This is a genomic window from Noviherbaspirillum sp., assembly GCF_035654295.1.
GTDB lineage: Bacteria > Pseudomonadota > Gammaproteobacteria > Burkholderiales > Burkholderiaceae_D > Noviherbaspirillum.
Genome location: NZ_DASRXF010000010.1, coordinates 1 through 44,516 on the forward strand (window position 1 = coordinate 1; position 44,516 = coordinate 44,516).

Annotated in this window: 45 protein-coding genes; 17 read left to right on the forward strand and 28 right to left on the reverse strand. The window is 62.8% G+C overall.

All coding sequences use genetic code 11. The features are described 5' to 3' along the window. The 7 genes from VFF99_RS00910 to VFF99_RS00940 all read right to left on the reverse strand — a co-directional run. The coding region (locus tag VFF99_RS00910) for a HAMP domain-containing protein (protein ID WP_325014121.1) at positions 1-2,642 on the reverse strand (2,642 nt) is incomplete at its 3' end. A gap of 332 nt (positions 2,643-2,974) precedes the next feature. Beyond that, positions 2,975-4,300, reverse strand: coding sequence for a response regulator (locus tag VFF99_RS00915; protein WP_325014123.1), 1,326 nt, complete (start codon positions 4,298-4,300; stop codon positions 2,975-2,977). Positions 4,301-4,621: 321 nt separating this feature from the next. After that, entirely contained in the window at positions 4,622-5,761 is a 1,140-nt protein-coding gene (gene pbpG / locus VFF99_RS00920) for a D-alanyl-D-alanine endopeptidase (protein ID WP_325014125.1), read from the reverse strand. Positions 5,762-5,951: 190 nt separating this feature from the next. Next, positions 5,952-6,647 (reverse strand): nitroreductase, encoded by a 696-nt coding sequence (locus VFF99_RS00925; RefSeq protein WP_325014127.1) that lies wholly within the window; start codon positions 6,645-6,647, stop codon positions 5,952-5,954. Between the two features lie 2 nt (positions 6,648-6,649). Then, entirely contained in the window at positions 6,650-7,081 is a 432-nt protein-coding gene (locus tag VFF99_RS00930) for a thioesterase family protein (protein ID WP_325014128.1), read from the reverse strand. Between the two features lie 3 nt (positions 7,082-7,084). Next, a complete protein-coding gene (locus VFF99_RS00935) occupies positions 7,085-8,008 on the reverse strand; it encodes a DMT family transporter (protein ID WP_414691486.1) in 924 nt (307 codons plus the stop codon). Then, entirely contained in the window at positions 8,005-8,907 is a 903-nt protein-coding gene (locus VFF99_RS00940; RefSeq protein WP_325014131.1) for a histone deacetylase, read from the reverse strand. Before VFF99_RS00940 ends, VFF99_RS00935 begins: the two co-directional genes overlap by 4 nt. Positions 8,908-9,164: 257 nt before the next feature. On the opposite strand from VFF99_RS00940, the gene phaP reads away from it, so the two are divergent. Next, complete coding sequence (gene phaP, locus VFF99_RS00945; protein ID WP_325014133.1) at positions 9,165-9,728, forward strand: TIGR01841 family phasin; 564 nt, start codon at positions 9,165-9,167, stop codon at positions 9,726-9,728. Positions 9,729-9,815: 87 nt separating this feature from the next. Here the strand turns inward: phaP and VFF99_RS00950 are convergent, their stop codons facing one another. Continuing rightward, a complete protein-coding gene (locus VFF99_RS00950) occupies positions 9,816-11,468 on the reverse strand; it encodes an iron ABC transporter permease (protein ID WP_325014135.1) in 1,653 nt (550 codons plus the stop codon). Between the two features lie 105 nt (positions 11,469-11,573). On the opposite strand from VFF99_RS00950, the gene VFF99_RS00955 reads away from it, so the two are divergent. Beyond that, entirely contained in the window at positions 11,574-12,686 is a 1,113-nt protein-coding gene (locus VFF99_RS00955; protein ID WP_325014136.1) for an ABC transporter ATP-binding protein, read from the forward strand. Between the two features lie 5 nt (positions 12,687-12,691). Here the strand turns inward: VFF99_RS00955 and VFF99_RS00960 are convergent, their stop codons facing one another. Then, entirely contained in the window at positions 12,692-13,489 is a 798-nt protein-coding gene (locus tag VFF99_RS00960) for a competence/damage-inducible protein A (protein ID WP_325014138.1), read from the reverse strand. 55 nt (positions 13,490-13,544) lie between these two features. Next, a complete protein-coding gene (locus VFF99_RS00965) occupies positions 13,545-14,381 on the reverse strand; it encodes an EI24 domain-containing protein (protein WP_325014140.1) in 837 nt (278 codons plus the stop codon). A gap of 113 nt (positions 14,382-14,494) precedes the next feature. Here VFF99_RS00965 and VFF99_RS00970 point away from each other — a divergent pair, with 113 nt between their 5' ends. The 3 genes from VFF99_RS00970 (at position 14,495) to VFF99_RS00980 (ending at position 15,524) form a co-directional block, all read left to right on the forward strand. After that, entirely contained in the window at positions 14,495-14,803 is a 309-nt protein-coding gene (locus VFF99_RS00970; RefSeq protein WP_325014142.1) for a hypothetical protein, read from the forward strand. 51 nt (positions 14,804-14,854) lie between these two features. After that, positions 14,855-15,211: an FKBP-type peptidyl-prolyl cis-trans isomerase gene (locus VFF99_RS00975; protein WP_325014144.1), complete on the forward strand. Its 357-nt coding sequence runs from the start codon at positions 14,855-14,857 to the stop codon at positions 15,209-15,211. A gap of 106 nt (positions 15,212-15,317) precedes the next feature. Beyond that, positions 15,318-15,524, forward strand: a complete 207-nt coding sequence (locus VFF99_RS00980; RefSeq protein WP_325014146.1) for a hypothetical protein — start codon at positions 15,318-15,320, stop codon at positions 15,522-15,524. Here VFF99_RS00980 and VFF99_RS00985 read toward each other — a convergent pair whose 3' ends face one another. Further along, positions 15,525-16,976, reverse strand: a complete 1,452-nt coding sequence (locus tag VFF99_RS00985; RefSeq protein WP_325014147.1) for a wax ester/triacylglycerol synthase family O-acyltransferase — start codon at positions 16,974-16,976, stop codon at positions 15,525-15,527. Between the two features lie 123 nt (positions 16,977-17,099). Here VFF99_RS00985 and VFF99_RS00990 point away from each other — a divergent pair, with 123 nt between their 5' ends. Further along, a complete protein-coding gene (locus VFF99_RS00990) occupies positions 17,100-17,354 on the forward strand; it encodes an acyl-CoA-binding protein (RefSeq protein ID WP_325014149.1) in 255 nt (84 codons plus the stop codon). Between the two features lie 50 nt (positions 17,355-17,404). On the opposite strand, the gene VFF99_RS00995 is transcribed toward VFF99_RS00990, so the two are convergent. The 4 genes from VFF99_RS00995 to VFF99_RS01010 form a co-directional block, all read right to left on the reverse strand. Further along, on the reverse strand, positions 17,405-17,689 hold the full coding sequence (locus tag VFF99_RS00995; protein WP_325014152.1) for a polyhydroxyalkanoic acid system family protein: 285 nt from the start codon (positions 17,687-17,689) through the stop codon (positions 17,405-17,407). Positions 17,690-17,692: 3 nt separating this feature from the next. Beyond that, positions 17,693-18,679 carry a D-glycerate dehydrogenase gene (locus tag VFF99_RS01000; RefSeq protein ID WP_325014154.1) on the reverse strand — a complete coding sequence of 329 codons (987 nt, stop codon included), beginning with the start codon at positions 18,677-18,679 and terminating at the stop codon, positions 17,693-17,695. Between the two features lie 4 nt (positions 18,680-18,683). Continuing rightward, on the reverse strand, positions 18,684-20,093 hold the full coding sequence (locus tag VFF99_RS01005) for a sodium:proton antiporter (RefSeq protein WP_414691487.1): 1,410 nt from the start codon (positions 20,091-20,093) through the stop codon (positions 18,684-18,686). Between the two features lie 75 nt (positions 20,094-20,168). Beyond that, complete coding sequence (locus tag VFF99_RS01010) at positions 20,169-20,831, reverse strand: lactate utilization protein C (RefSeq protein WP_325014156.1); 663 nt, start codon at positions 20,829-20,831, stop codon at positions 20,169-20,171. Positions 20,832-21,183: 352 nt separating this feature from the next. Here VFF99_RS01010 and fdxA point away from each other — a divergent pair, with 352 nt between their 5' ends. From fdxA to nth, 4 genes are all read left to right on the forward strand, one after another. After that, positions 21,184-21,507, forward strand: a complete 324-nt coding sequence (gene fdxA, locus VFF99_RS01015; RefSeq protein ID WP_325014159.1) for a ferredoxin FdxA — start codon at positions 21,184-21,186, stop codon at positions 21,505-21,507. Positions 21,508-22,298: 791 nt separating this feature from the next. After that, positions 22,299-23,534, forward strand: coding sequence for a polyhydroxyalkanoate depolymerase (locus VFF99_RS01020; protein ID WP_325014161.1), 1,236 nt, complete (start codon positions 22,299-22,301; stop codon positions 23,532-23,534). Positions 23,535-23,644: 110 nt separating this feature from the next. Beyond that, positions 23,645-24,427, forward strand: a complete 783-nt coding sequence (rsxB, locus tag VFF99_RS01025; protein WP_325014163.1) for an electron transport complex subunit RsxB — start codon at positions 23,645-23,647, stop codon at positions 24,425-24,427. Beyond that, on the forward strand, positions 24,424-25,074 hold the full coding sequence (nth, locus tag VFF99_RS01030) for an endonuclease III (protein WP_325014165.1): 651 nt from the start codon (positions 24,424-24,426) through the stop codon (positions 25,072-25,074). Before rsxB ends, nth begins: the two co-directional genes overlap by 4 nt. A gap of 2 nt (positions 25,075-25,076) precedes the next feature. Here the strand turns inward: nth and VFF99_RS01035 are convergent, their stop codons facing one another. Further along, entirely contained in the window at positions 25,077-25,661 is a 585-nt protein-coding gene (locus VFF99_RS01035) for a malonic semialdehyde reductase (RefSeq protein ID WP_325014166.1), read from the reverse strand. Between the two features lie 131 nt (positions 25,662-25,792). Here VFF99_RS01035 and VFF99_RS01040 point away from each other — a divergent pair, with 131 nt between their 5' ends. Further along, on the forward strand, positions 25,793-26,215 hold the full coding sequence (locus VFF99_RS01040; protein ID WP_325014168.1) for a DUF1841 family protein: 423 nt from the start codon (positions 25,793-25,795) through the stop codon (positions 26,213-26,215). A gap of 11 nt (positions 26,216-26,226) precedes the next feature. Here the strand turns inward: VFF99_RS01040 and VFF99_RS01045 are convergent, their stop codons facing one another. The 4 genes from VFF99_RS01045 to VFF99_RS01060 all read right to left on the reverse strand — a co-directional run bounded on the left by VFF99_RS01045 (position 26,227) and on the right by VFF99_RS01060 (position 27,926). Further along, the gene (locus VFF99_RS01045; protein ID WP_325014170.1) at positions 26,227-26,610 is read right to left on the reverse strand and encodes an Hsp20/alpha crystallin family protein; all 384 of its coding nucleotides are present in this window, start codon (positions 26,608-26,610) and stop codon (positions 26,227-26,229) included. Between the two features lie 14 nt (positions 26,611-26,624). Further along, on the reverse strand, positions 26,625-27,065 hold the full coding sequence (locus VFF99_RS01050) for an Hsp20/alpha crystallin family protein (RefSeq protein WP_325014204.1): 441 nt from the start codon (positions 27,063-27,065) through the stop codon (positions 26,625-26,627). Positions 27,066-27,256: 191 nt separating this feature from the next. After that, entirely contained in the window at positions 27,257-27,598 is a 342-nt protein-coding gene (locus tag VFF99_RS01055; RefSeq protein ID WP_325014171.1) for a cytochrome c, read from the reverse strand. 13 nt (positions 27,599-27,611) lie between these two features. Next, positions 27,612-27,926, reverse strand: coding sequence for a cytochrome c (locus tag VFF99_RS01060; protein ID WP_325014173.1), 315 nt, complete (start codon positions 27,924-27,926; stop codon positions 27,612-27,614). A 344-nt stretch (positions 27,927-28,270) separates the two neighbouring features. On the opposite strand from VFF99_RS01060, the gene VFF99_RS01065 reads away from it, so the two are divergent. The 3 genes from VFF99_RS01065 to VFF99_RS01075 are packed head-to-tail and all read left to right on the forward strand — an operon-like array spanning position 28,271 to position 30,907. Next, on the forward strand, positions 28,271-29,125 hold the full coding sequence (locus VFF99_RS01065; RefSeq protein WP_325014175.1) for a MoxR family ATPase: 855 nt from the start codon (positions 28,271-28,273) through the stop codon (positions 29,123-29,125). A gap of 6 nt (positions 29,126-29,131) precedes the next feature. Then, entirely contained in the window at positions 29,132-29,728 is a 597-nt protein-coding gene (locus VFF99_RS01070; RefSeq protein WP_325014177.1) for a GNAT family protein, read from the forward strand. Positions 29,729-29,737: 9 nt separating this feature from the next. Then, complete coding sequence (locus VFF99_RS01075) at positions 29,738-30,907, forward strand: hypothetical protein (RefSeq protein ID WP_325014179.1); 1,170 nt, start codon at positions 29,738-29,740, stop codon at positions 30,905-30,907. Positions 30,908-30,910: 3 nt separating this feature from the next. Here the strand turns inward: VFF99_RS01075 and VFF99_RS01080 are convergent, their stop codons facing one another. Next, entirely contained in the window at positions 30,911-31,741 is an 831-nt protein-coding gene (locus VFF99_RS01080) for a response regulator (RefSeq protein ID WP_325014181.1), read from the reverse strand. 172 nt (positions 31,742-31,913) lie between these two features. Here VFF99_RS01080 and VFF99_RS01085 point away from each other — a divergent pair, with 172 nt between their 5' ends. The 3 genes from VFF99_RS01085 to parC are packed head-to-tail and all read left to right on the forward strand — an operon-like array spanning position 31,914 to position 36,977. Beyond that, positions 31,914-33,896 carry a DNA topoisomerase IV subunit B gene (locus tag VFF99_RS01085; RefSeq protein WP_325014183.1) on the forward strand — a complete coding sequence of 661 codons (1,983 nt, stop codon included), beginning with the start codon at positions 31,914-31,916 and terminating at the stop codon, positions 33,894-33,896. Positions 33,897-33,903: 7 nt separating this feature from the next. Continuing rightward, positions 33,904-34,653 (forward strand): lytic transglycosylase domain-containing protein, encoded by a 750-nt coding sequence (locus VFF99_RS01090; protein ID WP_325014185.1) that lies wholly within the window; start codon positions 33,904-33,906, stop codon positions 34,651-34,653. Between the two features lie 11 nt (positions 34,654-34,664). Next, positions 34,665-36,977: a DNA topoisomerase IV subunit A gene (gene parC / locus VFF99_RS01095; RefSeq protein ID WP_325014187.1), complete on the forward strand. Its 2,313-nt coding sequence runs from the start codon at positions 34,665-34,667 to the stop codon at positions 36,975-36,977. 36 nt (positions 36,978-37,013) lie between these two features. Here the strand turns inward: parC and VFF99_RS01100 are convergent, their stop codons facing one another. The 7 genes from VFF99_RS01100 to VFF99_RS01130 all read right to left on the reverse strand — a co-directional run bounded on the left by VFF99_RS01100 (position 37,014) and on the right by VFF99_RS01130 (position 44,488). After that, positions 37,014-38,954 carry a DUF4214 domain-containing protein gene (locus tag VFF99_RS01100; protein WP_325014189.1) on the reverse strand — a complete coding sequence of 647 codons (1,941 nt, stop codon included), beginning with the start codon at positions 38,952-38,954 and terminating at the stop codon, positions 37,014-37,016. A gap of 120 nt (positions 38,955-39,074) precedes the next feature. Beyond that, positions 39,075-40,268 carry a PLP-dependent aminotransferase family protein gene (locus VFF99_RS01105; protein WP_325014191.1) on the reverse strand — a complete coding sequence of 398 codons (1,194 nt, stop codon included), beginning with the start codon at positions 40,266-40,268 and terminating at the stop codon, positions 39,075-39,077. A 146-nt stretch (positions 40,269-40,414) separates the two neighbouring features. Then, positions 40,415-41,617 (reverse strand): alanine--glyoxylate aminotransferase family protein, encoded by a 1,203-nt coding sequence (locus VFF99_RS01110; RefSeq protein WP_325014192.1) that lies wholly within the window; start codon positions 41,615-41,617, stop codon positions 40,415-40,417. A gap of 34 nt (positions 41,618-41,651) precedes the next feature. Further along, a complete protein-coding gene (locus VFF99_RS01115) occupies positions 41,652-42,485 on the reverse strand; it encodes a PhzF family phenazine biosynthesis protein (RefSeq protein ID WP_325014194.1) in 834 nt (277 codons plus the stop codon). Between the two features lie 17 nt (positions 42,486-42,502). Then, positions 42,503-42,961, reverse strand: a complete 459-nt coding sequence (locus VFF99_RS01120) for a RidA family protein (protein WP_325014196.1) — start codon at positions 42,959-42,961, stop codon at positions 42,503-42,505. A 47-nt stretch (positions 42,962-43,008) separates the two neighbouring features. After that, positions 43,009-43,890: a DMT family transporter gene (locus VFF99_RS01125; RefSeq protein WP_325014198.1), complete on the reverse strand. Its 882-nt coding sequence runs from the start codon at positions 43,888-43,890 to the stop codon at positions 43,009-43,011. 7 nt (positions 43,891-43,897) lie between these two features. Further along, positions 43,898-44,488: a LysE family translocator gene (locus VFF99_RS01130; protein WP_325014200.1), complete on the reverse strand. Its 591-nt coding sequence runs from the start codon at positions 44,486-44,488 to the stop codon at positions 43,898-43,900. Between the last annotated feature and the right edge of the window lie 28 nt (positions 44,489-44,516).

The following is a 44,516-nucleotide window of genomic DNA, read 5'->3' on the forward strand; positions in this document are numbered from 1 at the left end:
TTGATGGTGTCCTTCAGCTGCAGAATCTCGCCGCGCACGTCCACGGTGATCTTCTTGGACAAGTCGCCGTTCGCCACGGCGGTGGTCACGTCCGCGATGTTACGCACCTGCGAGGTCAGGTTGCCCGCCATCGAGTTCACCGAGTCGGTCAGATCCTTCCAGGTACCCGCCACGCCTGGCACGTTCGCCTGGCCGCCCAGTTTGCCTTCGGTGCCCACTTCGCGTGCCACACGCGTCACTTCCGAGGCGAACGAGGAAAGCTGGTCCACCATCACGTTGATGGTGTTCTTCAGTTCGAGAATCTCGCCCTTGGCGTCCGCGGTAATCTTCTTCGACAGGTCGCCGCGCGCCACGGCGGTGGTCACTTCCGCGATGTTACGCACCTGGCCGGTAAGGTTGGAGGCCATGAAGTTCACGTTGTCGGTCAGGTCTTTCCAGGTACCGCCGACGCCCTTCACATGCGCCTGTCCGCCCAGTTTGCCTTCGGTACCCACCTCGCGCGCCACGCGCGTCACTTCCGATGCGAACGAGTTCAGCTGGTCCACCATCACGTTGATGGTGTTCTTAAGTTCGAAGATTTCGCCGCGCACGTCCACGGTAATCTTCTTCGACAAGTCGCCGTTTGCCACCGCGGTGGTCACGTCCGCGATGTTACGCACCTGCGCGGTGAGGTTGCCCGCCATCGAGTTCACCGAGTCGGTCAAGTCCTTCCAGGTGCCCGCCACGCCGGGCACGTTCGCCTGTCCGCCGAGCTTGCCTTCGGTACCCACTTCACGGGCCACGCGGGTAACTTCCGATGCAAATGCATTGAGCTGGTCCACCATCACGTTGATGGTGTTCTTGAGTTCAAGAATCTCGCCCTTGGCGTCTGCGGTAATCTTCTTCGACAAGTCGCCGTTTGCCACGGCGGTGGTCACGTCTGCAATGTTGCGCACCTGGCCGGTGAGGTTACCGGCCATCGAGTTCACCGAGTCGGTCAAGTCCTTCCAGGTACCCGCCACGCCCGGCACGTTCGCCTGTCCGCCCAGCTTGCCTTCGGTACCCACTTCACGCGCCACGCGCGTCACTTCCGAGGCGAAGGAGGAAAGCTGGTCCACCATCACGTTGATGGTGTCTTTCAGTTCGAGAATCTCGCCCTTCACGTCCACCGTGATCTTCTTGGACAGGTCGCCACGCGCCACGGCAGTGGTCACTTCCGCGATGTTACGCACCTGGCCCGTCAGGTTGGACGCCATGAAGTTCACATTGTCGGTCAGGTCTTTCCAGGTGCCGCCCACGCCCTTCACCTGCGCCTGGCCGCCCAGCTTGCCCTCGGTACCCACTTCGCGCGCCACGCGCGTCACTTCCGATGCGAACGAGGAGAGCTGGTCCACCATGGTGTTGATGGTGTTTTTCAGTTCGAGAATCTCGCCCTTCACGTCCACCGTGATCTTCTTCGACAGGTCGCCGTTGGCCACCGCGGTGGTCACGTCGGCGATGTTTCGCACCTGGCCGGTCAGGTTACCCGCCATCGAGTTCACCGAGTCGGTCAGGTCTTTCCAGGTACCTGCCACGCCTTTCACCTGCGCCTGGCCGCCCAGCTTGCCTTCGGTGCCCACTTCGCGCGCCACGCGCGTCACTTCCGATGCGAAGGAGGAAAGCTGGTCCACCATGGTGTTGATGGTGTCTTTCAGCTGGAGAATTTCACCCTTGGCGTCCGCGGTAATCTTCTTCGAGAGGTCGCCGTTTGCCACGGCAGTGGTCACCTCCGCGATGTTGCGCACCTGCCCGGTCAGGTTGGACGCCATGAAGTTCACGTTGTCGGTCAGGTCTTTCCATGTGCCGCCCACGCCGGGCACGTAGGCCTGGCCGCCGAGCTTGCCCTCGGTACCCACCTCACGGGCCACGCGCGTCACTTCCGATGCAAACGAACGCAGCTGGTCCACCATGGTATTGATGGTGTCCTTCAGCTGCAGAATCTCGCCGCGCACGTCCACGGTGATCTTCTTGGACAAGTCGCCGTTCGCCACGGCGGTCGTCACGTCCGCGATGTTACGCACCTGCGAGGTCAGGTTGCCCGCCATCGAGTTCACCGAGTCGGTCAGATCCTTCCAGGTACCCGCCACGCCCGGCACGTTCGCCTGTCCGCCCAGCTTGCCCTCGGTACCCACTTCGCGCGCCACGCGCGTCACTTCCGAGGCGAAGGAGGAAAGCTGGTCCACCATCGTATTTGCAGTGGACGCGGCACGCAGGAACTGGCCCTTGAGGGGCCGGCCGTCGACGTCGAGTGCCATGGTCTGCGACAAGTCGCCCTTCGCCACCGCGCCGATCACGCGCGCCATCTCGGTCGTGGGCCGCACGAGGTCGTCGATCAGGGTGTTGACGGACTTGACGATGGTGGCCCATCCGCCGGCCGCGCTCGGCACCGACGCGCGCTGGGTCAGGCGACCCTCGCGGCCTACCACGCGGCTGACCTCGGTCATCTCGCGGGTCAGCTGCTCGTTGGCTTCCATGATGTCGTTCAAGGTGTCGGCAATCTTGCCGGCCACCCCCGTCAGGTCCGACGGCATGCGCGTCGAAAAGTCCCCCTTCTTCAGGGCTGTCAGCACGCCCAGCAAAAGCTTGGCGTCCAGTTCATCCCTTAACTCTGTCCTGGTGTCCATCATGAGTCTCCATCTGCGATTTCATCAGTCGCTATATTTAAGAACCTGTCCGCCGTCGCCATCCGGCCGGAGCGCACACGGCACCCCTGCCGCCGCGGCACGGTGCCGCGCGGATGAGTGCCGATTTTCCGTGGATCCGAACGATTATTTACGCAGAAAAGGACGCCGGGCGAAAGCGTTTCAAATAGCTATTTCCAAAAAGAAATTCAAGGGCTATTGTGGTCTAAACGCCATGCGCGGGCAATAAAGGGAAATAGCCCTGCTCGAGCTACCGAACAGACTCTTGAGAATTCTCAAACCGCTTTGCAGGGATGCAACGCGGCAGGCGTTGCTCACTCGTGTGGAGTATCGACAGGAAGCGGCTTGCCACGTCGCGCCGCAAGCGGACGTTTGGGCGAGGCGGCAGCCTTTTTCAGGTTGTCCGATGCCCTGCGGTCCATGATGACGGGGACGCTGCCCTCGCCGTCGAGTCGCTTGGCCGCGCCATTGATCTCGGCCGGCGGCAGGGGGACGGAGATGGTCAGCGCCGTGCCCGACTCCGGTGCGGTCTCGATGGACAATTCGCCGCCGAGGTTGCTGATGCGCTCCTTGATGCCGACCAGCCCGAATGAATTTGCCTTGCGCCGGCAGCCGGGGAAAATGCCGACACCGTTGTCGGCGACCGACATGAGAAGCCGGTCGCCGGTCTTGTGCAACTCGATCCGCGTGCGCGTCGCGCGCGCATGGCGAAACACGTTGTTGAGCGATTCCTGGAGGATGCGGAACAGGGCGGTGGCGCGGTTGTCGTCGACCACCACTTCCGCTTCGGGCATCACCAGTTCGCAGGCGATGCCGGTGCGGCGCTGGAATTCCTTGACCTGCCATTCGATCGCCGCATTCAGGCCGAGGTCGAGCACGGTCGGGCGCAGGTTGTTGATGATCGCCCGCATCGCCTTCATGGTGCTGTCGATGTGCTCCAGCACCGCATGGACCTTCTTGTTGAGCTTGGGATGGGTGCTGCCGGTACGCGCGTGCAGCATCGCGATATCGATCCGCAGCGCGAGGAGGTTCTGCCCCAGCTCGTCGTGGATCTCGCGCGCGATGCGCTTGCGCTCGTCTTCCTTGATCCGCTCCTGGTAGCTGGCCAGCTCGCGCAGTTCTTCCTGCGACTGGCGCAGCGCTTCTTCCGCCTGCCGGCGCTCGTTGATGTGGTCGAGATCCTGCTTGCGCTGTTCCTGGAGGTCGCGGTTCAGCTTTTCCAGCTCCAGCTTCTGGCGCTGCAGCTGGAGGTTGTTGCGCGCCAGTTCGACGAACACCGATACCTTGGTCTGGAGGATCTGCGGGATGATGGGCGTGAACAGGTAGTCCACCGCGCCCTTCTGGTAAGCCTTGAGCCGGTTCATCTCGTCCGCGTAATGGGCGGTGATGAAAATGATCGGGACCGACGCGGAACGCGGATGGGAGTGGATCGCCTCCGCCGTCTCGAAACCATCCATGCCCGGCATGCTGACATCGAGCAGGATGACGGCGAAGTCATTGTTGAGGACATGCCGCAATGCCTCCTCGCCGGAACGCGCGGTCATGACCTTGTAGCCGCTTCCGTCCATGTCAAGCAGGCTCGCGAGGGCGAGCAGGCTTGCGGCGTCGTCGTTGACCAGCAGGACTTTGGGTGTAAACACGGCTCTGTTTCGGTCTAGGCTGAAAAAAAGCGGCCCGGTTGCCGCCCCTCGCGCAATTGCTGCGTCCTGACGCGCGCTGCTGGGGGCCCGTAGGCCGCTTTGACTGTTGCTGATTGCCGGAAGGCTGTTAATGCCGCCTGTCCGCCTCCCGTCTTGACTTGCCCGGCGGCAGGCACGCGTCCCGGGCGTTTCGTTTCAATGTATCACAGATAAGCGAAGCCGGCTGCGCAGTGCCTGCACAGCCGGCCTATGTACAACGCTTTAGCGTGCACGACGGCAACACATCATGTTCCGCCGAGTGTGTCGCGCCGTTGAGAAAGATCAACCTTGATGTGCGGCAGCGTGTTGCGCGGCCTGCGGTCTGGATATTTCCAGCCATTTCCGGATCCGGCCCGCGTCGGCCAGTCGGGAATCCTTGCCCTTCGAATCCAGGAAGACCATGACCACCGGCCGGCCTTCGATGCGCGCCTGCATGACCAGGCAGCGTCCGGCCTCGGCGATATAGCCGGTTTTCTGCAGGCCGATCTCCCAGCCGGGGTTCATGACGAGCCGGTTGGAATTCATGTAATTCAACTGGTATCCGCCGGCATTCACCGCGTAGCGCGGATGGGTCGAATAATCGCGGATGACCGGATACTGGTAGGCCGCCACCACCAGCTTGGCGAGGTCGCGCGCGCTGGCGACGTTGTGGCTGGAGAGGCCGGTGGAATCGACGAAATGCGTATCCTTCATGCCCAGAGCCCTTGCCTTGGCATTCATCGCCGCGACGAAGGCCGGCAGCCCGCCGGGATAATGGCGGCCAAGCGCGGACGCGGCGCGGTTCTCGGAACTCATCAGCGCGATGTGCAGCATGTTCGCGCGCGTCATCTGCGAGCCCACGCGCAGGCGCGAGCTGCTGTTCTTCTCGCGGTCAATGTCATCGGAGGTCACTTCCAGCACTTCATCCATGTTCTGACGCGCCTCGACCACGATCAGGGCGGTCATCAGCTTGGTCAGCGAAGCGATGGGAAGGGAAAAACTGGCATTCTTTTCAAACAGGACCTGGGATGTCGCCTGGTCGATCACGAAGGCGGCGTTGGATTTCAGCGCCAGCGGGTCGCGCGTCTGGTGCAGGCCGGCCATATCGCCCGCGGTCAGGACCGGACCGGCGGCAGGGGCAGAAGGAGCAAAGGAAGCACGCTGGAACGCGGCCTTGGGCTGGGCAACGGCAGCGGATTTCTTTTCCGGCGTTGCGCGCCTGGCTACCGTCTTCGACTTGGAGGTGGCCTTGGCGGCCGAGGGTGCAGAACGGCGCTGGGTAGTTGCTTTTGCTTTCCGGGGGGAGGCCTTCTTCGTCGACTTGGCGGACTTGGCCGCCTTGGTCGACTTGGCCGACTTCCCGCCGGTCGCCGCCTGCGATGCAGGGGCCGCCACGGCCAACGCTACACACGTCAATACGATTCCCAGCGCTGACCTGAGCATCTGCACTCTCCCTAATTCTTGCAAGCCGGCATTATATCTTGCAGTCTAGCAAAAAAGTGAAATTCGGCAAGCGAATTAGGTAGTTAGCGCATGAAATTAAACAATTTTCTTATCGATAATTGAGTTTTCGCAATGGAGGGTTCCGCCCTGCAACCCATCAAAGGCTGCAAGGCGGGGGAGGCGGCGGGTCTTATTCGACGAACTTGGTGAATGCCGAGACGGGCACGCGCTCCGTCACCAGGCTGTTTTCAATCTTGTCCGGATCGGCAAAGCCGAGCGACATGCCGCAGACGACCATTTCGTTTTCCGGCAGCGCCAGTTCCTTCGCAATGATCCTGTGGTACCGGGTGAATGCGGCCTGCGGGCAGGTATCGAGGCCGCGTCCGCGCGCGGCCACCATGATGTTCTGCAGGAACATGCCGTAGTCCAGCCACGAGCCCGTCTCCAGGACGCGGTCGATGGTGAAGATCATGCCGACCGGCGCATCGAAGAAGCGGTAGTTGCGGCCGTGCTGGGCATGCATGCCGGCCTTGTTGTCGCGGCTCAGGCCGAGCAGGGTGTAGAGGTCCCAGCCGACCTTGCGGCGGCGGTCGATGTAGGGCGCGACCCACTCGCGCGGATAGTAGGCGTACTCCTCGGTATGCTCCTTGGCCGCGCAGGGATCGTTGTGGGCCCGCAGGATCTCGCCGGACAGCCTCTCCCTGGCCGCCCCGGTCAGCACGTACACTTTCCAGGGCTGGCAATTGGTGCCGGAAGGCGCGCGCGATGCGACGTCGAGGATGGCCTCGATATCCTCGCGGGCGACGGGGGTCGGCAGGAAGGCACGGATCGAGCGGCGCGAGGTGATGGCCGCGTCGACAAACTTTTGTTCGCTGGATTCGATCATGTTCAGACCGCGATGGCTTGCAGAACCGCGCGCATCGGTTCCGGAATGGCGGCCGGACGGCGCGACTCGCGGTCGACATAGACGTGGACGAAGTGACCCTGTGCCGATGCCGATTCTTCGCCCTCGCGGAAGATGCCGACTTCGTAGCGCACGCTGGAATTGCCGAGCTTCGTCACGCGCAGGCCGGCGGTGACGGGCTCAGGAAAGGCAACCGAGGCAAAGTAGTTGCACTGGGTCTCGATCACCAGCCCGATCACCTTGCCGTGCTCGATGTCGAGCACACCGCTGGCGACCAGGAACTGATTCACCACCGTATCGAACCAGCTGTAGTACACGACATTGTTGACGTGTCCGTAGGCATCGTTGTCCATCCACCGCGTGGTAATGGCATGGAAATGTTTGAAGTCACTGCGTTTCTTCGCTTCCGGTCGCATTGTTCACTTTCTCACTACAAGAGCCACTCCAATGACGGCCAGCACCATGCCGAGCATGCCCACGATGCTGAACGCCTCCCCGAACATCACCCACGCCATGACAGCCGTCGTCGGCGGGGTCAGATAAAGCAGGCTGGTCACCTGTGTCGCCGCGCTCTTGCGGATGAGCGCGAACAGCAGGAAGATCGCGCCGATCGATAGCGCGAGGATAGACCACAGCAAGGCGCCGATGAAGTTCGGCGTCCATTGCACATTGCCCAGGCCGGCATCCAAATTCTCGAATGCGATCGCGAACGGCAACACCACCGCGATGGAGGCGGCAAACTGGATGACCGTTCCGGTGCGCAGGTCGAAGCTGGGGCAATAGCGTTTCTGGTACAGGGTGCCCACGGTGATCGAGAGCAGCGCGAAGACGGTCAGCGCAATGCTCTGCCATGATAAGCCGGCCGCGGAAATCTTGTTGGCAACCACCAGCGCGACGCCGCAAATGCCGAACACCAGCCCGATCCACTGCCGGCCGCGCACCCGCTCGCCGACCAGCGGCGCGGCGAACGCCGTCAATATCGGCTGCAAGCCGACGATCAGCGCAGTCAGCCCGGCCGGCATGCCGATCTTGATCGCACACCACACGCCGGCGAGATAGCCGGCCTGGACCAGCACGCCGGCCACCGCGATGTGCCCCATCCTGCCCACCGGCCACGGCGCCTTCATCAGCCACACCAGCGGCAGCAGGACGATCAGCACGCCGGCAAAACGCAGCAGCAGAAAGGTCAGCGGCTCGGCATACGGCAGGCCGAACTTGGCGACGATGAAGCCCGTGCTCCAGATGAGCACAAAGACAAAAGGCATGGAAGACATCCAGGGGCTTTGCGGGCGATGTTCTTCAACCCGGGAACCGGTTCGGGTGGCGCGTGCGGCAGCGGTCATGCGTGATCTCGGCAATAGGTGGCGGCGATGCCGATAGTCTGGACATGCACGGCCACAGTGTCTTGGATGTTCTTGCCGTAACCGCCCGCCATCGTCACCGCGACCGGGATGCCGCGCCGCTGCGCATGGCCGAGCACGAGACGGTCGCGCGCGGCCAGGCCGTCCATCGACAGTTTGAGCCGGCCGAGGCGGTCGCCCTCGTGCGGATCGGCACCGGCGAGATAAATGATGAGGTCGGGCATGAAGCGCTCGAACATGGCGGACAAGGCCTGCCCCAGTGCGGCGAGGTAAGCGTCGTCGCCGGTGCCGTCCGGGAGGGCGACGTCGAGGTCGCTGCACTCTTTCGAGAACGGAAAGTTGTTCTCGGCATGCAGCGAGAGCGTGAAGACGGAGTCGTCGCGCGCGAGGATGGATGCGGTGCCGTTCCCCTGGTGCACATCCAAATCCACGATGGCCACGCGGCGCGCCTTGCGCTCGGCCTGCATCAGCCTGGCGGCGATCGCGGAATCGTTGAATATGCAGAATCCTTCGCCCTTGTCGGCATACGCGTGATGCGTGCCGCCGGCGAGGTTGGCGGCGACACCGGCATCGAACGCTGCGCGGCAGGCGGCGATCGTCGCCCCCGTTGAACGGCGAGAGCGTTCCACCATCTGGGGCGACCACGGGAAGCCGATGGCCTTCTGTTCCGCCGGCGCGAGGAGCCCGGCGGATACGCGGTGAATATAGTCGGGATGGTGCGCCAGGGCCAGCACGCCGTCGGTTGCAGCCGGGGCTTCGTGCACCTCGAGCGCCGGCACCGCCCTCACCGCCCCTTCCCGCACGAGCCGGTATTTCTGCATCGGGAACCGGTGGCCCTCGGGGAGCGGCAGCACAAAATGGTCGCTGTAGAAGGCTTTCACGATTGACGCTTGCGTAAGGTGCGGAGGAATGAGTCTAACATGCACCGCAATGCAACAAAAATTTACACGGCTCGACAAAAATTAGTTCTATAAATCAATAATTTGACGCAGATGCGGCTTTTTGGTGCTCCGCAACAAAAATTGTTGACACGGCAAAATTTCTCCTTAAAATACGAATTGTTGCGACGCACAAAAGAAACATGGTGGATGCGTCGTCCCGTTTGTTGACCAATCACTGTCCTCTTTAGGAGCCGAACATGTTTGCAATTCCCGAGCAATTCTCCGCTGCGTCCAAAGCCAATTTCGAAGCGCAGTTGTCCCTGCTCTCCGCCCTGACCAACAAGGCATTCGAAGGCGTGGAAAAGGTTGTCGACCTGAACCTGAACGTGGCGAAGGCTTCCCTGGAAGAGTCCAGCGCCGCCGCCAAGCAATTCCTGGCCGCCAAGGACGCGCAAGAGTGGCTGACCCTGGCCGCCGCGCAAGCGCAGCCGAACGCCGAAAAGGCACTGGCCTACGGCCGCCACCTTGCAGGCATCGCTTCCGGCGTGCAGGCTGAATTTACCAAGGCTGCCGAAGCACAGATCGCCGAGACCAGCCGCAAGGTGCTGGAACTGGTGGAAGAAGTGTCGAAGAATGCGCCGGCCGGCTCCGAGAACGCCGTTGCCGTGCTGAAGACCGCGATCGGCAATGCCAACGCCGGCTACGAGCAGCTGAGCAAGTCCGCCAAGCAGGCTGTCGAAACCCTGGAAGCCAACCTGAACACCGCGGTCGGCCAGTTCACCCAGGCAGCGCCGAAGGCCACCCGCGCCGCCAAGAAGTAAGCTTGCTGCAGTAAAGCTCCGGTACCCAAGTTTCCTCCTCTTCAGGTACCGCTTCGAATGCCCTGGACTCCAGGGCATTTTTTTTGCCTAGCGGCTTCCCTTCGCAATTGCGCGCGCCAGCACGATCACCGGGACGAAGGCAATCATCACGATGGTGAACGCCGGCAGCGCGGCCTCGCCGAGGCGCTCGTCCGAGGCGAGCTGGTGCGTGATCACGGCCAGCGTATCGAAATTGAAGGGGCGTACCGTCAGCGTTGCCGGCAATTCCTTCACCACATCCACGAACACGAGCAGGCCGGCGGTCAGCACGCTGCGCCACAGCAGGGGCGCATGCACGCGCAGCAGCATCGCGCCAAGGCCGTGGCCCAGTGTGCGGGCACTGGCGTCCATGCTCGGCGTGATCTTCAACAGCCCCGCCTGCACGCTCTGGTAGGACACGGCGAGGAAGCGGACAAGATAGGCATAGACCAGCGCCACAACGCTGCCGGTCAGCAGGAAACCGACGCCGCGTTCGGCGCTCCAGGCATCGAGCCGGGATAGCGGGATCAGGATGCCGACGGCAATGACAGCGCCCGGCACTGCGTATCCCATGCTGACCACCCGGTTGCATGCCGCCTGCAGTCCGCTTTTCGTCACGCGTGCGGCATATGCAAGCAGGATGCAGATCAGGACAGCGATGAAGGCCGTGACGCCGGCAAGCAGCACACTGTTGTTCAACCATTCCACATAACGCGCACTGAATGCAACCTCGTCTTCGCGCAGCATGAGCCGCAGCAGGATCGCCAACGGGATCACGAACCCGAGCAGCACCGGCACCGCGCAGAACAGCGTCGCACCCCAACCGCGCGATCCGCGCAAGGGCATGGGCAATTGCATCTTCGTGCGGCTGCCTACCGCGTAATAGCGTGCACGCCCGCGGCTTTTCTGCTCGAGGAGCATCAGCACCGTGACCGCGAGCAGCAGCACCGCGGCCAGTTGCGCGGCCGCCGTGCGGTCGGAGAAGGTGTACCAGGACTTGTAGATACCGGTCGTGAGCGTCGGCACGCCGAAATAGGCGACCGCGCCGTAGTCGGCCAGCGTTTCCATCAGGGCCAGCGCAATCCCGGCGACCGCGGCCGGCCGCGCCAGCGGCAGGCTGACCTTCACGAAGGCGCGCCACGGCCCGAGGCCGAGCGTGCGCGCCGCATCCCACATGCGCGGGCTGCGCTCCAGGAAGGCGTTGCGGGCGAGCAGGTAGACGTACGGATACAGGACCATCGCGAACAGGATGCCCGCGCCGCCGACCGAGCGGATCTGCGGGAACCAGTAATCGCCCGCCTGCCAGCCGAAGGCCGCGCGCAGGGTCGACTGCACCGGGCCGGAAAACTGCAGGAAGTCGGTGTACGCATAGGCGACCACATAGGCCGGCATCGCCAGAGGCAGGACCAGCGCCCATTCGAAGATCCGCTTGCCCGGAAACTCGAACACCGCGACCAGCCAGGCGCACCCTACCCCGCCTGCGCCAGCAAGCACGGCGACGATCGCGGCAATGGCCAGGCTGTTGAGCACATATTCCGGAAGGACCGTGGACCAGAGATGGGCGAAGGTCGCCCCCGTCCCCGCGTCCGCGCCTGCCAGCAGATTCGACAGGACGCCGAGGATGGGCACGCCCACCAGGATCGCGACCGCAAGCGATGCGATCAGCAATACCTGGCTGCTGCCCTTGCACCAATGGCAAGGGCGCAATGGGGGATTACGCATGGAATTCCACTATATGGTGTACGGTTTCTGTGAATGAGAATTATAATCAATATCGAATTACGCTCATGCAATTAATAGCACCCCACACCGCATACAGCACCGCCCATGAATGCACCGTTCCCGCTTCACCGCCATTTGAACGTCGAGTCCATCAAGGTCGGGTATCCGGTCGGCCGGCATGTCCAGGAGATCGTGCATGGTCTGACCTTCGCGCTGGCGCGCGGCGAGATCGGCTGCCTGCTGGGTCCATCCGGCTGCGGCAAGACGACCGTGCTGCGGGCAATCGCCGGCTTCGAGTCGCTGCTGGGCGGTCGCATCTCGCTGGGCGGCCGGGAACTGAGCCGGACCGGCTTTACCGCTTCTCCGGAGACCCGCCAGGTGGGCGTGGTGTTCCAGGACTATGCCTTGTTCCCGCACCTGTCGGTCTGGGACAACATCGCATTCGGTCTGCGCAAGCTGACGATGGCCGAGCGCAAGGCGCGCGTCGACAAGCTGCTGTCCCTGGTCGGCCTGGGATCGCATGCCCGACTCTACCCGCATGAGCTGTCGGGCGGGCAGCAGCAGCGGGTGGCGCTGGCACGCGCCCTCGCACCACGGCCGGACCTGCTGTTGCTGGACGAACCGTTCTCCAACCTCGACGTCGACCTGCGCGAGCGCCTGGCGCTGGAAGTGCGCGACATCCTGAAGGAACTCGGCACCACCGCCGTGCTCGTGACGCACGACCAGCACGAAGCCTTCGCCATCGCCGACCACATCGGGGTGATGCAGAACGGCGAGATCGTGCAATGGGATACCGCGTACAACTTGTACCACAAGCCCGGCAACCGCTTCGTTGCGGACTTCATCGGCCAGGGCGTCTTCACCCCCGGCATCATTGATCTGCCGAACCAGCAGGTAAACATTGAACTGGGCACCCTGCCGCTGTGGCAGGGCGTGGATGTCTGCGACACGGACCAGAAGGATGCGCACCAGGTCGACGTGCTGCTGCGCGCCGACGACGTGATCCACGACGACGGCAGCCCGCTGCAGGCCGAGGTGGTGCGCAAGGCATTCCGCGGTGCGGAGTTCCTGTATACCTTGAGGCTGCCGAGCGGACAGATGCTGCTTGCCCTCGTCCCCTCCCATCACAACCATGCGATCGGCGAGAAGATCGGCATCCGCCTGGGCGCTGACCACGTCGTGACCTTCCCGGCAGAAGGCCAGGCCTCCGGCAGCTGACGCGATCAGACGGGCTGGTACTCGGCCTGGAAGCGGTCGAGCCCTTCCAGCATGCGGGCAAACGCAGCTTCCACCTGTGCCGGCTCGCCCTTCACACCCAGTTCGATGTGGCGGCGTATCGTCGCATCGCCCACGCTTGGCAGGCTGAACACTTTCACCTGCGGGAACTCGGCCTCGATCGCCTCCATCATCGGCGTGAGCGTCGACTCGGCCTGGCCGAATACCAGCACCGCTTTCTCCAGCCGCGCGACCTTGCGGAACAGGTGGGAATGGTAAGTATCGAGCGCCCATTCGATCATGGGCCACGCCATGACGGGAAAGCCCGGCACGAAATAATGCGCGCCGGCCCCATGGTGGACCGCGAAGCCGGGAATCTTGTTGTACGGGTTGGGGATGATGGAGGCGCCTTGCGGGAATTCGCCCATCTTGAGGCGGTGCGCGTTTTCCGCCGCGTCGAGATCCGGCTGCCGCCCTTCTTCGCGCGCGACGTCGGCGATCCGCTCCTGGATCCTCAGCTTCGCTTCGGGATGCAGTTCCAGCGGCACACCGAGTGCCGCCGCTGCGCACTGGCGGGTATGGTCGTCGGGCGTGGCGCCGATGCCGCCGCAGGAAAACACGATGTCGTCGCTCGCGAAACTGCGCTTGAGCACGGCGGTGATGCGCTCGCGGTCGTCGCCCACGTACTCCGCCCAGGAGAGTTGCAGGCCGCGCGCCGCAAGCAGTTCCACCACCTTGGGGAAATGCTTGTCTGTCCGCTTGCCGGAGAGGATTTCGTCGCCGATGATAATCAGTCCGATGGCCATGGATGGTCCCGATTGGCAAAAGCGCATTATGCCGCAGCGCGAAGAATCCGGCTGTTCAGTTGATGTCCTTGATGCGCGGCCCGGCGACCGGCGCGAGGGCGACGGCGCGATGCGCGGCGAGCGCTTCCAGGCAGTAATGCTGGAACCACAGTCCGGTGAACACGAAGACCAGCACATAGAGCCAGATCGCGCCCGCGGCCAGCAGCGGAAAGAACACCACCGACAGCGCGCCGCCCAGCCAGAGCAAGGTCGGCGCCGCGCCCATCGCACCGGCGACGGCGCCGATCGACAGCAGCGGCCAGCGATGGATGCGCATGAGCTCGCGGATTTCCTGCGCGTCCGCATGCTCGGCGAGGGCATCGTAGGCCATCACGCGATAAGTCAGCCATCCCCACAGCGCCGGCTGGATGACGAAGGTCAGCGGCGGGAAGAAGGACAAGGGCAGCGTCAGCAGCCATAGCACGATGAACACGATGAAGGAATAGGTCGCGATCCACAGACTGCCGGCGAGACTGCCGCCACGCCGCTTTTCGACATCCGGATAATGGCGGCCGCCGACATGGCGCACGATCATGGGCATGGCGAGCACGCCGACGAAGATCAATGCGGTCAGGATCATCAACGGCAGCAGCACCCACATGGCGATGAACGGCACGAGCACGATGGCAAGGTTGCCAAGCCCGAACCAGTCGAGCACATCGGCCGCCACGCCGAAGCCGTCGCTCGCCTGGAACCAGGCGTGCAGCCAGTCGATCATCGGCTGCAGCCCGAGCCACAGCAGCACGCCCCAGATCGCCACCGACACGACGAAGGGCATGACGGTCAGCAACAGCATCCGGAAATGCAGTTGCGACAATACGGCGCGCCCGAAGGCGACCAGTACCGGCCGCATCAACGCGGCCTCCTTGCAAGATGTTTCATCCGATTCATTTGCGGTTTGTCATGGGGTGAACGCGATGATAACGCGCAGTGGCGCTTTCATGCCGGCGCAATGTCTAAACCGGCATGTTCCTCATCCAGATCTTCCTGCCGCTTTACGACAACGATGGCAACGCGCAGCCGCAGGCGCTATTCGGACAGGTGCGCGATGAATTGATCGCCCGCTTCGGCGGCTTGACCGCCCACTCCCGCTCGCCGGCGCACGGGCTGTGGCAGGAGCAGGACGGCGCTACCGTGCGCGATGATCTCGTGGTGTACGAGGTCATGGCCGACAACATCGACGAGGCGTGGTGGCCGACCTTTCGGCAAAGGCTCGAGCAAGGTTTCAGACAGGAATCGATTGTGGTGCGCGCTCTCACTATCCGACTGCTGTGACGCCCGGCTGCTAAAATGCTGCTCGTGTCAACCAGTCAATAAAGGAAAAACATGTCCACCACCATGACGGCCTCCGGCCTGCAATACGAAGACATCAACGTCGGCACCGGCGAAGAAGCAAAAGCCGGCCAGCACGTGAGCGTGCATTACACGGGCTGGCTGCAGAATCCGGACGGCAGCGCCGGCCGCAAGTTCGACTCCAGCAAGGATCGCAACGATCCCTTCGATTTCCCGCTGGGCGCCGGCCATGTAATCAAGGGATGGGATGAAGGCGTGCAGGGAATGAAAGTCGGCGGCGTGCGCAAGCTGATCATTCCGGCATCGCTGGGCTACGGCGCGCGCGGCGCGGGTGGCGTCATTCCGCCGAACGCGACCCTGATCTTCGAAGTGGAACTGTTGGGCGTCTGAGTTTTATTTTTCCTGCGGGAATCCAGCTTCCCTGGAGCAGTGTTACGATGAACGCCGGTGCCGTTTCCATGCGGCACTGGACCGTTCAACACCCGCTCCAGGCTTCATGTTCAAGAAACAATTCCTTCTCGCTGCAGTCTGCGCAGCGATCCTCGTATCCACTTCCGGTTGTGCAGTGATCAGTGTGGCGGGTGCCGCGGCGACCGTCGCGGGCACCGCAGTCAGTGTCGGCGTGACCGCGGGTTCGCTTGCCGTCAAGGGCGTGACAGCCGTCGGCGGCGCGGTGATCGGCGGGGACGATGACGAGGACTGATCACCAGTCCGACATCAATGCCAGCAAGACCAGCTTTTCGAATTCCGGCGCGAAGCGCTTGATGATTTCGTGCGGGTCGCTCGCGATCGCATCGTCGGTCACGAGGCCGAACTGCACGCCGCCGTTGTAGCTCAGGATCGATACCCCCACCCCGATGTCGCCGGATTGCGGCACCCAGAACATGATCTGGTCCAGCTTGCTGCCGGCCAGGTAAAGCGGCGCCTGCGGACCGGGTACATTGCTCATGACCGCGGTGGCCTTCCTGGCGAAATAGTTCTGGATTTCGTTCTGCATCTGTTTGGGCGTAGCGCCCAGCACGCCCAGCACCGCCATCGCCACCAGCGCCTGGTAGCCACCCTTCAGTTCGTCCATTCGCCGGCGCACTTCGTTCAGGCGCGCGACCGGATCTTCGATCCCCACCGGCAGGACCAGCGGCACCAGTCCGAACGCATTGCCCAGTTTCTGCTCCTTGCCCGCCTTGCGCAGGTTGACCGGCACCATCGCGCGCAGCTCGGTATCGGCCGGCACCGTGTCGCCCTTGTCGCGCAGGTAGGCGCCGATGGCGCCGGCAACACTGGCCATCAGCACGTCGTTGACCGAACCGCCGAGCGCCTTGCCGACCACCTTGATCTCATCCAGCGGCAAGGGCTCGCTCCAGGCCACATGCTTGGCGCCGCGCGGCGCACCTTTCAGGCGCGTGCGCGAATCGTCGGGCATCGCCATCAGCTTGACCGCATCCAGGGTCAAACGTCCGGCCATGCCGCCCATGTCCGCCATCCTGCCGGGCAGCTTGTTGGAGTCGGCCATCATCCACATGGTCTTCGTCCATAGCGCGGTGGACAGGTTGATTGCGGTGATGGTGGTCTTGGTGACCGGACGCATCAGGTCCAGCCACGGATTGTCCTCTTCCGGCAGGAGCGGTTCTTCCTGCTCTTCGTCCGCGCCTTCGGGCGTCCTGTCGAACATCGACAGCAGCACCCCGACCAGCGCCATGCCATCGGCGATGCAGTGGTGGATGCGGATGATCACGCCCTGGCGCGTCTTGCCGTCCTCTCCGACGCAGTTGTCGACGATATGCATCTGCCACAGCGGTCTGGAGAAATCGAGCGGCGTGCCGGACAGTTCGGCGACCATGCGCTCGAGCGCCTTCTTGTTGCCGTCGCGGCCTGCGTCCGGAAGACTGGAGCGGACGATGTGGTAATCGAGGTCGATCTCTTCCTGCTGCCACCACGCGCTGCCCGTCATGTCGCGGGTGACGCGGCTGCGAAAGCGGCTGTACTTGAGGAAGCGCGTCTCCATCGCGCGGCGGAAGCGCTGCATGTCGAGGGGCCTGTCGAACATCAGCACGGCGACGATCATCATCAGGTTGCCGTCTGAATCCATGCGCAGCCAGGCGGTATCGACGGTGGACATCTTTTCGCGGCGCAGGGCCGGCACGGCTTCGGACAACATCGAGAATCCCCTCTAGAGCTTTTCTTCTTCGGCTGTTTTTTCTATGTTATTTTGGTCGGCATCTTGTGCATTCGACCAGCACATTTCCCACGACACTAACACAGCATCTGACAGGAGAAAAGCATGAGCCTGCAAAGTCAATTCGACCAGGCAGTCGCCGATTCGAAGAACCTTCCGGAGCGTCCGGACAACATGACCCTGCTGAAGATCTACGCCCTCTTCAAGCAGGCCAGCACGGGCGATGTCGACGGCAAGCGCCCGGGTTTCACCGACATGGTCGGCCGCGCGAAGTACGATGCGTGGGATGCGCTCAAGGGCACGTCGCGTGACGACGCCATGCAGCAATACATCGATCTGATCAACGGCCTGAAGGGCTGAAGGAAGCCGGCAGAAATCATCCGAAGCCGGCAGGATTGCGAGGAAGGTGTTCAGGCTTTTGCGCCGAACACCTTTTTCATTTTGGCGGCGACCTTTTGCTCAATGGTGGGCGCGAAGGCCTTGAACAGGAAGCCGAGGCTGATCTCGATGTGCGCCTCCGAGTCCGACACCGTGAGCTTGCCGCTTACGCCGCTGCGCTTGAACTTGAGCACGTCGCCTTCCCATTCGGCGTTCATCTCGTACTCTTCGGCGATCTGGTCGGCCACCTTTTGCGCGGCGGCCTTCGCCTTCTTGTGCGGCAGCTTGTGTGCCTGGGTGATTCTGATATCGGCCATGCCTTATCCCTTGGTCAAAACCTCGGGATTAAGGATATTCGGAGGATTGCTGCCAGTCAACGCAGCGATGAGGTTGGCTGCGGCGCAGTTCGCCATCGCGCGCCGCGTCGGCTCGGAGGCGCTGGCGATGTGCGGCGTCAGGACGACGTTGGACAGCGTCAGGAAGGCCGGGTCGAATGCCGGCTCGTTCTCGAACACGTCGAGCCCGGCGGCAGCGAGTCGGCCCGCGCGCAGGGCGACGATCAGCGCCGCGTCGTCGACGATGCCGCCGCGCGCGATGTTGACCAGCGTCGCGCTCGGTTTCATCATCGCCAGCTCGACGGCGCCGACGATGTGATGGACCTGCGGCGAATACGGCAGCGCCAGGATCAGGTGGTCGGCGCTGCGCAGCAGTTCTTCCTTCCCCACGTACTGCGCGTTGTTGGCGCGGGCTTCCAGGGCTGGCTCCAGGCGCGTGCGGTTATGGTAGATGACCTTCATGTCGAAGCCCATCGAACGCCTCGCGATTGCCTGTCCGATACGGCCCATGCCGAGGACACCCAGCGTCGCCCCGTGCACGTCGGCGCCAAGGAAAGTATCGTAGCGCCATTTCTGCCACTTGCCGGCACGCAGCCAGTGCTCCGATTCCGTCACCCGGCGGGCAGTGGCCAGCAGCAGCGCCCACGCGAAGTCGGCCGTGGTTTCGTTCAGCACATCCGGCGTGTTGGTCACCATGATCCCGGCTTGCGTGGCGGCGGCGATGTCGATGTTGTTGAAGCCCACGGCCATGTTGCACACCGCCTTGAGCGACGGGTTGGCGGCGAGCACCTCGGCGGTGATGCGTTCGCTCGGCGTGGTGAAGATACCGTCCTTGCCCTGCACCTTTTCTGCCAGCTCGGCAGGCGACAGGATGCGGTCGTCCTGGTTCGCCTCGACCTCGAAGTACTGTTCGAGTTGTCCGATCACATCGGGAAACACCGCGCGTGTCACAAGTACCTTGGCTTTTTCCATCGCGTCACATGAAGAAGATGAGGGTCATCACGACAAACAGCGGAACGAGCACCGCACACGACCAGGCCATGTAGCCGAAGAAGGATGGCATCTTGATGCCGCGCTCTTCCGCGATGGCCTTCACCATCAGGTTGGGCGCGTTGCCGATATAGGAGTTCGCGCCCATGAACACCGCGCCGCAGGAAATCGCAGCCAGGGTGCTTGCGAGTGTGGTCGTCAGTACGGCCGGCTCGCCGCCGGCTGTATTGAAGAATACCAGATAGGTCGGCGCATTATCGAGGAAGGACGAAAGCAGGCCCGTGGCCCAGAAGTACATGGCGTTGATCGGCTGCCCGTTGCCGTCGGTCACCGCGCGAACGACGGCGGAGAACGCACCCGCCTCGCCTGCGCGCAGCATGGCGATGACCGGGATGATGGTGATGAAGATGCCGGCGAACAGTTTGGCGACTTCCTGGATCGGGCCCCAGGAGAATTCATTCCCCTGGCGCGCTTCCCTGGGTGTAAGCCTCAGCGAGACGAAGATCACCGCGCCCAGCAGCAGGTCGCGCATCAGGTTCTGCAGTTCGACTTCGGTGCCCAATACGCCAAAGGAAACACCCGGCTTCCAGAGGCCGCTCATCAGCACCAGGCCGACGATGGCGGCGAGCAGGAAGAAATTGGACTTCCCTTCGAAGCGGATGGAACCGAGCGGCGCGGATCCTATCGGCGCACCGAACTCCTTGTTGTAGTAATGCCGGTCGAGCACATAGAAAATGGCGTGCAGCGCGGCGCACAGGAACAGCGTCTCCGGGAAGATATTCGTAAGCGTCCAGAAGAAGCCGACGCCCTTCAGGAAGCCGAGGAACAGGGGCGGATCGCCGAGCGGCGTCAGGGAACCGCCGGCATTCGACACCAGGAAAATGAAGAAGACGACAACGTGGACCGCGTTCTTGCGGTTGCTGTTGGCGCGGATGACCGGACGGATCAAGAGCATGGATGCGCCGGTGGTCCCCATCACGCTGGCCAGCAGCGTGCCCAGCGCCAGCAGCCCGGTATTCAGCGCCGGCGTGCCGTGCAGCTCGCCGCGCACGCAGATACCGCCGGCCACGACGAACAGCGCGGTCAGCAGGATGATGAACGGAATGTATTCGGCCACGAATGCATGGACAGTGCCGCCGGCCGCCGCCTGCGGACCGAAGAAAGCGGCAAAGGGCAGCAGGAAAGCGAGCGCCCATGCCAGCGTCACCTTGCCGAAGTGATGATGCCAGAACACCGGCGCAAACAAGGGGAAAAGCGCGATCGAGAGCAACAGGCCGGCGAAGGGCAGCCCCCACCAGCCGGACATCAGGCTGCCGTCGATATCCGCCGCGCGGGCAAGGGTCGGAAGGAGCGCTGACGCAACACCGGTCAGGCCGACAAGGATCCTGTTTTTCACTTCTCGTCTCGGTTTTGTTGGAGGACGGACATTGTAGCTTGGAAACTATGAGCGATTTTCGCCCATCAGCTCCTATCAGCTGTCTCGTACCAGAATGACATGCACGCGGTACGGTCCATGCGCGCCGAGGACAATGGTCTGTTCGATGTCGCCGGTCCGCGAGGGGCCGGAGATGAAGTTGACGGCACGCGGCATGTCGCTGCGTTCTTCTCGTGCAAGCGCGAAGGCGTCTTCCATATGGGCGACGATGCGCGAGGCCGGAACGATGGCGATATGCGTTTCCGGAAGCAGGCTGGCGGAGGACCATGTCTGCGGTCCCGACATCAGCATCAGGCTGCCCGTTTCAGCCACGGCGCAAAAGACGCCGGTGATGCCGACCAGGTCTTCGTTGCGCGGACGGCGGAATTCCACCTGCATGCCGTCCCGGCTCCAGTCCAGCTTGTCGAGCGTCTGCCAGGCGATGGCATGGCGCGGCACGCCCAACTCGTCGAGATAGCGCGCGACTGCGCCGGGTACCGATGCCATATCGGCAACGTCGGCGACCGTATCGGACATGCGCACCGCCTGTTGCCGGAAATGCGTGAGCAGATCGGTGCCGACAGCCGGGCGCGGCCCGCGGGAGTGTCCGGAAATATAGTCGCGCACCGCATCCAGCTCGGCCTTCGTCGGTTCGGCGGGGCGGTTCTGTGCCTGGCGGATGCGGCGGAAGATGGCGTTGCGAGCGGCGGACGTGTCCATGTTGATCCCTTGATGACTGGGTTCGCAGTCTACCGGAATCGGATCAGTGCCTCGCCGCACCCGCGCTTGATTTAATTTCAAATGCGCATCGCAAATTATTCATCCTCGGACACAAACCGACGGTTGCATTGCCGATTCGCTTACAAGCCGCGCCGCTGCATGCTGTCGGATGGCACGGCCTGCATTTGCTTATTCATAAACTGTATAAGTCTGGTTTGTTAGAAACACCCGCTTGTCTTAAAATACAAGGCTTTGCAGCGGGTTGTCCGTTTCGGTTGCGCCCCGCGGCCGTCTGCGCCACCCCGGCTTCAAATCAGATCCAGTTTCAGAAAAATCCACAGATAGGACTGTTATGACTCACGTTGTGACCGAATCCTGCATCCGCTGCAAGTACACCGACTGCGTCGATGTATGCCCGGTAGATTGCTTCAGGGAAGGCCCGAATTTTCTTTCGATCGATCCGGATGAGTGCATCGATTGCGCAGTGTGTGTCGCCGAATGCCCGGTGAACGCCATCTATGCCGAGGAAGACGTGCCGGCGGACCAGCAGCACTTCATCAAGCTGAACGTCGAGCTGGCGCGCAAGTGGCCGTCGATCACCAAAACCAAGGACCCGCTGCCTGACGCCGATGAGTGGAAAGACGTCAAGGACAAGCTGAACGAACTCGCGAAGTAAAGGCGCCGGGCACCGCCGCCCGCCGGCACGGGCCCTCCTCCTCCCTCCCGCCCCGCACATCACGCAAGCCACAAGCGTTTCCAGGTTCCCCTGCTGAAAGTGTGGGGGCGCCTTGGACACTGTCCTCCGGTGTCGTACCACGACCGACAGATATCCGGCGAAATGTGTACACGTTCCGAACCGGGACAAGGCTTGCTTGAAAATATCTTCCGTGCGCCACCCACTTGAGCGCGTAAGAATTACAAAACAAACCTGCCCCGCCCGCCAGCGGCGCATCCTTTCAGGCGGCTTACGCTGCATAGCACCATTTCAAACGCTTCATGTGCCGGATCTTGGGGCATCGGCACACTTTATGCTCCTTTTCTCCCCAGACAGGCAGGCGACGATTGCGGGATAAATCCAAACGCCCGGAATTGTCAGAAGAGCAAAATCGGTTGCCATTCCCGATGAGATGTATACGCCGGAAGCCCCGGCTCGGGGATGTTGTGCGCGCCTTTTCGCTGGTGGGAGAAGGCCGCTGTTGCAGAGGAAATCGGCCCCATATAGAAAGCGGGCGTGCTTAGCGGTACCAAAGCTTTCTTTCCGGGCGTAAACGAGTTTGTGTTATGTTGTTGCAATTGATCTGGCGCAAAAGTCGTGTTTTCGAGGAACTTTACAGGTTCCCTAATAAGTGTTGCGAACGCGCGATTTATTTTTGTGCGGAAAGATCGAAAATTGCCTTTGATGCATTGCAGCAAGAAACATTTATCTGCAGAATCTAGCGACACCGGTACTACCTGAAAGAGGCCACTATGCTTTACCAATTTCACGAGCTGAACCGCACCTTCCTGAACCCGCTCATCCAATGGGCGGAAGCTTCTGCCAAGCTGTTCACGAACCCGGTCTCGCCCCTCGCACATACGCCGTTCGCGCAACGCATCGCGGCCGGCTACGAATTGATGTACCGGCTCGGCAAGGATTATGAAAAGCCCGAGTTCGGTATCAAGACCGTTCCCGTCGAAGGCAAGTCCGTCGGCGTGTTCGAAGAAGTCGCTGTACAAAAACCTTTCTGCCGGCTGATCCACTTCAAGAAGGACATGAGTGACAAGAAGCTCGCCGAGCTGAAGCAGCCCACCGTGCTGGTCGTCGCGCCGCTGTCCGGCCACCATTCGACGCTGCTGCGCGATACCGTCCGCACACTGCTGTCCAAGCATGACGTGTACGTCACCGACTGGACCGATGCGCGCATGGTGCCCACCGCGGAAGGCCCGTTCCACCTGCACGACTACATTTACTACGTGCAGGAGTTCATCCGCCGCCTCGGCCCGGACCTGCATGTGATCTCCGTCTGCCAGCCGACCGTGCCGGTCCTCGCAGCGATCTCGCTGATGGCCACGGACAACGACCCGATGCTGCCGAAGACGATGACCATGATGGGCGGACCGATCGACCCGCGCAAGTCGCCCACGGAAGTGAACAACCTCGCGACCAAGCACCCCTACTCCTGGTTCGAGAACCGTGTGATCTACAGCGTGCCGCCCAACTATCCGGGCTTTGGCCGCAAGGTCTATCCGGGCTTCCTGCAGCATGCCGGCTTCATCGCGATGAACCCGGGCCGCCATGCGCAGAGCCACTGGGACTTCTACATGCACCTGCGTGCCGGCGATCAGGAGTCCGCCGAAGAGCATCGCAAGTTCTACGACGAGTACAACGCCGTGCTCGACATGCCGGCCGAGTACTACCTCGAGACGATCAAGATCGTGTTCCAGGAATTCCAGCTCCCGATGGGCACCTGGGAAGTGGAAGGCAAGCCGGTGCGTCCGCAGGACATCAAGACCGTCGCCCTGTTCACCATCGAAGGCGAACTGGACGACATCTCCGGCGCCGGCCAGACCGAAGCCGCGCATGATCTCTGCAAGAGCATCCCGAAGTCCAAGAAGCAGCACTTCACGGTGCCGGGCGCCGGCCACTACGGCATTTTCTCGGGCCGCCGCTGGCGCGAGATCGTGTGCCCGAAGATCGGCGAATTCATCGTCGCACATTCCTGATATCACCACCGGTGTAAGACAAAGCCGTTCCCCGGCCGGGGAACGGCTTTTTTATTTGAAGAAGAGGCCGTTTGCCGGGATAATTCTGTTTTTTCCCGCAAAGCCCTGCTGTGTCCTCCATTCCCGCCAAAACGCTGGCCGACCGGATCGAAGATCTCCTGCCCCAGACGCAATGCACGAAGTGCGGCTATCCCGCCTGCCGGCCCTATGCCGAGGCCGTGGCCGACGCTAGCGCCAACTACAACCAGTGCCCGCCCGGCGGCGCGGAAGGCGTCGCGCGGCTGGCGGGGCTGCTGGGCAAACCGGCCATTCCGCTCAATCCCGTCAATGGCCTCGAACGTGCGCGTCCGGTCGCGGTGATCGACGAGACGCTGTGCATCGGCTGCACGCTCTGCATCCAGGCCTGTCCGGTGGACGCGATCGTCGGCGCCGCCAAGCAGATGCATACCGTGGTCAATTCGCTGTGCACGGGCTGCGACCTCTGCGTCGCCCCCTGCCCGGTCGACTGCATCGCGATGGTGGACGTTACGCCGGGAAGGACGGGCTGGGATGCATGGTCGCAGGAACAGGCGGACGCCGCGCGCGAGCGGCATCAGTTCCGCATTGCGCGCCTGCGCCGCGAGAAGGAAGAAAACGATGCGCGCCTGGCGGCAAAGGCTGCCGCGAAGCTGAAGGCCGTCGAAGCCGAAGCCCTGCTGTCGCCGGAGGAAAAGGCTGCCGCGGAACGCAAGCGGGCGATCATCCAGGCGGCCATGGAGCGCGCCCGCCTGAAGAAGGAACAGATGGCCGCGCAAGCGGCGGGCGCGACCGGGATGGGCGATGTGTCGCGTTCGGTGCAAAAGCAGATTGAAGAAATCAATCAGAAGCTCGAACAGCAAAAAGACCCGCAATGAATGCCGAAAAACGCATCGAGATCTTTAGCCGCTTCCGGCAGGCCAACCCGCATCCGACCACCGAACTCGAATACACGACGCCTTTCGAGCTGCTGATCGCCGTCATCCTCTCGGCGCAGGCAACCGACGTGTCGGTGAACAAGGCCACCCGCCAACTCTACCCGGTGGCCAACACCCCCGCCAAGCTCTACGCGCTGGGCGTGGAGGGCCTGGAGGAATACATCCGCACCATCGGCCTGTATCGCACGAAGGCGAAGAACGTCATCGAAACCTGCCGCATCCTGATGGAACAGCACGGCGGCGAGGTGCCCCGTTCCCGCGAAGCGCTGCAAGCCCTGCCCGGTGTCGGGCGCAAGACCGCCAATGTGGTGCTGAACTCCGCGTTCGGGGAACCGACCATTGCGGTCGACACCCACATCTTCCGGGTATCCAACCGCACCGGCATTGCGCCGGGCAAGGACGTCGACGCGGTCGAGCAAAAGCTGCTGAAGGTGGTGCCGCAGGAATTCCGGCACGACGCCCATCACTGGCTGATCCTGCACGGACGCTATACCTGCATCGCGCGCAAGCCGCAGTGCTGGAACTGCATCATCCAGGACCTGTGCGAATACCGGGACAAGACGCCCCTGCCGGACAAGGGCGTATAAAGTCAGGCGATCCGGCAAGCCTCGTCGAACGAGAGGCGCGGGCCGCGCGGGTGGAGCTTGCTGGTGTCGCCGTAGCCGATGCTGCAAACGAAATTCACCCTCACCGACGTGCCCTTGAAAAAGGTGTCGTTCATCTTGACGGCATCGAATCCGGACATCGGTGCGCAGTCGAGGCCGAGCGCACGCGCGGCCATGATGAAATAGCCGCCCTGCAGCGAAGAATTGCGCAGCGCGGTGGTATCGATGTTCGGCTGGTTTCCGGCGAACCAAGAACGCGCATCCGGATTGTGCGGGAAGAGTTGCGGCAGTTTTTCGTAGAACTCCATGTCCATGCCGATGACCGCGGTAACCGGCGCGGATTTCGTCTTTTCGATGTTGCCCGAATTCATGCAGGCAAGCAGCTTCTCTTTCGCCTCGGGCGATTTCACGAACACGATGCGCGCCGGCGAGCAATTGGCCGAGGTCGGGCCCCATTTCATCAGGTCGTAGAGCTGCCTGAGCTGCTCGTCAGTCACCGGTTTGTCGCGCCATCCGTTGTGGGTGCGGGCATCGGTGAACAGGGTCTGGAGTGCGGTGTCGTTGAGCATGTGGGATTCCATTTTTGATGGTGGCAGGAATGCCTCCGGTGCTTGTGGCGCCGGGAAACGGTGCATATCTTAAACGAAAGCGGTCTTGCGGGCTGTAGAATAGCGGCTTGTTTCCCTCGTTGTCCGCTACGATGTTCACTCCTTCCCAGCATGATGTGCGCCGCTTCTTCTGCGAGACTTTCCGCAAGGTACAGGCGAATGAAATCCTCACGCCCCTGGAAGCGATCGCGCGCGACTGGATCGTGCAGCACGAGGAATATGCGGATGCATTGAAAGACGTGAACACCGCGCTCGCCGCGGATTACTCCGTCGAGCGCGGGCAGAGCAATCCCTTCCTGCACCTGTCGATGCACCTGTCGATCGCCGAGCAGATCTCGATCGACCAGCCGCCGGGCATCCGCGCGGCATTTCTCTCCCTCGCCCAACGCCTCGGTTCCGAACATGACGCCCATCACCAGATGATGGAATGCCTGGGCGAGATGATCTGGAATTCGCAGCGCAGCGGGCTTCCGCCCGACGGCGCTGCGTATGTGGAGTGTGTCCGCCGGCGCTAGGCCGATCGGTATCAGGCCACCTTGATCTCGATCTTGCGCGGCTGTACGTGCTCCGCCTTCGGGATGCGCAACTTCAGCACGCCGTTCTTGAACTCCGCGGTGGTTTTCTCGCTATCCAGTTCCTTCGACAGAGTGAACACGCGGCGATAGCGCGGCAGGCGTACTTCGGCGTGCCCCGATTCCATCCCTTCCGGGGTACCCAGGCTCACCGTGCCTTCAATGGTCAGGCTGCCGGCCTCCAGCTGCAGATTCAGGTTGTCCTTCGGCACGCCAGGCAAGTCGGCCAGGAGCGTGATGCCGGAAGCGTCTTCAATCACATCCACCGGCGGCAGCAAGGCAGCCTCGGGACGGGCGGTTTCCGTGGTCCGTTTCGTCACATTGGTATTGTCGCTCATGATCTTCCTCCTGCTTATTGAATGGTGATGCGGCGCGGTTGCGGTGCCTGGCGGCGCTTGACTGACACGTGCAGCACGCCGTCGCGGTATTCGGCCGTCACGCCGCTCGGATTGACGTCGTCCTCGGGCAGGCTGACGACGCGGCGGAAGCGTCCCGCAAACCGTTCGTTGATATGCACCGACGCCTTCTCGTCCTGCGCGGGCAGGCCGGCGGCACGTTCGCCGGCAATGGTCAGCACGCCGCGTTCGAGGTGGACGTCAATGCTGGACGGATCAAGTCCGGGTGCGAAGGCATACAGCTCCAGCGATTGCGGCGTCGAGCCGATGTTCACCGCGGGAAAACCGCCGCGGCCCACGCCGCGGATGCTCGGCCCGGTTTCAAAGACTTCCTGCATCTCGCGCTGCAGGCGATCGAGTTCGGCAAAGACGTCGCGCGGAAACAGCGTTCTGTACATCATGTTGTCCTCCTTCAGGTAGGTTGAACAGCCGTCGTGGCGATGCCGGCGGCTTGCTTACACCCCCAAAATAGGAACACGAAAAAGAATTTCAATACCTTGAATTGCGGCTGTTTCGGCCCCATGGTGAATACCAAGGACGAAAAAAAAGCCACGGGAAGCCGTGGCTTTTCGTAGCTGGCAAAGCCCGCTTATTTGCGCAGCACCAGCGAGCCGGGCAGGCTGTGCAGGTAGGCGGCAATGTCCTTGATGTCCTTGCTGGACAGCGGCTTGACCTGCGCGGCCATGATCGCGTTGCCGCGACCATTGGCGCCGTCGCCGCCGCGCTTGTAGGCGGTCATCGCGAGCACGAGGTAATCCTCGTGCTGGCCGGCCAGCTTCGGATAGCTCGGGTCGATCGGAGTGTTGTAGTCCTTGCCGTGGCAGGAGAAGCAGTTGTACTTTTCGGCGGCTGCCTTGCCCGCTTCGATGTTGCCGGCGGCGAAGGCGTTGAATGAGACCAGCACGGCCGCGGCTGCGAGAATTTTCTTCATTGCGTATCCCCTCTTATTTCTGCTGTGCGTAGTAGGCCGCGACGTCGGCGATGTCCTGGTCGGACAGGCCGGCAGCGATGCCGCGCATGCTGGGGTTCTTGCGCTCGCCCTTCTTGTAGGCGTTCAGCGCGGCCTCGATGTACTTGGCGGATTGGCCGCCGAGCATCGGCACCTGGTACACCTCCGGGAAGGTCGCTTTGTAGCCGGGGATGCCGTGGCAGCCGATGCACATCGCTACCTTGTTGTCAGCCGCCTTGGCATTGCCGTCCGCCGCTGCAGCGAAACCGGCGACACCCGCGAGCGCGAGAAACGCAAATAGTTTTTTCATGATAGCTCGGGATAAATGAGTCGAAATTTCAAAACACATCCGGAAAGGATCCGCTGCATGCACGAACGTGTTGTCGTCTCCTGGCAGAACCCGCTTCCGCCGGCTGTTCTTGTTCTCTGGCAGCGAATCATTTACGGATAAGTTCCTGGAATGCTGACGGACTACGCCGATCCGGCTGTAGGTGTTACTCCGACGCACCAAAACCACCTGATTCTACATGAAGACTGACAAGCAGTCCATGCACCGGAAAACGGGGCGAACACCGGCCGGAAAGCGTGCTCCAACCCGGAAATTCCATCTCGCTTATACTTGATTTTTCTTTTTCTTCCTGACGACCCGGTACCATGCGCCCAGATAATCGCTTCGAAGGTTCACAGAATTACGTCGCCACCAACGACCTGAAACTCGCCGTCAACGCCGCACTGACGCTGCAGCGCCCCCTCCTGATCAAGGGCGAGCCGGGCACGGGCAAGACGATGCTGGCCGAGGAAGTCGCCGCTGCCCTGGGCATGCCGCTGCTGCAGTGGCACATCAAGTCCACCACCAAGGCGCAGCAGGGCCTGTACGAATACGACGCGGTCTCGCGCCTGCGCGACTCGCAGCTCGGTGACGAGCGGGTCAAGGATATCCACAACTACATCGTCAAGGGCGTGCTGTGGCAGGCCTTCACCTCGGAACAGCAGGTCGTGCTGCTGATCGACGAGATCGACAAGGCAGACATCGAATTCCCCAACGACCTGCTGCGCGAGCTCGACCGCATGGAGTTCTACGTGTACGAGACGCGCGAGCTGGTGAAGGCGAAGACGCGCCCGCTGGTGATCATCACCTCCAACAACGAGAAGGAACTGCCGGACGCGTTCCTGCGCCGCTGCTTCTTCCACTACATCAAGTTCCCGGACCGGGACACGATGGAACAGATCGTCAACGTCCACTTCCCGGAACTGAAGAAGGAATTGCTGGCGCAGGCGCTGCAGACCTTCTATGAAGTGCGCGAAGTCGCCGGCCTGAAGAAGAAGCCGTCCACCTCCGAACTGCTCGACTGGCTGAAGCTGCTGCTGGCGGAAGACATCCCGGCCGAGGCGCTGCGCAGCAAGGATACGAAGACCATCGTTCCGCCGCTGCACGGCGCGCTGCTCAAGAACGAACAGGACGTCCACCTGTTCGAACGCCTGGTGTTCATGTCGCGCACCAACCGCTGACCTGCGATGTCCTCCGCCCCCTTCATTACGCCGCTCACGCTCAAGGGTGAGCACACCACCCTGGAACCGCTTGCCATGTCGCATGCGGAGGGATTGTCCGAGGCAGCCAGGGACGGCGAACTGTGGAAGCTCTGGTACACGACGGTGCCGCACCCGGACGGCATGAAGGCGGAGATCGAGCGGCGCCTCGGCCTGCAGGCGGCGGGCAGCATGCTGCCGTTCGCCATCCGGCGCAATGACACGAACGCGCTGTGCGGCATGACGACCTACATGCATATCGACGCGACCCACCGCCGCGTGGAGATCGGCTCGACGTGGTACGCGAAAAGCGCGCAACGCACCGCGATCAACACCGAAGCGAAGCTGATGCTGCTCACCCATGCCTTCGAGTCGCTCGGGTGCATCGCGGTGGAGTTCCGCACGCACTGGATGAACCAGCAGTCGCGCGCCGCCATTGCCCGCCTCGGTGCCAAGCAGGACGGCATCCTGCGCAATCACATGCGCATGCCCGATGGCAGCCTGCGCGACACGGTCGTGTTCTCGATCATCGAATCGGAGTGGCCGGCCATCAAGCGCCATCTCGCTTTCAAGCTGGGGCGCTGAGGAGACAAGATGCTCATCGATTTCTTCTTCACCCTGAAAGACGCGAAGATTCCCGTCTCGATCAAGGAATTCCTGATCCTGCTCGAGGCGATGCAGAAGAGCGTCATCAGCCCCTCGCTCGATGACTTCTATTACCTGTCGCGCACCACGCTGGTCAAGGACGAGGCGCATTACGACAAGTTCGACAAGGCATTCGGCCTGTATTTCCGCGGCATCGACGCCATCTTCGAGAAGCATCCGGAGATCCCGCTGGAATGGCTGCAGAAGCGCATGGAGCGCGAGCTGACGCCGGAACAGAAGGCCGCCATCGAGAAGTTCGGCTACGACAAGCTGATGGACCGCCTGAAGGAATTGCTCAAGGAGCAGAAGGAACGCCACGAAGGCGGCAACCGCTGGATCGGCACCGGCGGCACTTCGCCGTTCGGCAACGGCGGGACGAATCCCGAGGGCATCCGCATCGGCGGCGAGGGCGGCAACCGTTCGGCCGTCAAGGTATGGGAAGCGCGCAGCTACCGCGACTACGACGACGAGCGCGAGCTCGGCACCCGCAACATCAAGGTCGCGCTGCGCCGGCTGCGCAAGTTCGCGCGCGAGGGCGCGGAAGAGGAACTGGCGCTGGACGATACCATCCGCGCCACCGCCAATAATGCCGGCTACCTCGACATCAAGATGCAGCCGGAGCGCAAGAACAACATCAAGGTGCTGATGCTGCTGGACGTGGGCGGCACCATGGACGACCACATCCAGCGCACAGAAGAATTGTTCTCGGCATCGAAAACCGAGTTCAAGAACATGGAGTTCTACTACTTCCACAACTGCGTCTACGACTACCTGTGGAAGAGCAACCGCCGCCGCCACGCGGAGCGTTTCCCGACCTGGGACATCCTGCGCAAGTACACGCCCGACACCAAGCTGATCTTCGTCGGCGACGCCACCATGAGCCCATACGAGATCCTGCAACCGGGCGGCTCGGTGGAGTACAACAACGAGGAAGCCGGCGCGGAATGGCTGCAGCGTTTTACCGCCACCTTCCCGAAATTCATCTGGCTGAACCCGGAACCGGAAGGCCTGTGGCAATACCGCCAGTCGATCTCGGTCATCCGCCAGTTAATGAACAACCGGATGTTCCCGCTCACGATCGAGGGATTGGAGCGCGCGATGCAGCTGCTGAGCAAGTAAGGCTTAGCGCGCGAACGGCAGGAATTTCTTGAGCACGGTGACGAGGTGGTGGCTGGCCAGCGGCTTGTTGAGGAAACCGTCGGCGCCGACGTAGCGCGCCTGTTGCAGGTCGTAGACGAAGGGCTTGCTGACCAGGAACACCACCGCGACGCGGACCGGCGAATCCTTCTCCTTGATGGCCCAGCACAAGCGGTAGGGATCGACGCCCGGCGTCGAGGTATTGATCATGACCACCGCCACCGATTCCCGCTTGCAGATCTCGACGGCTTCGGCTTCATCGCTCACCCAAAGGACGCGCACTTTCTGACGTGCCAGCAGGTCAGAGAGGTAGTCGCGCAGCGCGGGCGCCTTGTCCACCACGAGGACGGCGCCCTTCTCCGGCACCCTGGCACGCATCTTTTCGTATTCGGCGGGATCGGTCAGGTCGAGATCGATGCGGTCGCGCCGGCGGCGTTCGGGCACGGTGACGATGTCCGACGCTTCCAGTCGTGACAGCGCGTCCGCCCGCTTCTCGACCAGATCGTCCAGCGTCCCGAACAGTTGTTCCCAGCGGATCGGATGGCCGACCACGGGGTACGGCAGCATGACGTCCGGCGCCCCGACCAGCATCGCCGGACGCACGCCGCTCGGCCGCAGGTCGGCCAGCGTGACGAGAGCCTTGAGCTGCCGTCCGTTGGCGATATACAGGTCGGGGTCCTGCAGGTTATCCTCCACCAGCCGGAAGTAGCCGTATCCGCGCCCCTGCCTGACTGCGAAATTTTCGTCGAACAACGTTTCCTCTTCCGGGGAGAAACCGATGAGTCGGACGGCGAAGGGAAAGGTCGGGCTGGTCATGGCGTTTCATTTTATAAATATTTTTTGGCCTTGCACCACATAAATTTGCGGGGCCTGCATCGATGCAACAGCAGCCCGGCACTGCGTAAAATCGCCGCATCCGCCGATTTTCATTAGAATGCATGGACTCATGCGTTAATGCATTCCTTACAGCAACTCTGTGTCCTATTGAATGGCAACCAGAAAATCCACCGATTACAGCGAATCGTCAATCCGGGTCCTGAAAGGGCTCGAACCGGTCAAGCAGCGGCCGGGCATGTATACCCGCACGGAAAACCCGCTGCACATCATCCAGGAAGTGATTGACAACGCCTCCGACGAAGCACTGGGCGGCTTTTGCAAGAACATCATCGTCACCCTGAACGCCGACGGCAGCGTCAGCGTCGAGGACGACGGGCGCGGCATCCCGGTCGGCCTGCATCCGGAAGAGAAGGTGCCGACGGTCGAGATCGTCTTCACCCGCCTGCATGCCGGCGGCAAGTTCGACAAGGGCTCGGGCGGTGCCTACTCCTTCTCCGGCGGCCTGCACGGCGTGGGCGTGTCGGTCACCAACGCCCTCTCCTCGCGCCTCGAAATCAATGTGTGGCGAGAAGGCGGCGTGCACCGGATCGTGTTCGCCGACGGCGACGTGGTCGAGAAACTGAAGTCGCGCCCGCAGACCCGCGACGACAAGAAGTCGGGCACACGCGTCACGGTGTGGCCCAACGCCAAGTACTTCGACTCCTCGGCCATCCCGAACGCCGAGCTGCAGCGGCTGCTGCGCTCCAAGGCGGTGCTGCTGCCGGGCGTGAAGGTCACCCTCGTCAACGGCAAGACCGGCGAATCCCAGACCTGGCAATACGAACAGGGCCTGCGCGGCTACCTGATCGAAGCGCTGGCCCAGACCTCGGGTGCGGAGCCGATGATTCCGCTGTTCGAAGGCGAACAGTACGCAGGCAGCGACGCGGAAGGTTTTGCCGAGGGCGAAGGCGCCGCTTGGGTGGTCGCCTGGACCGAAGACGGCAACGTGATGCGCGAGTCCTACGTCAACCTGATCCCGACGCCGGCCGGCGGCACGCATGAGGCCGGCCTGCGCGAAGGCCTGTTCAATGCGGTGAAAAGCTTCGTCGAGATGCACGCGCTGCTACCCAAGGGCGTCAAGCTGCTGCCGGAAGACGTGTTCGCCCGCGTCTCTTTCGTGCTGTCGGCCAAGGTGCTCGATCCGCAGTTCCAGGGCCAGATCAAGGAACGCCTCAATTCGCGCGACGCGGTGCGCCTGGTCGCGTCCTTCACGCGCCCTGCCCTCGAGCTCTGGCTCAACCACCACGTCGATTACGGCAAGAAGCTGGCCGAGCTGGTGATCAAGCAGGCGCAATCCCGTCTGCGCTCGGCGCAGAAAGTGGAGAAGAAAAAGTCTTCCGGCGTGGCCGTGCTCCCGGGCAAGCTGACCGATTGCGAATCGGATGACATCGGCCGCAACGAACTCTTCCTCGTCGAGGGGGATTCGGCAGGCGGCTCGGCCAAGATGGGCCGCGACAAGGAATTCCAGGCCATCCTTCCGCTGCGCGGCAAGGTGCTGAACTCCTGGGAAACCGAACGCGACCGCCTGTTCGCCAACAATGAGATCCACGACATCGCCGTCGCCATCGGCGTCGACCCGCATGGGCCGAACGATACGCCCGACCTGTCCGGCCTGCGCTACGGCAAGATCTGCATCCTCTCGGACGCGGACGTCGACGGTTCGCACATCCAGGTGCTGCTGCTGACGCTGTTCTTCAAGCATTTCCCGCAACTGATCGCGCGCGGCAACATCTTCGTCGCCCGTCCGCCGCTGTACCGTGTGGACGCGCCGGCGCGCGGCAAGAAGCAGGCACAGAAGCTGTACGCGCTGGACGACGGCGAACTCGAAGCGATCGAAGACAAGCTGCGCAAGGACGGCGTCAAGGAAGGCGGCTGGAGCATTTCGCGCTTCAAGGGCCTGGGCGAGATGAACGCGGAACAGCTCTGGGAAACCACGATGAACCCGGACACCCGCCGCCTGCTGCCGGTGTCGCTCGGCGACTTCGACCTCGCAGCTTCCGAATCGCGCTTCAACATGCTGATGGGTAAAGGCGAAGCCGCCGCTCGCCGCGCATGGCTGGAAGAGCACGGCAACGAAGCCGAAGCCGATATTTAAGCTGCGCATGAAACGCCTCGCCATCCTCGCCATTGCCTTGCTGTCCGCCTCCGCGCAGGCGGACATCTACGGCTATGTGGACGCGGACGGCACCGCGCATTTTTCGACCGAACGGCTCGACGAACGCTACCAGCTCTACATGCGTGGCGACGGCGCGTTCGACAGCACGCGCATCGTTGCGCCGGAAGCTGCCGAAACACCGCTGGCGCGCTTCCTGACACGCCATCCCGGCCTGCAGAAAGTCGAAACCCTGCTGCAGGCAGCGGCAAAGGATTTCGAGCTCGACCCGGCGCTGCTCAAGGCGGTGATGGCGGCCGAGTCGGGATTCAATCCGAATGCCGTCTCCCCCAAGGGCGCGGTCGGCCTGATGCAGATCATGCCGGCCACCGCGGAGCGCTACGGGCTGCAGGGCGACAGGAAGAAATCGATCGAGCAGAAATTGACCGATCCGAAGACCAACATCCGGCTTGCCGCGCGCTACCTGCGCGACCTGCACCGCATGTTTCCGGCGCGCCCGGAGCTGGTGATCGCGTCGTACAACGCGGGCGAAGGCGCGGTGCAGAAATACAGGAACGCCATCCCGCCCTATCCGGAAACACGCTCCTACGTGCAGGTCGTCAAGCAGTTCTACCAGCTCTATAAACCGGCGGCGCAGAGCCTGTCGGTCGCAGCGGCGGACGGCAATACCGTCACCGCAAAGCGTATCCACATGACCATTCCGGGCCGCCGGAGCATGCCGGCAACCACCCTCGAGTAATCCAAGAAACAATGACTGAACAAGCCAACCTGTTTGAAGAAGTGCCGTCGGGCGACGGCGAATCGCTGACCCTGGCGACTTTTGCCGAGCGTGCCTACCTCGACTACGCGATCTCGGTCGTCAAGGGCCGCGCGCTGCCGGACGTGAGCGATGGCCAGAAGCCGGTGCAGCGCCGCATCCTGTACGCGATGCACGAGCTCGGCCTCGATTCTGCCGCCAAGCCGCGCAAGTCGGCCGCGGTGGTCGGCGATGTGCTCGGCAAGCTGCACCCGCACGGCGACCAGTCGGTGTACGACGCGCTGGTGCGCATGGCGCAGGACTTCTCGCTGCGCTATCCGCTGATCGACGGCCAGGGCAACTTCGGCTCGCGCGACGGCGACGGCGCCGCGGCGATGCGATACACGGAAGCCCGCCTGACCCCGATCTCGAAACTGCTGCTCGACGAAATCGACATGGGCACGGTCGACTTCCAGCCGAACTACGACGGCTCGACGCAGGAGCCGAAACTGCTGCCGGGCCGCCTGCCCTTCGTGCTCCTCAACGGCGCGTCCGGCATTGCGGTTGGTCTGGCAACCGAAATCCCGTCGCATAACCTGGCCGAAGTGGCCAAGGCCGCGGTGACGATGATCCGCAATCCGAAGATCACCCACGCGGAACTGATGGAACTGGTGCCCGGCCCGGACTTTCCGGGCGGCGGCCAGATCATCACGCCGGCGACGGCCATCGCCGAGATGTATGAGAACGGACGCGGCACGCTGAAGGTGCGCGCCCGCTGGAAGATCGAAGACCTCGCGCGCGGCCAGTGGCAGGCAGTGGTCACCGAACTGCCGCCCGGCACCTCGGCGCAAAAGATTCTCGAAGAGATCGAGGAGCTCACGAATCCCAAGGTCAAGCTCGGCAAGAAGTCGCTGCTGCCCGACCAGCTGGCGATGAAGCAGATGATCTTGTCGGTGCTGGACACGGTGCGCGACGAATCCGGCAAGGATGCGCCCGTGCGCCTGGTGTTCGAACCGAAGTCAAAGAACCAGGACCAGACGGAGTTCATGAACATTCTGCTGGCGCACACCTCGCTGGAGACCGGCAACTCGATCAACCTCGTGATGATCGGCCGCGATGGCCGCCCGCGCCAGAAGGGCTTGACGCACATCCTGCAGGAGTGGATCGAGTTCCGTTTCGACACCGTGACGCGCCGCACGCGTTTCCGCCTGCAGAAGGTGGACGACCGCATCCACATCCTGGAAGGCCGCGAGGCGATCCTGCTGAATATCGACAAGGTGATCCGGATCATCCGCGAATCGGACGAGCCGAAGCCGGCGCTGATCAAGGCATTCAACCTGTCCGACCGCCAGGCCGAGGACATCCTGGAAATCCGCCTGCGCCAGCTGGCGCGCCTGGAAGCGATCAAGATCCAGCAGGAACTGGCCGAGCTGCGCAAGGAAAAGGAAACCCTGCATGACCTGCTCGACAATCCTGCGTCGATGAAGCGACTGGTCATCAAGGAAATCGAGACCGATGCGAAACAATTCGGCGATGCCCGCCGCACGCTGATCGAGGAAGCCGAGCGCGCGAGCGTCGAGCAGAAGGTACTGGACGAGCCGGTGACCGTGGTGATTTCGCAGAAGGGCTGGGTGCGTGCGCGCAACGGCCACGGCCACGATCCGGCGCAGTTCGGTTTCAAGGCCGGCGATGGCCTGTACGGCACCTTCGAATGCCGCACGGTGGACACGCTGCTCGCATTTGGCTCCAATGGCCGTATCTACTCGGTGCCGGTGTCGGCCCTGCCGGGCGCGCGCGGCGACGGGGTGCCGGTCACCACGCTGGTCGAAGTCGCCAGCGGCACCCGCCTGCTGCATTACTTCGCCGGCCCGGCCGATACGCTGCTCCTGCTGGCCTCCACCGCGGGCAATGGCTTCACTGCCAAGGCGGGTGACATGGTCAGCCGCATCAAGGCAGGCAAGGCATTCATGACGCTCGACGAAGGGGATGAACCGCTGGCGCCGCGCGTCGCCGCGAGCGATGCGAGTGCTGTCGCCTGCCTGTCGGAAAAGGGCCGCCTGCTCGTGTTCGGCATGGACGAGCTCAAGACCCTGTCCGGCGGCGGCCGCGGCGTGATCCTGATGGATCTGGAGAAGAACGAAAAACTGCTCGCGGCGCAACCGATCAGCCAGAAGGGCACGAGCGTGTCCGGCACCGGCCGCGGCGGCAAGGCGCAGGAAATCGTTTTGTCGGCGAATGCGCTTGCACCCCACATCGGCAAGCGTGCCCGCAAGGGCAAGGCGCTGGAGGCGAAGATCAAGCCGCTGGCGCTGCAGGCCGTGCGATAAGCGCACAGGCGGCAGGCAACCGCCTGCCGCCTCTTTTCAGATCGCGACGCCCGACTCCGCCTGCCCGATCAGCGTGGCCAGCATCGTAGTGTCCGCTCCGATACCCTCCGTCAGCACGGTCAGGTGCGACGGCGTCATCTCCCTCCCCTCCGCGCGCTGGTAGGCGACCGCGTACAGCGACCAGTCGAGCCTGTTCTGGAAAAAATCCTTCCCGGGCGTGCCGTCCGCCACGTTGAGAGCGGCATTGGTCATGTCCATCACAAGCTGGCCCCGCGAACGCAGCGCAAGTTGCTGCGTCCAGTAGCCGAGACCCTCCGCATCCGGCGCCTTGTCGAACACGTTGTTGTAGATCGTCGTCACGAATTGCGAAGGGACGAGGTCCGCCGGATAGATGGCCTTGACGACGTCGAGCGAGAAGATGATGTCGGCGACGGCGTCGATGCCGCGCGCCGCGACTTCTTTCGTCCAGTAGTTGAAGCCTTCCGTTTCCGGCGCCCTGCGGAACGCGGCGACGTAAATCTGCGCCAGGGTGGTGTCAGGGCTGGGGAAAGCGGAAACGTTTGAAAGATTGAGCGCACCGTCGTTGAACTGCAGTTGTTCGACATTCCGGCACACGGCAAGGTTGGCGCCGGTCTCGTCGCTGACAATGAACACTTCGCCGCGCAGCTTGCTCACGCGAATGGCGGCGGAATTTTGCGAAATGATGAGCTTGTCCGCACCGGCGCCGCCGTAGATGGACTCCCTGCCCGTCTCGAACAGGAAGCTGTCGTTGCCGTCACCGCCATCGAGCCGGTCGTTGCCGGCGCCGCCAGCCAGCGTGTCGGCCCCTCCCATGCCGGCGATCCGGTTGTCGGCGCTATTGCCGGTGATCCTGTCGCCTGCCGCGCTGCCGATCGCGTTTTCGATCACGCTGCCGAAGTTGATGGTGATCTGGCCTGCATCGCTGATCAACGATCCCTTCGATCCGATGTAGCCCCAGTACCCGGGGTCGAGATACAGCGTCACGCCCTGCGCGAGCGCCGAAGCGTCGATGGTGTCCGTGCCGCCGCCGTCCCAGATGAAGTTCGAGGTGCGGGCGGTGAGCGTATAGGTATCGTCGGCAGCGGCGGCCTTGCTCGGCCCGTACAGGTATTGCAGCGCGGCGATGTCGAGCGGCGCGTAGCGCAGGGAGTAGTCGGCCACGCGGCTGTTGTAGCTCATCACCGACCATTGCGACGTGTTCTCCGCCGCCGGCAGGTAGGGCGCTTCGGAATCGGAATGGCTGAACGGATGCTTCAGGCCCAGCGCGTGCCCGATCTCGTGGATCAGCGTGAGTGCCGAATAATCGCCGTTGCGCGGTGACAGGTTCGACGAACTGCTGCCGCTGTAATTGAGCAGCACGTCGCTGCCGATGTAGCTGTCGTGCGGGAAGTAGGCATACCCCGAGGAACCGCTCTGCGTATTGTTGGCAAATACCAGGGTATTGATGTCCGCCGCATTGGTCGTTTCGATGAAGTGCAGATCGACGACCGTCGAAATGTAAGCCAGGGCCTCGCGCACGAATGCCTGTTGCTGCGCGGTGAATGCCTTGAAGCCGGCGGCGTCGGTCGCGCTGAAGTGCGGCGGCGGCGAAGCCGGAAAGCAATAGGTGAATGTCCTGCTGCTGCCCAGTATGGCGGGGAAGCCGGTCGCGGCGGCGGGAATCAGCGCGTCGATCCAGTACGGCAGCTTTTGCACACCCGCTGCCCAGGACCAGTTTTCGATCTCGGTATCGGTCTTGTAGAAATCCGCATGGACGATGGCGCTATCGATACCGCCGGTATCGTAGATCTGATCCCAGCGGTTACGAACGATGTAGGTGTCGCTGCCCTCACCGCCGTACAGCTCGTCGCTGCCTTCGCCCCCGTCCAGCGTGTCGTTGCCCCGCCCGCCGAAAAGGACGTCGTTTGATGCAGTTCCGTCAAGGGTGTCGTCGCCGCTTGTACCGCTTTTGATCATGACTGCCGCCGTCGTCGAAATACAACCCGGCAAGATTGCCGGCGTTCAGCAGTCTATCAAATCGGCGCATCCTGTCGGTCGGAAAAGAACGACAGGATGCGCATTGCCGGCGGGCGAGAATTACAGCTTGGCGGCGATCAGCTTGCCCAGCTTTTCCACGCCTTCGCGGATCTTCGCGGGGGGTACGGTGACGAAGCTCAGGCGCAGCGTGTTCTTCTCGGCTGCGTTGGCATAGAAGGGCGCGCCAGGAACAAAGGCGACGTTTTGCGCGATCGCCTCGTCGAGCAGCTTCATGCTGTCGATATGCTTGGGCAGCGTGACCCAGATGAACATGCCGCCTTCCGGACGCGTCCAGGTGACGGACGACGGGAAGAACTCGGCCAGCGATTCGAGCATGGCATTGCACTGGTTTGCATACAGCGTGCGGATGGTCGGGATGTGCTCTTTCAGGAAGCCGTCCTTGATCACTTCATGCACCACCATCTGCGTCAGCTGGGCGGTGTGCAGATCGGCAGCCTGCTTGGCTTGCTCAAGCTTGCGGATCAGTGGAACGGGAGCGACGACGTAGCCGAGGCGGATACCGGGCGTGAGCACCTTGGAGAACGAGCCCATGTAGATGACGCCCTCGGGATTCATCGTCAGCATCTTCGGCAGCGGCTCGCCGCGGTAGCTGAGGGCGCCGTAGGGATCGTCCTCGATCAGCGGCAGGCCGAGGCGGGCGCAGGTCTCGACCAGCGCGGCGCGGCGTTCGACCGACAGCGAGCGGCCGGTCGGGTTCTGGAAATTCGGGAGGGCGTACAGGAGGCGCGCGCCTTGGGCGACGCCGGCCAGCTGTTCGGGAATGAGTCCATGATCGTCCGTCGGTACCGACACGAATTCGGGGCGGTACACCGAGAATGCCTGCAGTGCCCCGAGGTAGCTCGGCGTTTCCACCAGCACCTTGCTGCCTTCATCGACCAGCACCTTGGCCAGCAGGTCGAGGCCTTGCTGGGAACCCGACACCATCAACACCTGTTCCGGCACAATCTTCGCGCCATTCGTGGACAGCGAGTCGGCAATCCATTCACGCAGCGGGCCGTAGCCGTCGGTGGGGCCGTACTGCAGCGCGACCTTGCCCTGCTTCGACAATACGGTGTCGAAGGCGGCGCGCATGCGCTCCACCGGGAAGGTTTCCGGAGACGGCAAGCCACCCGCGAAGGAAATCACATCGGGACGAACCGTCACCTTGAGGATTTCACGGATGACCGAGCTTTGCAGCTGTTGCGCGCGCTCGGAGAATTGCCACTGGATGGGTGAAGGATTTTCCATTTTCATAGATGTCTCGCAAGTTGAATGGCGCGGTACGCCTGTTATTGTCGGCACGCTTGTGGCTGCCGTTGAAAAGATGACATGGGGTACATGCCATCGGGGGAACCGGAATTTTACCCGTGTATTGCCACGTAGGCCGCGTACTCCGCGCCCTACGCCGAAAATTTTTCGGACAGTCCCTTTTCAAGCTCGGCAATACCGGCCGGGAGGTCAAGCGAAGCGCCCGCGTACTGCATGCTCGAACCGAACGCATGCAGCGTGCGGAACAGGTTGTGTGCGCGGCTTTGCTCGCCCATCTGTCCGATGCGGACGATGTTCAAACCGAAGGAACCGGAAATCTCGACGCGGTGCACGCGCGACATGTGGGTGCGTACGGCGTCGCCCGAAATTCCGTCCGGAATGGTGATGCCGACCACCGAGTTCAGCCGCACCGCCTCGGGCACCAGCAGCTTCAGGCCCATCGCTTCGATACCGCGCTGCAGCGCCTTGGAGCAGACTTCATGGCGGCTGAAACGGCGGGGAAGCGTTTCCTCGCACACCAGCCGCAGCGCCTCGTGCAGGGCGAGAATGCCCGACACCGGCGCGGTGTAGTGGTAGGACTTCTGGTTCCAGAACTTGTCGGCCAGCAGCGCGTCCAGGCACCAGTGCGTGATCGGCTTCTTGCGCGCTTCGATCCGCTTCCATGCATTTTCGGAGAACGCGAGCAGCGATACGCCCGGAATCGACGACAAGCCCTTCTGCCCGCCGGTGATCACGGCGTCGACCTTCCACCGGTCCATTTCGAGAGGCATGGTGCTGAGCGTGCACACCGCGTCGACGATCACCATGCAGCCATAGCTGTTGGCAAGACGGGAGATGGCTTCAAGATGGCGATTGAACACCGTGTTGGAGGTTTCTCCCTGCACGATGGTCAGTGTCTGGAAGTCGCCCTGCTTCAGGTACTGCTCGACCGTCTCCACCTGCGCGGCTTCGTTGTCGGGCACTTCGATGATCGTGACTTCGGCCCCGATGCGCGCCGCCATCTCCGCCATGCGCCGGCTGAAGTAGCCGTTGCACACCGCGAGCACCTTGCTGCCCGGATCAACCAGGTTGCAGATGGCCATTTCCATCGCGGCGGAACCGGGGCCGGCGACGCCGAGGACGTGGCGCGACGAGGTCTGGAAGACGTAGCGTCCCATCTCCTTCACCTGCTCGATCACCTTGTTCATCGTCTCGCCGAGGTGGTTGATGACGATGGAGTTGGCGTACGCGACCTTGTGCGGGATCGGGACCGGCCCGGCACCCATCATCAGGAGCGGTTCCTGCGGCAGGATATGGTCGAGCGATGCAACGGATGGCGGTTGGAAGGTTTCCATGTCGGCGTTTGTCGGGAGTAAAAGGGTTGGCCTGTCAGGCGAGGATGTATCCTTCGATGCAGTTTACCGCCAAACCGCCCAGCCAGATCGTGTCGTTTTCGTGGGCGATCGCAATGCGGCCGTCACGGCCGACGCAGCGTCCCTGCCTGGCCTGGTAATCGACGGGGCCGCGGCGCTCGCGCAGGTAATACGCGACGGCGCCGTTGCCGCTGCCGCACACCGGATCTTCCGGCGTGCCTTCGTGCGGCGCGAAGGAGCGCACCTCCACGCTCTCGCCATCGAGGCCGAAGATGTTGATGCCATTGGTACCGGCCTTCTTCGCCGCTTCAGCCACGCGGTTCATGTCCGGCCTGAGCCCGCGCAGCAGCTCGCCGCCGGCGACCTGCGCGGTCAGCCAGACGATGCCGAGATCGACCGCGACCGGGTTTTCCAGCAGCGGTGCGCCTATCGCCTGCTCCACCGCGTGCCGGATAACCTCGCCGGCGGGGCGGAACTGCGCGGACGGCAGAGCAATGCGGATGCCCTCCTCGCCGGTCCGCATGCGCACCAGTCCGACACCGCACTCCTGCACCAGTTCACCGGCGCGCCGCGGCTTGAAGCCCGAGGCCAGCATGGCGTGGGCGCTGCCGATCGTCGGGTGCCCGGCAAAAGGCAATTCGCCCGTCGGAGTGAAGATGCGCAGCCGGTAATCCGCCTCCGGGTTGCCGGGCCTGAAGACAAAGGTGGTCTCGGAGAGGTTGGTCCAGCTTGCGATCGCCTGCATCTGCGCGGCATCGAGGCCATCGCCGTCCAGCACGACGGCAACCGGGTTGCCCCTGTACGGTTCGGCGGTGAATACATCGACCTGACAGAAGCGGCGCTGAGGCATGCGATCGTCCTTTCCGTTCAACCCAGTTCTGCGATCAGTTCGATTTCCACGCAGGCGCCCAGCGGGACCTGTGCCACGCCGAAGGCGGAGCGCGCATGCTTGCCCTTCTCGCCGAACACTTCGCCCAGCAGGTCGGAAGCACCGTTGGTCACCAGGTGCTGCTCGATGTAGTCCGGCGTCGAGTTCACCAGGCTCATCACCTTGACGATACGCTTGACGCGGTTCAGGTCGCCGCCGGCCGCTGCCTGCAGCGTCGCCATCAGGTCGATCGCCACGGCGCGCGCCGCCTGCTTGCCTTCCTCGGTGCCGATGTCCTTGCCGAGCTGGCCCACCCAGGGCTTGCCGTCTTTCTTGGCGATATGGCCGGACAGGAACACGGTGTTGCCGGTCTGGGCAAACATGACGTAGGAAGCAGCGGGCGCGGCGACCGCCGGCAGTTCGATGTTGAGCGCTTTCAGTTTTTCGTAGACGGACAAGATGTTCTCCAGAGGGAAATAAGGGATGACGATTAAGGATGAAGATTTTAACGCTTCACCGACATGCGCCGCCCGATGGCGACCACGGCGAGGACAGCCGCGGCGAACAGGAAGTTGCGCGCGTCGAGCGTTTCGCCCAGGATCAGGGCCGCGCCGACCAGCGTCAGGAAAGGTTGCAGCAACTGCACCTGTCCCACGCGGGCGATGCCGCCGAGAGCCAGCCCTTTATACCAAAAGAAGAACCCAATAAACATCGAAAATACAGAGACATAGCCGAATCCTATCCAGGCCTTGGCGGAGGCCGTCACGCCGTAGTTCCAGCCGAGCCAGATCGTAACCGGAAGCAAGACCGGCATGGACAGCACCAGCGCCCAGGAAATCACCTGCTGCCCGCCCATGGTCTGCGACAGGCGGCCGCCTTCGGCATAGCCCATGGCTGCGGCGACGGTGGCGGCGAACAGGGCGAAGTCCGCCGGATGCAGGGTGCCGCCGCCCTGCCAGAGCGCGAAGGCAACCACGAGGCCGCTGCCGGCGAAGGCGGCGATCCAGAATCCCACGGAAGGGCGTTCGCCGAAGCGCAGTGCGCCGAACAGTGCGGTCGCCAGCGGCAGGATGCCGACCACGATGGCGCCATGCGACGCCGGCACATAGCGCATCGCGATCGAAGAAAATACCGGGAAGCCGACCACCACGCCGAGCGACGTGATGGCCAGGGCGCGAAACTGCGCGCGCGTCGGGCGCGGCGCGCCCATCCACCACAGCAAGGCCGCCGATGCCGCCGCGGCCACGACCGCACGGCCGAGCGCCACCAGCACCGGGTTGAGTTCTTCCACCGCCATGCGGGTGAACGGCAAGGTCAGGCTGAAAATGGCGACACCGATGGTGCCGAGCCACATGCCGCGGGTTTCCTGCGCCAGGCTTGTACTCATGTTCTCCTCACATCCAGATCGACACGGCGGAATAGACGGTGAGCAGCACCATCACCGCGCAGAACAGGCGCTGCCAGAGCGGCTGGGCCAGATAGCGGCGCAGCACCGCGCCTGTACCGGCCCAGATGCCGACGCAGGGCAGGTTGATCGCGCAGAACACGAGGCAGAACAATCCGACCGCAAACCAGACCGGTTCCACCGGCGGCAGGAATGCCGATACGCCGGTCACCGCCATCACCCACGCCTTGGGATTGACGAACTGGAACATCGCCGCGCCGGTGAAGGACATGGGCCGGGCCGAGGACTGCTCGTCCTGGCGGAAGGCCATGCTGCGCAGCTGCCAGGCGAGATACAGCAGATAGGCGGAACCCAGGGTCTTGAGCACCACGTGCAGCGCGGGAACCGCGAGGATCAGGCTGCCGATGCCAAGCGCGCAAAGGACGAGCATCACACCGAAGCCGAAGGTAATACCCAGCATGTGCGGAATGGAACGGACGAAGCCGAACAGGATGCCCGACGAGGTCAGCATGATGTTGTTCGGGCCGGGCGTGATCGACGAGACGAAGGCGAATGTCGCAAGGGGGAGCAGGGTTTCCATGATCTCTCTCTACGTTCAACAGGAGCCG

Coding starts and splice junctions, on each gene's coding strand:
- pbpG (WP_325014125.1), bottom strand. CDS start 5,761: ATGCTCAGGTCAGCGCTGGGAATCGTATTGACGTGTGTAGCGTTGGCC.
- VFF99_RS00925 (WP_325014127.1), bottom strand. CDS start 6,647: ATGATCGAATCCAGCGAACAAAAGTTTGTCGACGCGGCCATCACCTCG.
- VFF99_RS00930 (WP_325014128.1), bottom strand. CDS start 7,081: ATGCGACCGGAAGCGAAGAAACGCAGTGACTTCAAACATTTCCATGCC.
- VFF99_RS00935 (WP_414691486.1), bottom strand. CDS start 8,008: ATGACCGCTGCCGCACGCGCCACCCGAACCGGTTCCCGGGTTGAAGAA.
- phaP (WP_325014133.1), top strand. CDS start 9,165: ATGTTTGCAATTCCCGAGCAATTCTCCGCTGCGTCCAAAGCCAATTTC.
- VFF99_RS00950 (WP_325014135.1), bottom strand. CDS start 11,468: ATGCGTAATCCCCCATTGCGCCCTTGCCATTGGTGCAAGGGCAGCAGC.
- VFF99_RS00955 (WP_325014136.1), top strand. CDS start 11,574: ATGAATGCACCGTTCCCGCTTCACCGCCATTTGAACGTCGAGTCCATC.
- VFF99_RS00960 (WP_325014138.1), bottom strand. CDS start 13,489: ATGGCCATCGGACTGATTATCATCGGCGACGAAATCCTCTCCGGCAAG.
- VFF99_RS00965 (WP_325014140.1), bottom strand. CDS start 14,381: ATGCGGCCGGTACTGGTCGCCTTCGGGCGCGCCGTATTGTCGCAACTG.
- VFF99_RS00970 (WP_325014142.1), top strand. CDS start 14,495: ATGTTCCTCATCCAGATCTTCCTGCCGCTTTACGACAACGATGGCAAC.
- VFF99_RS00975 (WP_325014144.1), top strand. CDS start 14,855: ATGTCCACCACCATGACGGCCTCCGGCCTGCAATACGAAGACATCAAC.
- VFF99_RS00980 (WP_325014146.1), top strand. CDS start 15,318: ATGTTCAAGAAACAATTCCTTCTCGCTGCAGTCTGCGCAGCGATCCTC.
- VFF99_RS00985 (WP_325014147.1), bottom strand. CDS start 16,976: ATGTTGTCCGAAGCCGTGCCGGCCCTGCGCCGCGAAAAGATGTCCACC.
- VFF99_RS00990 (WP_325014149.1), top strand. CDS start 17,100: ATGAGCCTGCAAAGTCAATTCGACCAGGCAGTCGCCGATTCGAAGAAC.
- VFF99_RS00995 (WP_325014152.1), bottom strand. CDS start 17,689: ATGGCCGATATCAGAATCACCCAGGCACACAAGCTGCCGCACAAGAAG.
- VFF99_RS01000 (WP_325014154.1), bottom strand. CDS start 18,679: ATGGAAAAAGCCAAGGTACTTGTGACACGCGCGGTGTTTCCCGATGTG.
- VFF99_RS01010 (WP_325014156.1), bottom strand. CDS start 20,831: ATGGACACGTCCGCCGCTCGCAACGCCATCTTCCGCCGCATCCGCCAG.
- fdxA (WP_325014159.1), top strand. CDS start 21,184: ATGACTCACGTTGTGACCGAATCCTGCATCCGCTGCAAGTACACCGAC.
- VFF99_RS01020 (WP_325014161.1), top strand. CDS start 22,299: ATGCTTTACCAATTTCACGAGCTGAACCGCACCTTCCTGAACCCGCTC.
- nth (WP_325014165.1), top strand. CDS start 24,424: ATGAATGCCGAAAAACGCATCGAGATCTTTAGCCGCTTCCGGCAGGCC.
- VFF99_RS01035 (WP_325014166.1), bottom strand. CDS start 25,661: ATGCTCAACGACACCGCACTCCAGACCCTGTTCACCGATGCCCGCACC.
- VFF99_RS01040 (WP_325014168.1), top strand. CDS start 25,793: ATGTTCACTCCTTCCCAGCATGATGTGCGCCGCTTCTTCTGCGAGACT.
- VFF99_RS01045 (WP_325014170.1), bottom strand. CDS start 26,610: ATGAGCGACAATACCAATGTGACGAAACGGACCACGGAAACCGCCCGT.
- VFF99_RS01050 (WP_325014204.1), bottom strand. CDS start 27,065: ATGTACAGAACGCTGTTTCCGCGCGACGTCTTTGCCGAACTCGATCGC.
- VFF99_RS01055 (WP_325014171.1), bottom strand. CDS start 27,598: ATGAAGAAAATTCTCGCAGCCGCGGCCGTGCTGGTCTCATTCAACGCC.
- VFF99_RS01060 (WP_325014173.1), bottom strand. CDS start 27,926: ATGAAAAAACTATTTGCGTTTCTCGCGCTCGCGGGTGTCGCCGGTTTC.
- VFF99_RS01065 (WP_325014175.1), top strand. CDS start 28,271: ATGCGCCCAGATAATCGCTTCGAAGGTTCACAGAATTACGTCGCCACC.
- VFF99_RS01070 (WP_325014177.1), top strand. CDS start 29,132: ATGTCCTCCGCCCCCTTCATTACGCCGCTCACGCTCAAGGGTGAGCAC.
- VFF99_RS01075 (WP_325014179.1), top strand. CDS start 29,738: ATGCTCATCGATTTCTTCTTCACCCTGAAAGACGCGAAGATTCCCGTC.
- VFF99_RS01080 (WP_325014181.1), bottom strand. CDS start 31,741: ATGACCAGCCCGACCTTTCCCTTCGCCGTCCGACTCATCGGTTTCTCC.
- VFF99_RS01085 (WP_325014183.1), top strand. CDS start 31,914: ATGGCAACCAGAAAATCCACCGATTACAGCGAATCGTCAATCCGGGTC.
- VFF99_RS01090 (WP_325014185.1), top strand. CDS start 33,904: ATGAAACGCCTCGCCATCCTCGCCATTGCCTTGCTGTCCGCCTCCGCG.
- parC (WP_325014187.1), top strand. CDS start 34,665: ATGACTGAACAAGCCAACCTGTTTGAAGAAGTGCCGTCGGGCGACGGC.
- VFF99_RS01100 (WP_325014189.1), bottom strand. CDS start 38,954: ATGATCAAAAGCGGTACAAGCGGCGACGACACCCTTGACGGAACTGCA.
- VFF99_RS01105 (WP_325014191.1), bottom strand. CDS start 40,268: ATGAAAATGGAAAATCCTTCACCCATCCAGTGGCAATTCTCCGAGCGC.
- VFF99_RS01110 (WP_325014192.1), bottom strand. CDS start 41,617: ATGGAAACCTTCCAACCGCCATCCGTTGCATCGCTCGACCATATCCTG.
- VFF99_RS01115 (WP_325014194.1), bottom strand. CDS start 42,485: ATGCCTCAGCGCCGCTTCTGTCAGGTCGATGTATTCACCGCCGAACCG.
- VFF99_RS01125 (WP_325014198.1), bottom strand. CDS start 43,890: ATGAGTACAAGCCTGGCGCAGGAAACCCGCGGCATGTGGCTCGGCACC.
- VFF99_RS01130 (WP_325014200.1), bottom strand. CDS start 44,488: ATGGAAACCCTGCTCCCCCTTGCGACATTCGCCTTCGTCTCGTCGATC.